The 55,034-nt window shown below is 62.8% G+C and carries 53 protein-coding genes, 1 tRNA gene and 1 pseudogene (1 of these 55 cut by a window edge); 28 read left to right on the top strand and 27 right to left on the bottom strand.

Going from position 1 to position 55,034, the window contains the following annotated elements; genetic code table 11:
- A protein-coding gene (locus ACWFUC_RS13130) for an alpha/beta fold hydrolase (RefSeq protein ID WP_489625126.1) crosses the window boundary here: on the top strand, positions 1 to 900 show its 3' portion. It extends 3 nt beyond the left edge of the window; only the last 900 of its 903 coding nucleotides appear in the window; its start codon lies beyond the left edge, outside the window; its stop codon occupies positions 898 to 900.
- Positions 901 to 909: 9 nt separating this feature from the next.
- On the opposite strand, the gene cadR is transcribed toward ACWFUC_RS13130, so the two are convergent.
- Positions 910 to 1,362 (bottom strand): Cd(II)/Pb(II)-responsive transcriptional regulator, encoded by a 453-nt coding sequence (gene cadR / locus ACWFUC_RS13125; RefSeq protein ID WP_489625125.1) that lies wholly within the window; start codon positions 1,360 to 1,362, stop codon positions 910 to 912.
- Positions 1,363 to 1,442: 80 nt separating this feature from the next.
- On the opposite strand from cadR, the gene ACWFUC_RS13120 reads away from it, so the two are divergent.
- The 6 genes from ACWFUC_RS13120 to ACWFUC_RS13095 all read left to right on the top strand — a co-directional run bounded on the left by ACWFUC_RS13120 (position 1,443) and on the right by ACWFUC_RS13095 (position 9,293).
- Positions 1,443 to 3,767, top strand: a complete 2,325-nt coding sequence (locus tag ACWFUC_RS13120; protein WP_489625124.1) for a heavy metal translocating P-type ATPase — start codon at positions 1,443 to 1,445, stop codon at positions 3,765 to 3,767.
- A 52-nt stretch (positions 3,768 to 3,819) separates the two neighbouring features.
- Positions 3,820 to 4,260 carry a hypothetical protein gene (locus ACWFUC_RS13115; protein WP_489625123.1) on the top strand — a complete coding sequence of 147 codons (441 nt, stop codon included), beginning with the start codon at positions 3,820 to 3,822 and terminating at the stop codon, positions 4,258 to 4,260.
- 93 nt (positions 4,261 to 4,353) lie between these two features.
- Positions 4,354 to 5,739 (top strand): TolC family protein, encoded by a 1,386-nt coding sequence (locus ACWFUC_RS13110; protein WP_489625122.1) that lies wholly within the window; start codon positions 4,354 to 4,356, stop codon positions 5,737 to 5,739.
- Positions 5,736 to 7,118: a multicopper oxidase family protein gene (locus tag ACWFUC_RS13105; RefSeq protein WP_489625121.1), complete on the top strand. Its 1,383-nt coding sequence runs from the start codon at positions 5,736 to 5,738 to the stop codon at positions 7,116 to 7,118. Before ACWFUC_RS13110 ends, ACWFUC_RS13105 begins: the two co-directional genes overlap by 4 nt.
- 98 nt (positions 7,119 to 7,216) lie before the next feature.
- On the top strand, positions 7,217 to 7,507 hold the full coding sequence (locus tag ACWFUC_RS13100; RefSeq protein WP_489625120.1) for a copper-binding protein: 291 nt from the start codon (positions 7,217 to 7,219) through the stop codon (positions 7,505 to 7,507).
- 145 nt (positions 7,508 to 7,652) lie between these two features.
- Entirely contained in the window at positions 7,653 to 9,293 is a 1,641-nt protein-coding gene (locus ACWFUC_RS13095) for a fatty acid--CoA ligase (protein WP_489625119.1), read from the top strand.
- 967 nt (positions 9,294 to 10,260) lie between these two features.
- On the opposite strand, the gene purU is transcribed toward ACWFUC_RS13095, so the two are convergent.
- Complete coding sequence (gene purU / locus ACWFUC_RS13090) at positions 10,261 to 11,130, bottom strand: formyltetrahydrofolate deformylase (RefSeq protein ID WP_489625118.1); 870 nt, start codon at positions 11,128 to 11,130, stop codon at positions 10,261 to 10,263.
- A 350-nt stretch (positions 11,131 to 11,480) separates the two neighbouring features.
- Positions 11,481 to 12,002 carry a bactofilin family protein gene (locus ACWFUC_RS13085; RefSeq protein ID WP_039787631.1) on the bottom strand — a complete coding sequence of 174 codons (522 nt, stop codon included), beginning with the start codon at positions 12,000 to 12,002 and terminating at the stop codon, positions 11,481 to 11,483.
- 214 nt (positions 12,003 to 12,216) lie between these two features.
- On the opposite strand from ACWFUC_RS13085, the gene ACWFUC_RS13080 reads away from it, so the two are divergent.
- From ACWFUC_RS13080 to ACWFUC_RS13070, 3 genes are all read left to right on the top strand, one after another.
- Positions 12,217 to 12,492 (top strand): hypothetical protein, encoded by a 276-nt coding sequence (locus ACWFUC_RS13080; protein WP_489625117.1) that lies wholly within the window; start codon positions 12,217 to 12,219, stop codon positions 12,490 to 12,492.
- Between the two features lie 384 nt (positions 12,493 to 12,876).
- Positions 12,877 to 13,593, top strand: a complete 717-nt coding sequence (locus tag ACWFUC_RS13075) for a Pr6Pr family membrane protein (RefSeq protein WP_121038768.1) — start codon at positions 12,877 to 12,879, stop codon at positions 13,591 to 13,593.
- A gap of 473 nt (positions 13,594 to 14,066) precedes the next feature.
- Positions 14,067 to 15,779, top strand: a complete 1,713-nt coding sequence (locus ACWFUC_RS13070; RefSeq protein WP_489625116.1) for an acid phosphatase — start codon at positions 14,067 to 14,069, stop codon at positions 15,777 to 15,779.
- A gap of 87 nt (positions 15,780 to 15,866) precedes the next feature.
- On the opposite strand, the gene ACWFUC_RS13065 is transcribed toward ACWFUC_RS13070, so the two are convergent.
- The 3 genes from ACWFUC_RS13065 to ACWFUC_RS13055 form a co-directional block, all read right to left on the bottom strand.
- A complete protein-coding gene (locus tag ACWFUC_RS13065) occupies positions 15,867 to 16,871 on the bottom strand; it encodes a sulfonate ABC transporter substrate-binding protein (RefSeq protein WP_121038761.1) in 1,005 nt (334 codons plus the stop codon).
- Between the two features lie 137 nt (positions 16,872 to 17,008).
- Complete coding sequence (locus ACWFUC_RS13060) at positions 17,009 to 17,236, bottom strand: hypothetical protein (protein WP_489625115.1); 228 nt, start codon at positions 17,234 to 17,236, stop codon at positions 17,009 to 17,011.
- A gap of 510 nt (positions 17,237 to 17,746) precedes the next feature.
- Positions 17,747 to 18,247, bottom strand: coding sequence for a Csu type fimbrial protein (locus ACWFUC_RS13055; protein WP_121038752.1), 501 nt, complete (start codon positions 18,245 to 18,247; stop codon positions 17,747 to 17,749).
- 450 nt (positions 18,248 to 18,697) lie between these two features.
- On the opposite strand from ACWFUC_RS13055, the gene epsC reads away from it, so the two are divergent.
- Positions 18,698 to 19,642 (top strand): serine O-acetyltransferase EpsC, encoded by a 945-nt coding sequence (gene epsC, locus ACWFUC_RS13050; RefSeq protein ID WP_051156496.1) that lies wholly within the window; start codon positions 18,698 to 18,700, stop codon positions 19,640 to 19,642.
- A gap of 12 nt (positions 19,643 to 19,654) precedes the next feature.
- On the opposite strand, the gene ACWFUC_RS13045 is transcribed toward epsC, so the two are convergent.
- On the bottom strand, positions 19,655 to 19,810 hold the full coding sequence (locus tag ACWFUC_RS13045) for a hypothetical protein (RefSeq protein ID WP_166675049.1): 156 nt from the start codon (positions 19,808 to 19,810) through the stop codon (positions 19,655 to 19,657).
- 121 nt (positions 19,811 to 19,931) lie between these two features.
- Positions 19,932 to 21,083 carry an MFS transporter gene (locus tag ACWFUC_RS13040; protein WP_489625114.1) on the bottom strand — a complete coding sequence of 384 codons (1,152 nt, stop codon included), beginning with the start codon at positions 21,081 to 21,083 and terminating at the stop codon, positions 19,932 to 19,934.
- 76 nt (positions 21,084 to 21,159) lie between these two features.
- On the opposite strand from ACWFUC_RS13040, the gene gcvA reads away from it, so the two are divergent.
- The 3 genes and pseudogenes from gcvA to ACWFUC_RS13025 all read left to right on the top strand — a co-directional run bounded on the left by gcvA (position 21,160) and on the right by ACWFUC_RS13025 (position 24,272).
- Positions 21,160 to 22,053 carry a transcriptional regulator GcvA gene (gene gcvA, locus ACWFUC_RS13035; protein WP_489625113.1) on the top strand — a complete coding sequence of 298 codons (894 nt, stop codon included), beginning with the start codon at positions 21,160 to 21,162 and terminating at the stop codon, positions 22,051 to 22,053.
- Positions 22,054 to 23,107: 1,054 nt separating this feature from the next.
- Positions 23,108 to 23,740: pseudogene (locus ACWFUC_RS13030) on the top strand (LLM class flavin-dependent oxidoreductase); the annotation flags it as partial.
- 43 nt (positions 23,741 to 23,783) lie between these two features.
- Positions 23,784 to 24,272: an LLM class flavin-dependent oxidoreductase gene (locus ACWFUC_RS13025; RefSeq protein ID WP_489625112.1), complete on the top strand. Its 489-nt coding sequence runs from the start codon at positions 23,784 to 23,786 to the stop codon at positions 24,270 to 24,272.
- Here ACWFUC_RS13025 and gcvH read toward each other — a convergent pair.
- The 11 genes from gcvH to ACWFUC_RS12970 form a co-directional block, all read right to left on the bottom strand.
- A complete protein-coding gene (gcvH, locus tag ACWFUC_RS13020; RefSeq protein WP_088756633.1) occupies positions 24,251 to 24,628 on the bottom strand; it encodes a glycine cleavage system protein GcvH in 378 nt (125 codons plus the stop codon). The two genes, ACWFUC_RS13025 and gcvH, sit on opposite strands and share 22 nt — an antisense overlap.
- A gap of 23 nt (positions 24,629 to 24,651) precedes the next feature.
- Positions 24,652 to 25,257: a peroxidase-related enzyme gene (locus ACWFUC_RS13015; RefSeq protein ID WP_489625111.1), complete on the bottom strand. Its 606-nt coding sequence runs from the start codon at positions 25,255 to 25,257 to the stop codon at positions 24,652 to 24,654.
- On the bottom strand, positions 25,254 to 25,790 hold the full coding sequence (locus ACWFUC_RS13010) for a CMD domain protein (protein ID WP_204725210.1): 537 nt from the start codon (positions 25,788 to 25,790) through the stop codon (positions 25,254 to 25,256). The genes ACWFUC_RS13015 and ACWFUC_RS13010 overlap by 4 nt, the downstream gene beginning before the upstream one ends.
- Positions 25,787 to 27,118: an acyl-CoA thioesterase/bile acid-CoA:amino acid N-acyltransferase family protein gene (locus tag ACWFUC_RS13005; protein ID WP_489625110.1), complete on the bottom strand. Its 1,332-nt coding sequence runs from the start codon at positions 27,116 to 27,118 to the stop codon at positions 25,787 to 25,789. Before ACWFUC_RS13005 ends, ACWFUC_RS13010 begins: the two co-directional genes overlap by 4 nt.
- Positions 27,119 to 27,124: 6 nt before the next feature.
- On the bottom strand, positions 27,125 to 28,711 hold the full coding sequence (locus tag ACWFUC_RS13000) for an ABC transporter substrate-binding protein (RefSeq protein ID WP_276844419.1): 1,587 nt from the start codon (positions 28,709 to 28,711) through the stop codon (positions 27,125 to 27,127).
- 100 nt (positions 28,712 to 28,811) lie between these two features.
- Complete coding sequence (locus tag ACWFUC_RS12995; RefSeq protein WP_134134902.1) at positions 28,812 to 29,819, bottom strand: ABC transporter ATP-binding protein; 1,008 nt, start codon at positions 29,817 to 29,819, stop codon at positions 28,812 to 28,814.
- Complete coding sequence (locus ACWFUC_RS12990) at positions 29,812 to 30,816, bottom strand: ABC transporter ATP-binding protein (RefSeq protein WP_489625109.1); 1,005 nt, start codon at positions 30,814 to 30,816, stop codon at positions 29,812 to 29,814. Before ACWFUC_RS12990 ends, ACWFUC_RS12995 begins: the two co-directional genes overlap by 8 nt.
- On the bottom strand, positions 30,813 to 31,748 hold the full coding sequence (locus tag ACWFUC_RS12985) for an ABC transporter permease (protein WP_420840912.1): 936 nt from the start codon (positions 31,746 to 31,748) through the stop codon (positions 30,813 to 30,815). The genes ACWFUC_RS12990 and ACWFUC_RS12985 overlap by 4 nt, the downstream gene beginning before the upstream one ends.
- Before the next feature lie 23 nt (positions 31,749 to 31,771).
- Complete coding sequence (locus ACWFUC_RS12980; protein WP_039786022.1) at positions 31,772 to 32,746, bottom strand: ABC transporter permease; 975 nt, start codon at positions 32,744 to 32,746, stop codon at positions 31,772 to 31,774.
- Positions 32,743 to 34,215: an NAD(P)-binding domain-containing protein gene (locus ACWFUC_RS12975; protein WP_489625108.1), complete on the bottom strand. Its 1,473-nt coding sequence runs from the start codon at positions 34,213 to 34,215 to the stop codon at positions 32,743 to 32,745. The genes ACWFUC_RS12980 and ACWFUC_RS12975 overlap by 4 nt, the downstream gene beginning before the upstream one ends.
- Positions 34,216 to 34,350: 135 nt before the next feature.
- Positions 34,351 to 35,289: a LysR family transcriptional regulator gene (locus ACWFUC_RS12970; protein ID WP_259434641.1), complete on the bottom strand. Its 939-nt coding sequence runs from the start codon at positions 35,287 to 35,289 to the stop codon at positions 34,351 to 34,353.
- A gap of 302 nt (positions 35,290 to 35,591) precedes the next feature.
- Here ACWFUC_RS12970 and ACWFUC_RS12965 point away from each other — a divergent pair, with 302 nt between their 5' ends.
- From ACWFUC_RS12965 to ACWFUC_RS12950, 4 genes are all read left to right on the top strand, one after another.
- Positions 35,592 to 36,797, top strand: a complete 1,206-nt coding sequence (locus ACWFUC_RS12965) for an aminotransferase class V-fold PLP-dependent enzyme (RefSeq protein ID WP_489625107.1) — start codon at positions 35,592 to 35,594, stop codon at positions 36,795 to 36,797.
- A 170-nt stretch (positions 36,798 to 36,967) separates the two neighbouring features.
- Positions 36,968 to 37,978 (top strand): methionine ABC transporter ATP-binding protein, encoded by a 1,011-nt coding sequence (locus ACWFUC_RS12960; RefSeq protein ID WP_413459668.1) that lies wholly within the window; start codon positions 36,968 to 36,970, stop codon positions 37,976 to 37,978.
- Positions 37,975 to 38,673, top strand: coding sequence for a methionine ABC transporter permease (locus ACWFUC_RS12955; RefSeq protein ID WP_083859812.1), 699 nt, complete (start codon positions 37,975 to 37,977; stop codon positions 38,671 to 38,673). Before ACWFUC_RS12960 ends, ACWFUC_RS12955 begins: the two co-directional genes overlap by 4 nt.
- Positions 38,674 to 39,053: 380 nt before the next feature.
- Positions 39,054 to 39,845, top strand: coding sequence for a MetQ/NlpA family ABC transporter substrate-binding protein (locus ACWFUC_RS12950; RefSeq protein WP_489625106.1), 792 nt, complete (start codon positions 39,054 to 39,056; stop codon positions 39,843 to 39,845).
- Positions 39,846 to 39,875: 30 nt separating this feature from the next.
- Here ACWFUC_RS12950 and ACWFUC_RS12945 read toward each other — a convergent pair whose 3' ends face one another.
- Positions 39,876 to 40,223: a HigA family addiction module antitoxin gene (locus ACWFUC_RS12945; RefSeq protein ID WP_489625105.1), complete on the bottom strand. Its 348-nt coding sequence runs from the start codon at positions 40,221 to 40,223 to the stop codon at positions 39,876 to 39,878.
- Between the two features lie 375 nt (positions 40,224 to 40,598).
- Between ACWFUC_RS12945 and ACWFUC_RS12940 the strand changes: the two genes are divergently transcribed.
- Positions 40,599 to 41,396, top strand: a complete 798-nt coding sequence (locus tag ACWFUC_RS12940; protein ID WP_034339564.1) for a transporter substrate-binding domain-containing protein — start codon at positions 40,599 to 40,601, stop codon at positions 41,394 to 41,396.
- A 49-nt stretch (positions 41,397 to 41,445) separates the two neighbouring features.
- Here the strand turns inward: ACWFUC_RS12940 and ACWFUC_RS12935 are convergent, their stop codons facing one another.
- Positions 41,446 to 42,237 (bottom strand): transporter substrate-binding domain-containing protein, encoded by a 792-nt coding sequence (locus ACWFUC_RS12935; RefSeq protein ID WP_489625104.1) that lies wholly within the window; start codon positions 42,235 to 42,237, stop codon positions 41,446 to 41,448.
- A 627-nt stretch (positions 42,238 to 42,864) separates the two neighbouring features.
- Here ACWFUC_RS12935 and ACWFUC_RS12930 point away from each other — a divergent pair.
- A complete protein-coding gene (locus ACWFUC_RS12930) occupies positions 42,865 to 43,092 on the top strand; it encodes a hypothetical protein (protein WP_034339550.1) in 228 nt (75 codons plus the stop codon).
- Positions 43,093 to 43,263: 171 nt separating this feature from the next.
- Here the strand turns inward: ACWFUC_RS12930 and ACWFUC_RS12925 are convergent, their stop codons facing one another.
- Entirely contained in the window at positions 43,264 to 44,829 is a 1,566-nt protein-coding gene (locus tag ACWFUC_RS12925; RefSeq protein WP_489625103.1) for a methyl-accepting chemotaxis protein, read from the bottom strand.
- 164 nt (positions 44,830 to 44,993) lie between these two features.
- A complete protein-coding gene (locus ACWFUC_RS12920) occupies positions 44,994 to 46,238 on the bottom strand; it encodes an alpha/beta hydrolase family protein (RefSeq protein ID WP_489625102.1) in 1,245 nt (414 codons plus the stop codon).
- A gap of 283 nt (positions 46,239 to 46,521) precedes the next feature.
- Here ACWFUC_RS12920 and ACWFUC_RS12915 point away from each other — a divergent pair, with 283 nt between their 5' ends.
- The 5 genes from ACWFUC_RS12915 to ACWFUC_RS12895 all read left to right on the top strand — a co-directional run bounded on the left by ACWFUC_RS12915 (position 46,522) and on the right by ACWFUC_RS12895 (position 49,417).
- Positions 46,522 to 46,911: a hypothetical protein gene (locus tag ACWFUC_RS12915; protein WP_121038692.1), complete on the top strand. Its 390-nt coding sequence runs from the start codon at positions 46,522 to 46,524 to the stop codon at positions 46,909 to 46,911.
- A gap of 171 nt (positions 46,912 to 47,082) precedes the next feature.
- Positions 47,083 to 47,484, top strand: coding sequence for a response regulator (locus ACWFUC_RS12910; protein ID WP_034339540.1), 402 nt, complete (start codon positions 47,083 to 47,085; stop codon positions 47,482 to 47,484).
- 10 nt (positions 47,485 to 47,494) lie between these two features.
- Positions 47,495 to 47,725 carry a hypothetical protein gene (locus ACWFUC_RS12905; protein ID WP_134134888.1) on the top strand — a complete coding sequence of 77 codons (231 nt, stop codon included), beginning with the start codon at positions 47,495 to 47,497 and terminating at the stop codon, positions 47,723 to 47,725.
- A 512-nt stretch (positions 47,726 to 48,237) separates the two neighbouring features.
- A complete protein-coding gene (locus ACWFUC_RS12900) occupies positions 48,238 to 48,738 on the top strand; it encodes a winged helix-turn-helix domain-containing protein (RefSeq protein WP_034339558.1) in 501 nt (166 codons plus the stop codon).
- Complete coding sequence (locus ACWFUC_RS12895; RefSeq protein WP_489625101.1) at positions 48,722 to 49,417, top strand: diguanylate cyclase domain-containing protein; 696 nt, start codon at positions 48,722 to 48,724, stop codon at positions 49,415 to 49,417. The genes ACWFUC_RS12900 and ACWFUC_RS12895 overlap by 17 nt, the downstream gene beginning before the upstream one ends.
- Here ACWFUC_RS12895 and ACWFUC_RS12890 read toward each other — a convergent pair.
- Both ACWFUC_RS12890 and ACWFUC_RS12885 read right to left on the bottom strand, forming a co-directional pair.
- Positions 49,387 to 51,036 carry an FAD-dependent oxidoreductase gene (locus ACWFUC_RS12890; RefSeq protein WP_489625100.1) on the bottom strand — a complete coding sequence of 550 codons (1,650 nt, stop codon included), beginning with the start codon at positions 51,034 to 51,036 and terminating at the stop codon, positions 49,387 to 49,389. The genes ACWFUC_RS12895 and ACWFUC_RS12890 overlap by 31 nt on opposite strands.
- A gap of 53 nt (positions 51,037 to 51,089) precedes the next feature.
- The gene (locus ACWFUC_RS12885) at positions 51,090 to 51,635 is read right to left on the bottom strand and encodes a VOC family protein (protein WP_489625099.1); all 546 of its coding nucleotides are present in this window, start codon (positions 51,633 to 51,635) and stop codon (positions 51,090 to 51,092) included.
- 181 nt (positions 51,636 to 51,816) lie between these two features.
- Here ACWFUC_RS12885 and ACWFUC_RS12880 point away from each other — a divergent pair, with 181 nt between their 5' ends.
- Both ACWFUC_RS12880 and ACWFUC_RS12875 read left to right on the top strand, forming a co-directional pair.
- Entirely contained in the window at positions 51,817 to 52,260 is a 444-nt protein-coding gene (locus tag ACWFUC_RS12880) for a MarR family winged helix-turn-helix transcriptional regulator (protein ID WP_034339526.1), read from the top strand.
- Positions 52,261 to 52,353: 93 nt separating this feature from the next.
- Positions 52,354 to 52,599 carry a hypothetical protein gene (locus tag ACWFUC_RS12875; RefSeq protein ID WP_489625098.1) on the top strand — a complete coding sequence of 82 codons (246 nt, stop codon included), beginning with the start codon at positions 52,354 to 52,356 and terminating at the stop codon, positions 52,597 to 52,599.
- A gap of 16 nt (positions 52,600 to 52,615) precedes the next feature.
- Here ACWFUC_RS12875 and ACWFUC_RS12870 read toward each other — a convergent pair whose 3' ends face one another.
- Positions 52,616 to 54,175 carry a sensor domain-containing diguanylate cyclase gene (locus ACWFUC_RS12870; RefSeq protein ID WP_489625097.1) on the bottom strand — a complete coding sequence of 520 codons (1,560 nt, stop codon included), beginning with the start codon at positions 54,173 to 54,175 and terminating at the stop codon, positions 52,616 to 52,618.
- A gap of 179 nt (positions 54,176 to 54,354) precedes the next feature.
- Here ACWFUC_RS12870 and ACWFUC_RS12865 point away from each other — a divergent pair, with 179 nt between their 5' ends.
- The gene (locus ACWFUC_RS12865; RefSeq protein WP_134221876.1) at positions 54,355 to 54,702 is read left to right on the top strand and encodes a hypothetical protein; all 348 of its coding nucleotides are present in this window, start codon (positions 54,355 to 54,357) and stop codon (positions 54,700 to 54,702) included.
- Between the two features lie 79 nt (positions 54,703 to 54,781).
- Here the strand turns inward: ACWFUC_RS12865 and ACWFUC_RS12860 are convergent.
- Positions 54,782 to 54,872: transfer RNA gene (locus ACWFUC_RS12860), tRNA-Ser, on the bottom strand.
- Positions 54,873 to 55,034 lie beyond the last annotated feature (162 nt).

Raw genomic sequence — 55,034 nt, 5'->3', positions numbered from 1 at the left:
CCACAGAGCAATCACCTGACTTTCATCGAGACCGACACACTGCGCATCGGCTTTGAAACCAGCGGCCCACCAGAGGCCCCCGCCGTGATCCTGCTGCATGGCTGGCCGGACGACGTGCGCACCTGGGACGCCTTCCTGCGTCCGCTGCGGGCGGCCGGCTACCGCGTGATCCGGCCCTACCTGCGCGGCTACGGCCCGACCCGCTTCCTTTCTGAATCGACACCCCGCAGCGGCCAGCTGGCCGCGCTGGGCAGCGACCTGATGGCCTTTGCCGATGCCCTGGGCCTGGAGCGCTACTCCGTCATCGGCCACGACTGGGGTGCACGGGCCGCTTACATCGCCGCTTCGCAGACCCCCGAACGCATCGCCCATTGCATCGCCCTCTCGGTGGGCTGGGGCACCAATACGCCGGGGCAGCGGCTGTCGCTGCAGCAATCGCGCAATTACTGGTACCACTGGTTCTTCGCCACCCCGCGCGGCGAAGCCGAGTTGCGCGAGGACCGCCGTGGTTTCGCGCGCTTCATGTGGAATACCTGGTCACCTTCCTGGAAATTTGCCGAGAGCGAATTCGCCAATACCGCCGCCTCCTTCGACAATCCCGACTGGGCCGAGATCTGCGTGCATTCCTACCGGCATCGCTGGGGCTTTGCCGAGGGCGATCCCGCCTATGCGGCGCTCGAAGCCCGATTGCAGGACACACCGCGCATCATGGTTCCCACGCTGGTGCTGCATGGCACCGAGGATGGCGCCAATCATCCGTCGACCTCGGAAGACCGCGAGCCCTACTTCGGGGCCGCCTACCGCCGCGTGCTCATCCCGGGGGCCGGGCATTTTCCCCAGCGCGAAAAGCCGGAAGAAGTCGTCGAGGAAGTGCTGGCCTGGCTGGCGCGCCCGGCCTGAACGTGGACTTCAGTGGCAGCCGCCCCCATGGCTGCCGAGATTGGCCGGCTTCATGTCGTCGGGCAGGCTGGCCAATCCTTGCAGGATGCCGCAGTCGCGCGCCGGCTGTTCCACCTCGCACTGGGCGCGCAGCTGGTGCAATTGCTCCTGCAGGGCCTGCAACTGCAGGATGCGCTGGGCCACGTGGCCGATGTGCTTGTCCAGCAGCGCGTTGACTTCGCCGCAATTCTGCTCGGGCGCGTCGCGCAGGCGCAGCAGTTCGCGCACTTCATCGAGCGTCATGTCCAGCGAACGGCAATGGCGGATGAATTGCAGCCGCTCCACGTGGCGCGCGCCATAGAGCCGGTAATTCGACTGTGACCGTGTCGGCTCGGTCAGCAACTCTTCCTTCTCGTAATAACGAATGGTTTCTACCGGGCAATCTGCCTGGGCGGCCAGTTCGCCGATCTTCAATGTATCCATGGGATCCTCGCTTGACCTTGTAGTTACTTCAGGGTTTTTAATATACCTCTGAAACCTGTTGGCTGCACAAGGAGCCCCAAATGGCTGGACATTCCCACAAGCACGATCACGACCATTCGCATGGTCACGCACATGAGCACGAGCATGGTCATGCTCACGCACAACAAGCACAGGGCTGCTGCTCCGGCCATGCCTGCGCCAGCAATGAAGCGGCCCCTGCCCCGATCCCCGCAGCGCATCTGGAGGGCAAGACCGAGGAAGCCGTCTTCTTCATCCAGAAGATGGATTGCCCGACCGAAGAAAAGCTGATCCGCGAACGGCTCTCGCAGATGTCCGGCGTGGGCACGCTGGAATTCAACCTGATCCAGCGCGAGCTGACGGTGCAGCACCAACTGCCCTCCATCGCGCCGCTGGTGGAGACCTTGAAGGCGCTGGACATGCTGCCGGCCGTGAAGTCCGATTCACTGGATGCCGAGGCCGGCCGCGATGCCCCCGACCAGGCCGCTGCCTACCGCATCCCGGCGCGCCGCTGGGCGCTGCTGGGGCTGGCGGGCGTAGCCGCGCTGGGGGCCGAGGTGCTGGCCTGGACCAGCGGTGATGAGCGCTCCCTGCCGGTGATTGCGCTGGCGCTTGCCGCCATCCTGCTGGGCGGCCTGGGCACGCTCAAGAAGGGCTGGATCGCGCTGCGCAACTTCTCGCTGAACATGAACTTCCTGATGTCGCTGGCCGTGATCGGCGCTGCGGTCATCGGCCAGTGGCCGGAAGCGGCAGTGGTGATCGTGCTGTTCACCCTGGCCGAGATGATCGAAGCCCTGTCGCTGGACCGCGCCCGCAACGCCATCGCCGGACTGATGGCCATGACGCCCGACATGGCGACCCGGCGTGGCGCGGACGGTGTCTGGTCAACTGTACCGGCCCGTACCGTGACAGTGGATGAAACTGTACGGGTCGCCCCCGGGGAACGTGTACCGCTGGATGGCCTGGTACTGTCAGGCAGCACCAGCATCAACCAGGCCCCCATCACCGGGGAAAGCATACCGGTACAGAAGCAGCCCGGTGACCCGGTCTTTGCCGGCACCATCAATGAACAGGGCGCTTTCGAGATGCGCGTGACGGCGGTGCAAGGCGACTCGACCCTGGCGCGCATCGTCAAGAGCGTGCAGCAGGCGCAGGGCCAGCGCGCCCCGACCCAGCGCTTCGTGGACAACTTCGCGCGCTACTACATCCCGGCGGTGGTGCTGATGGCGGTACTGGTGGCCGTGCTGCCGCCGCTGCTGATGGGTGCGCCCTTCCAGCCGTGGCTGTACAAGGCGCTGGTTCTGCTGGTGATCGCCTGCCCTTGCGCGCTGGTGATCTCCACGCCGGTGACCATCGTCAGCGGACTGGCCTCAGCGGCGCGGCATGGCATCCTGGTCAAGGGCGGCGTCTATCTGGAGCAAGGCCGCCAATTGCGCGCGCTGGCGCTGGACAAGACCGGCACGATTACCTTCGGCAAGCCCGCCGTGACCGATGTGGTCTCGCTGCAGGCCGGGGCGGATCAACAGGCGCTGCTGCAACTGGCGGTCTCGCTGGCATCGCGCTCGGACCACCCGGTCTCGCGCGCCATTGCGCTTCAGGAAGACATCGTCACCCTGGAGGTGAGCGACTTTGCCGCCCTGGCCGGACGCGGCGTGCAGGGGCGCATCGGCGGACAACTGCTTCACTTGGGCAACCACCGCCTGGTGCACGAGCTGGGCCAGTGCAGCCCGGAACTGGAGGCGCGCCTGCAAGCCTTCGAGAAGCAGGGCAAGACCACCACCGTGCTGTGCCGCGAGGGACAGCCGCAGTTGCTGGTGGCGGTGGCCGACACCGTGCGTCCAAGCAGCAAGGAAGCGGTGGCCGAGCTACGCGCGCTGGGCGTGGAAGTCATCATGCTGACCGGCGACAACAGCCATACCGCACAGGCCATTGCCAGCCAGACCGGCATTGCCGATGCGCGCGGGGACCAGTTGCCGGAAGACAAGCTCAAGGCCATCGAAGCACTCAGTGCGCGCCATGGCGTGCGCGGTGTGGGCATGGTCGGCGACGGCATCAACGATGCCCCGGCACTGGCGCGGGCCGACATCGGCTTCGCCATGGGCGCGGCCGGCACCGACACCGCGCTGGAGACGGCCGACGTGGCCCTGATGGATGACGACCTGCGCAAGATCCCCGACTTCATTCGCCTGAGCCGCAAGGCCCATACGGTCCTGGTGCAGAACATCAGCATTGCGCTGGGCATCAAGGCGGTGTTCCTGGCGCTGGCGCTGGTGGGCATGAGCTCACTGTGGATGGCGGTGTTTGCCGACATGGGGGCCAGCCTGATCGTGGTCTTCAACGGCCTGCGCCTGGTGCGCGGCTTGCGCCAACGCAAGGCCGCGGCCTGAGGCCGGCCGTACAGGTTGATCGCAGGGACGGCCCCGGTCTATACTGCCGCCCATGATGCTGCGCGCAAAACTCCTCCTGCTCTGGCTGCTGGCGCTGGCGATTCCCGTCCAGGGCTTCGCCGCCGTGCTGCAGGCCTGCGCGCCGTCGCAGCAGCAGGCGGTACAGCATCATGCGCCCGCAGTGCAAGCGCCTCAGATGCAGCATGAGCAGCATCAGCATCATGACCAGCAGGCCCACCAAGGCCATCATGCCGATCATGGTGCGGCAACACAGATCACCTCTGCTGATGCCAGCGACACACAACATCAGCCACATCACACGCATTCCTCCTGCAGCTTCTGCGCCGCCTGCACCGTCGGTGGCCTGTTGCCGGTGGCCTTGAGCGCACCGCCTGCGCCTGATCTTCCCTCGCGCGAATTCATTGCGCTGCCGGCTTCCGGCTTCGTCGGCTATCTGCCGGAAAACCCCGACCGTCCCCCTGCCCTCGCCTGATCACGCCCTGCGCACCTTCGCGTGCGCCTGAGCCTCGTGCGCGCTGACGTCAGTGCGCGCGTGGCGTGACGATCATCATCAGACGAGGATTCCATGATTCCCCAAGTTTCACGTCCCTGGCGGGCCGCTGCCGTGGCCGCCTGTGCCTTGCTGGCCGGCTGTGCGCAGCTGTCGCCGGATGGCGGTTTCGGCCAGGTCGAGCAGACCAGCCAGCAGCGCCTGGGCCACACCCCGGCCTGGAACCGCAGCCCGCAACAGACCCAGGCCAGCAGCGAGCGCGTACGCGCCTTGCTGCACGATCCTGCAAGCGGCGCAGCACGACTGGCCAGTGCCGACGATGCGGTGCAGATCGCCCTGCTCCACAATCCGGATCTGCAGGCCGATTTCGCCGGACTGGGCGTAGCCGAGGCCGACATGGTGCAAGCCGGCCGCCTGCCCAATCCCGGTTTCTCCTTCAAGCGCACCCATGCGGGCGACGATCTCAAGATCGAGCGCAGCCTGTCACTGGGCCTGATGCGCCTCATCACCCTGCCGGCGGCGGCGCGCATCGAACAGCGGCGCTTCGAGCAGGTGCGCCTGTCGCTGGCCGCGCGCGTACTGGCGCTCGCAGCGCAGACGCGCCAGGCCTACTACCAGGCGGTGGCCGCGCAGCAGGGCTTGCAGTATCAGGAGCAGGTGGCCGATGCGGCCGAGGCGGCGCATGAACTGGCGGCGCAGATGGCGCGGCTGGGCAATATCAGCCAGCTCGATGGTGCGCGCGAGCAGTTCTTCTATGGCCAGGCGCAGGCCAGCCTGCAGCAGGCGCGCCGGCAAGCGGCGCAGCACAAGGAAACGCTGGCCCGCCTGCTGGGGCTGGCACCGGATTTCGCGTTGCCAGCGCAATTGCCGCCCTTGCCCAGGCAGCTGGAGGCAGTCGATGACATCGAGCAGCAAGCCCTGCAGCAGCGTCTCGACGTCCAGGCCGCCCGCACCGAACTGGAGGGCCTGCAAGCTTCGCTGGGACTGACCCGCGCCACCCGCTTCATCAACGTGCTGGACCTGGGCGCGGTGCGCACCACCGAGAGCGGCAAGCCCAATGAAAACGGCTACGAGATCTCGTTGGAGATTCCGCTCTTCGACTGGGGCGAGGCGCGCACGGCCAAGGCTGAGGCCATCTACCTGCAGGGTGCGCACAAGCTGGCTGCGGCTCTTCTCGATGCACGCGCCCAGGCACGCCTGGCCTGGCGTGAGCGGCAGGATGCCTATGCGCTGGCCCGGCGCTACCAGGATGAACTGGTGCCGCTGCGCCAGCGCATCGCCGAAGAAAATCTGCTGCGCTACAACGGCATGCTCATCAGCGTCTTCGCCTTGCTGGCCGATGCGCGCGAACAGGCGGCCACGGTCAATGCCGCCATCGATGCCCAGCGTGATTTCTGGATCGCCGACGCCAGCCTGCAACAGGCGCTGGGCGGCCGTCCCCAACCAGGAAAGCAACCATGAACCCGAACGACAAAGCGCGCCGCCACTTCCTGCAAGGCGCGGCCCTGGCGGTGACGGCTGGTGCCGTCAGCCGCGCCGGTGCCGCCGGTCTGCCTGAAGCCCCGCTGCAAACCAGCGCCGCCACGCAGCCCCCGCTGCAACCCGCCACTGGCCGCCCTTACCAGCCGGTGGTCACGCTCAATGGCTGGACCTTGCCCTGGCGCATGAAGCACGGCATCAAGGAATTCCACCTGATCGCTGAAGCCGTGGAGCGCGAGATCGCGCCCGGCATGAAGGCCAGACTGTGGGGCTACAACGGCCAGAGCCCCGGCCCGACCATCGAGGTGGTGGAAGGCGACAAGGTGCGCATCTTCGTGACCAACAAGCTGCCCGAAGCGACCTCGGTGCATTGGCACGGACAGCGCCTGCCCAATGGCATGGATGGCGTATCGGGCCTGACGCAAGCGGCCATCCCGCCTGGCAAGACCTATGTGTATGAGTTCACCGCCAAACGCGCCGGCACCTTCATGTATCACCCGCATGCCGACGAGATGGTACAGATGGCCATGGGCATGATGGGGTTCTGGGTGACGCATCCCAAGGATCCTGGCGTCATGCGGGTGGATCGGGATTTCGTGTTCCTGATGAATGCCTACGACATCGCGCCGGGCGCCTCGGTGCCCAAGGTCAGCACCATGCTGGACTTCAACCTGTGGACCTGGAACAGCCGGGCCTTCCCCGGCATCGACCCGCTGGTGGTGCGGCAGAACGACCGCGTGCGCATCCGCGTGGGCAATCTCACCATGACCAATCACCCGCTGCACCTGCACGGCCACGAGTTCAGCGTGACCGGCACCGATGGCGGCTGGGTGCCGCCGGCCGCACGCTGGCCCGAGGTCACCACCGACATTGCGGTGGGCCAGATGCGGGCCATCGAGTTCGATGCCACTGAAGAAGGCGACTGGGCCCTGCATTGCCACAAGGCGCATCACACCATGAACGCCATGGGCCATGACCTGCCGACCATGATCGGGGTGGACCAGTCCAAGGTCGTCAGCAAGATCAGCCGTCTCATTCCCGACTACATGGCCATGGGTGACAAGGGGGGATCGATGGGCGAGATGGAGATGCCCCTGCCCGACAACACCCTGCCGATGATGACCGGACGCGGACCGTATGGTCCCATCGAGATGGGTGGCATGTTCAGCACCGTGAAGGTCCGGCGCAACCTGGCGCGGGATGATTATCGGGACCCCGGCTGGTATCGCGCTCCGGCCGGCACGGTGGCGCGGGAATGGCAGGGCGAGATGCCCGAGACCAGGCGGGCCGCGCCTTCCGGCCCGGCTGCGCCAGCCACGCTGGAGGTCATCAAGCCGGGAGGGCATCAAGGGCATCATTGACAAAATGACTTATCGAGCACCTCTGTCATCAGCTTTTTACATCATTGTTTTTGGATCAGCGACCTTGCGTCGCTGACGACTTCACGAAAGGAAAGACCATGTTGCGCTCCCTCCTCCTCACCACGGCCCTTTGTTTTACCGCGCTGGCGGCACACGCGCAGGGTGATGCACCCAAAGTGGATGGCGAAATCCGCAAGGTCGACACCAGCACGGGCAAGCTCACCATCCGCCATGCGGAGATTCCCAATCTGCAGATGGGCGGGATGACGATGGTGTTCAAGGCTGGTCCCGAGATCCTGGCGCGGGCACGCGAAGGCGAGAAGATCAGCTTCACCGCCGACCGGGTCGATGGTGCGCTGACCGTGACCTCGCTGGAAGAAAAGCGCTGACCACCCGCGGGGGGCCGGGACGCTGCACAATTTCGTCGTCCCGGCGACGATGCGGTTGGAGACTTGGCGGTATCATCGGAGTTCGTTTCATCCATCCCATCCATAAGAGGCGGCCCTGCTGCCGCACAACAGAGGAGACTCCGGCATGCCCCAAGCGATCGAGCAAACCCCGTCGGCCTATGGCTATCCGCTGCTGATCAAGCAGTTGCTGCACAGCGCCCTGGCCACCGCCCCCGAGCAGGAAATCATTTACGGTACGCGCCGGCTGACCTATGCCGGTTTTTACGAGCGTGTGCAGCGGCTGGCCAATGTGCTCAAGGAAATGGGCGTGCAGGCCGGCAATACGGTGGCGGTAATGGACTGGGACAGCAATCGTTATCTGGAGTGTTTCTTTGCGGTGCCGATGATGGGCTGCGTGTTGCAGACGGTGAATGTACGGTTGTCGCCGGAGCAGATTGCCTACACGCTCAATCATGCGCAGGCTGATGTCTTGCTGGTGAATTCGGATTTCATGCCGGTGTTGAAGCAGATCCGTGGTGAGTTGAACACCCTCACGCGCTGCGTGCTGTTGACCGACGATGGCAGTCCCTGCCCGCAGGGGCCGGGCTTCGCGGGGGAATACGAAGCTTTGCTGGCGCAGGCCTCGGCGCGGTATGACTTCCCCGACTTCGACGAGAATGCGCGCGCGACGACCTTCTACACCACCGGCACCACGGGCTTGCCCAAGGGCGTGTATTTCAGCCATCGACAGCTGGTCCTGCATACGCTGGGCACCACGGCCGGGCTGGCGCTGGCGCCGCAGCAGGGGCGTTTGCATCGGGATGATGTCTACATGCCGTTGACGCCGATGTTCCATGTGCATGCCTGGGGGTTGCCTTATGTGGCGACGATGGCGGGGGTCAAGCAGGTGTATCCGGGGCGCTATGTGCCGGACACGATCTGCAAGCTGATCCGTGAGGAGAAGGTGACCTTCTCGCATTGCGTGCCGACCATTTTGCAGATGGTGTTGACCTCCGAGCAGGCGCGGGAGGTGGATCTGTCGGGGTGGAAGATGATCATCGGTGGTTCGGCGATGACGGGCAGTCTGGCGCGCATGGCGCGGGATCGGGGGATAGATGTCTTTACCGGTTACGGGATGTCGGAGACGTGTCCGGTATTGACGCTGGCGCAGGTGCCGACCGAGGAGCTGGGCAGCGAGCGTGAAGCCGTCCTGCGCGTGAAGACCGGGCGGCCGCTGCCGCTGGTGGCCTTGCGTACGGTGGATGGCGATATGAATGATTGTCCGCGGGATGGCAAGAGCACCGGCGAAGTGGTGGTGCGCGCGCCCTGGCTGACGCAAGGGTATCTGCATCAAGCGGAAGCCTCTGAAGAATTGTGGCGTGGGGGATGGTTGCATACTCAGGATATCGGGCATATCGATGCTGAAGGCTATCTGCAGGTCACGGATCGGATCAAGGATGTCATCAAGACCGGGGGCGAGTGGGTCTCTTCGCTGCAGATCGAGGACATCATTGCGCGGCATCCGGCTGTGGCTGAGACGGCCGTCATCGGGGTGCAGGACGGTAAATGGGGGGAGCGGCCGGTTGCGCTGGTCGTCCTGAAGAAGGATGTGGCTGCGGTTTCTGAAGAGGATATCCGGCAGCATGTGATGGCTGCTGCCGAGGCTGGGACCATCTCTCGTTATGGCGTGCCGGATCGGGTGCGGTTTGTTCCTGAATTGGCTCGCACCAGCGTCGGGAAGCTCAACAAGCGGGTGATGCGGGAGCAGTATCCGGCTGCAGGCTGATGCTTTTTGTGTGGTCTTGGCTGGGTGCTTTTCTGGTTGTTCGGTTTGGGGCAGTCTGCACGGAATTTCTTCCTGCGCTCTAGCTTAATTATTTTCTCTCTCCGGTCGGAAGAGCGCGCCGGGGGCGGCCCGGCAGCCGCTCACTTTTCTTGTCTCGCCAAGAAAAGTAAGCAAAAGAAGGCGACCGCAACTCCGCCGCCCTCCTTCGGAGGGTCCCCGCTTCAGAGCCCAACAAAACGGGAAAAATAGAGTCGCTTCGCTCCGACTATTTTTCTGATCCGTTTTGTTGGGCTCTGAAGCGGCGGCGCAGATGCGGACGGCCGAAACGGCTCGCCTTCGGCCTCGCCCCCCCCTCCGACTCGCCTTCGGCTTTGCCTTGGCGTTCTTTGGCCTTCGATACCTCGCTGCGCGACTACTCAGGACGAACGGACGGAAACTATTTAAATTATAAAAACTAAAAAGAAAAAAGGCCCAAAACCAAAACGGGAGTGGGAACGATCAAAAGGTCGATGCCGCAGGCGAGCCAACCCAAAGCCGAAGGCGAGTCGGAGATGTGGCGAGGCCGCAGGCGAGCCCGTGGGGGGTGCCGTCCCCATAGAGCCAGCCGCCGCAGCGGAGCGAAAAGTGGATCAGAAGGATAGTCGGAGCGAAGCGACTCTATCCTTCCCACTTTTCGCTCTGCTGCGGCGGGGACCCTCCGAAGGAAGGCTGGCTCTTTGGGGTCGCCTTCTTTTGCTTACTTTTCTTGGCGAGACAAGAAAAGTGAGCGGCTGCCGGGCCGCTCCCGGCGCGTCCTTCCGACCGGAGAAAGATAAGAATTAAGCTAGAGCGCAGGAAGAAATCCCGTGCAGACCACCCCAAACCGAACAACCAGAAAAGCACCCAGCCAAGACAACAAAACGAAAACCAAAAACAAAAACGCCGCCCGACCAAAGGCCGGACGGCGTCCAAGAAGAAGCCCAGCTGATCAGTTGAAGATGACGGTCTTGTGTCCATTGAGCAAGATACGATGCTCGGTAAACCATTTCACAGCGCGCGCCAGGACGACGCATTCGATATCGCGTCCGATAGCGGTGAGGGTATCCGGCCCCATGGAGTGATCGACGCGTTCGACGCCCTGCTCGATGATCGGACCTTCATCCAGATCGCCGGTAACGAAGTGCGCGGTTGCCCCGATCAACTTGACGCCACGATCATGCGCCTGATAATAAGGCTTGGCGCCCTTGAAACTAGGCAGGAAGGAGTGGTGAATATTGATCGCCCGTCCGCGCAAGGCCTCGCACATCTCAGGCGAGAGGATCTGCATGTAACGCGCCAACACCACCAGATCGATCTGGTTGGCATCGACGATTTCCATGATCCGCTGCTCCTGGGCGCGCTTGGTCTCGATGGAAGAGCCAGTAGCCAGCGGCAGATGATGGAAAGGAATGTTGTAGCTCGCAGCCAGCTGATAGAAATCAGTATGGTTGGAGACAATCGCCGGAATCTCCACCGGCAGCAAACCGCTCTTGTAGCGGAACAGCAGATCGTTGAGACAGTGACCGATCTTGGAGACCATCAGCATCACACGCGGCTTCTTGTCCGCATCATGCAACTGCCAGTTCATCTGCAGCGAATCGCCCAGCACGCCGAAATCCGCACGCAAGGCCGCATCCGACACCCCGGCATCCTCCGAAGAAAAATGCACGCGCATGAAGAACAGCTTGGACTGCGCATCGCCAAACTGCGCCGAATCGATGATGTTGCAGCCGTGATCGGCCAGGAAGCCCGAGACGCGATGCACGATGCCGCGCTGGTCCAGGCAGGACAAGGTAAGAATGTATTCCGGGTGAGCCATGAGTGAACTGAGGAATGAAACCGAGAAGCGCCAGCGTCCCGTCGGCAGCCCCACGCAGGGACACTACCGGTCCGGCTGACGGGCAAAAGGACGAAAGGCGCTATTGTCGCACGGCCGGGCCATGCGGACAAATCCGGCACGCGCAAACGCACGCCGGACGCGTCAAAGCGAGGTCATTCCGACAGAAATCACGGCAGATCGGCACGATTTGACAACAAATCGCGCCTCGCCCCGAAAATTATTTCCAAAAAGAAACGAGACCAGCAAGACACACCACTGGCCCGGCCTCAAGAGGCCTCCTCACCGGATGGCGCGCGAGACTGCGACCTCGGCACCACCCGCAGGGGAGCTCATGCCGTCTTCTGCAACAGATCCTTCTGCTCGTGACCGCCGCCCACCTGCAGATCACCGGCCAGCTGGCCACCCTCTTCGATCACCAGCTTGCCGTAACGAATCTTGCCGGTCACCTTGCCGCTGGAATAGATCACCAGCTTCTGGCGCACGGTGAGATCACCATCGAACTCGCCACGGATCTCGGCCAGATCGATCTCCGCCGAACCCTTGAAGGCACCACGCTCGGCAATCTGCACCACACGGCAGTTGATCGTGGCTTGCACCTTGCCTTCGACGACGAGCGTGTCGCAGTCCTCGATCTCGCCCTTGACCTTGATGTTGGGGCCGACGGTCAGCTTGCTGCCGCTCTCCTCGGTCGCCGCAGGCGCAGTGTTGGAGACGGAAGAAGGATATTGGGTAGGTTTGTTCACGCTGGTCACATTGCCGCCTGTAGTAGAAGAGACGTTGCCCGCACTGCTGAACGGGGAATTGGTCGAACTGGTTTCGCGTTTGCCGAAGAGGGATTCCGAGCGAAGCATGTGATCTCCTGAAATGGTAGTGCCTGATGCGTAAAAATCTACGCGCGAAAAATAAGCCTGCGCCAAGGTGCGCACGACAGCGTCATGACGCGCACCGCCTGCGCGGTGCCAGGCCGCCCTGCACGATCATCGGAAAGACCGGCAACACGAGCGGCGCGTCGGAACGTCGACAAGGTCGACGGAAGCGGCTCCTCCCGAGGTCCATGAGAGGGGAATGGACTGCCCGAACGCGAAGCATCCAGGCGTTGTCCGGGAGGAAACCTGTGCGATTCGGCAGGATGCCTTTTGCAAAGTTCACCGCAAATTTGTAACAGTGAATGCATCGCCGGAAGCACCGTTTTTCTGCAGTGAATACACAGCGAATACAGGGCAAATTATTTATATTTTGAAGCGCCTTGTAACTAAAAAAAATGTAACATTTGTTAGAGAGCATGCGTCGCCACAAGGCGACACCCTCTTCCGCAAAGTTCGCTCCGGATATGGCTTGTAGAGAACCTCTCCCATTTTGTGGCGACCACATCGACCGGCTGCAACAGAGAAAAAACTTAGAAATTCAACCGGTCAATTTCCCCACCTTTCAAGGCCACATTCTTCCCCCACTGAGCGCATTGATGAGCACAATTCACCGCATGGATGAGCCAGCTTCATCCCGAAGAAGGAGCCTGCCGCATCCGCAATGCGTTCTCGCAACCATGAATGCAACAGGCCCCTCGCAAAGGGCATCGGCGATGTGTCTTGATGTAAGCGTTGAAAATGAATGTCATGCGGCAAGCACAACCATGCCCGCCCGATTTATGATGGAGCCATTGCCGGTTGCCGCCGGAGCTCCACCCGTCCGGCGGCAGCAGTCCTCTCTCCTCCCGCAGACCACACCATGAGCAACGACAGGATCCCCTCGCCGGAATCGCTGGATTCCTTTGGCGCACATCTCTTCCCGGCGCGCCGCCACTCGGCCGCCGCCCGCACGGTCGCCGGCCTGATCGCCGTGATCAGCTGGTTCGCCTTCGTGGCACAGACCGACATCACCATCAACCGCCTGCTGGCACGCGGCGGCGGCATCCTGGATGGCCTGGACCGGCTGACCATGTACCTGACCAACCTCACCATCCTCATGAGTGCGCTGTGCTTTACCTCGCTGGCGCTCTCGCTGAGATCGCCCATGAGCCGCTTCTTCCGGCAGCCCACCGTGATCTCGGCCGTGGTCACGTACCTGGCCTTCGTCGGCATCGCCTACAACCTGCTGCTGCGCCATTTGTGGACGCCCACGGGCTTTCGCGCGCTGGTCAATGAGAGCCTGCATACGGTGGTGCCGCTGCTGGCGATCGTGTACTGGATTTTTTTCGTGCCGGTATTCCAGGCCTCGCTGAAGAAGGCACTGCTGTGGCTGGTCTACCCGTTGGGGTATCTGATGGTGACGCTGTGGCGCGGGGCACTGTCGGGCTTCTATCCCTACCCCTTCATCGACGTCAACGCGCTCGGCTATCCGCGCGTGATCCTGAACGCCACCCTGCTGTTCGGCGCGTTCGTCGGATTGATGGCCTTGTTCATCGCCGTCAACCGGTCAGGAAAACCGGTGCTGCAAGGCAAATAGAACGTACTGATGATGGGCGGCCGGACTGCGCGTCCGGCCCTGCCGCCAGGCCACTAGGTCAGCGGCTCCGTGATGGCGAGCGCCAGCATGAACACCATGCACGCACTGAAGCCCGCACCGATGAGCAGGTATTGGAAAGTTTTGAGCACCATGATTCCCTCGTCAAACAAGACCGCCTTGACATGAGCGCCGAATCGACTATCCCCTGGTCTGCCGGACTCACCTGACCCGGTCGCCGGGCCGCGAGATGCGTGGCCCCAACCGGTGCGGTCGACGCATTTTATGGCCTTCGCCACGCATGAGCACCATCCTAGCGTTTCTTTTACTCAAACTTTCACTGTCTCTTGGTGCCGGTTTCGTCACTTTCTTGATTGCCAGCATGATGGAAAAGACACATCCTTGTCATACGGTCGCGCTATGCTGCCCCCGCAACGCGCCAAACCCCACAACAATATCCGACAGGAAATTCATCCATGAGCAAGCACGACGACGACATCGCCGGCAGCCAGCCTGCGTCCAGCGAAACGCCCCCGATCCCGCAACAACCCGGCCGCCGCCGCTTCCTGGGCAGCATGGCGGCCCTCAGTGCCGGCACGACGCTGGCCGCCTGCGCCACCGAAGGCCAGGGACCAGTGCCCTACCCCAGCGGCAACCCGGCCGAGTCCGCCGCGCTGGACCGCGCCCTGCGCGAGAACGTCAAGACCATTGTGGTGATCTACGCCGAGAACCGCAGCTTCAACAATCTCTTCGCCGATTTCCCCGGCCTGGAAAAACCGCTCTCTTCGCTCAAGCCCTCGGACTACCAGCAGCGTGACCGCGACGGCAGCCTGCTCAAGGAATTGCCCCCCGCCTGGAACGGCGTGCTGATCCAGGACCAGAGCGTGGAAGGCGTCAACTATGCCGGCGGCAAGCAGTACCAGACCAACTTGCCCAACGCACCCTATGCGCTCAAGGGCCCGCAGGGCGAAGCGCTGCCGCTGAGCCTGGTCACGCGCGACCTGTGGCACGTGTTCTACCAGAACCAGATGCAGATCAACGGCGGCAAGAACGATGGCTTCGTGGCCTGGGCCGATTCCGGTGGCCTGACCATGGGCCACTATGCGGACACCCGCTACAACCTGCGCCTGTGGGACGTGGCGCGCGAATTCGTGCTGTGCGACAACTTCTTCCAGGGGGCCTTCGGCGGCTCCTTCCTGAACCACCAGTACCTGATCTGCGCCACTGCGCCCTACTATCCGAACGTGATGAGCTCGGTCTCACGCACGCAAGTGGCCAAGACCAAAAACAATGATCCGCTCTCGCCGGAACTGGTGCCGGCCGAAGGCAGCCCGGCCAGCGCCCTGCAAGGTCCGCCGAAGTTCGGCCCCAGCGCACTGACGCCGGACGGCTACGCCGTCAACACCATGGCCCCGCCGTACTGGCCGACCTGGAGCCGCGACCGCAACAATCCGGCCTACGCCGAACCCAACCAGCCCAGCGTGCTGGTGCCGCAGACGCATGAACACATCGGCGACAAGCTCAACAAGAAGGGCATCGACTGGGCCTGGTATGCGGGTGCATGGCAGGCCACGCTGGATGAGTTCAAGGATTCCAAGGGCATCCCCAAGATCCCCAATTTCCAGTATCACCACCAGCCCTTCAACTACTTCAAGAACCTGGGGCCGGAAAATCCCGCCGAGCGCAACAAGCGCCTGCGGGATGGCGGCCTGGGCGACGAGTCGCGCACCAACCGCTTCCTGGCCGATGTCGAGGCGGGCCGCCTGCCGCCGGTGACCTTCTACAAGCCGCAGGGCAACCTCAACCTGCACGCCGGTTACGCCGACATCGCCTCCGGTGACCGCCACATCGCCCACATCGTCAAGAGCCTGCAGGCCAGCCCGCAGTGGAAGAACATGGTGGTGGTCATCACCTTCGATGAAAACGGCGGCTGGTGGGATCACGTGGCCCCGCCCAAGGGCGACCGCTGGGGTCCGGGCACGCGCGTGCCGGCGCTGGTGATCTCGCCCTTCGCACGGAAGGGGACAGTGGATCACACCGTGTATGACACTGCCTCCATCCTGCGCCTCATCACCCGCACCTTCGGCCTGGAAAAGCTCAATGGCCTCAAGGAACGTGACGACGCCATGATCGCGCGCGGCCAGCAGCCCATGGGCGACCTGACCAACGCGTTGCAGTTCAAGGCCTGATCAACCGCTACGCGAGAACGACAAGGCCGCCGCAGGGTTTTCCTGCGGCGGCCTTGTTCATGGTGTGACGAACCGTGCGCGGATGGTTTACGCCAGCCAGGGCGGTGCCGTCTCGCGCAGGTTGATCTTCTTCGGGATCAGCTTGAGATCGAGGAAGGTATCGGCGATCTGCTGCTGCTCGTCGAGAATGGCGTGCGTGATCGGCAGCGTACCGTAGTTGTAGCGGCGCACCACCACGTCCAAAACGCCCTTGGGTAGCCCCAGGATGCCGGCCAGTTCGCTGGCGTAGTCATCGGGGCGCGTCTTGGCGAACTCATCTACCTTGGCCAGCTCTTCCAGCGCGATGCGGATGAGGTCGGCATTGTCCCGCGCATAATCACGGGTCGAAAAATAATAGGCACGATTCTTGACCACCCCGTCGGCGTCGGCCAGGATGCGCGCCTTCAGGGTCTGCTGGGCGGCCGCCAGATAGGGCTCCCAGATCGCCCAGGCATCGACCGAGCCGCGTTCAAACGCAGCGCGCGCATCGGCCGGTGCCAGCCAGACCGGGGTCACGTCGCCGTATTGCAGGCCATGCTTTTCCAGCAGCTTGACCAGGAAGTAATGCACGTTGGAACCCTTGTTCAGGGCGATGCGCTTGCCCTTGAGCTGCGCCGGTTTCTGCAGGCTGTCATCCTTGACCAGGATCGCTTCCACATAAGGACGCGGCACCGTCGCCCCCACGTAGACCAGCGGCGTTCCGGCCGCCTGCGAAAAGATGGGCGGCGCTTCGCCGACGTCGCCGAAATCGATCGAGCCCGCCCCCAGCGCTTCCAGCTGCACCGGGCCGGCACTGAATTCCACCCACTTCACGGTCGCCCCCAGCGATGCCAGCCGTTGCTCCAGCGTGCCGTGGGCGCGAATGATGCTCAGCGCCCCTTTCTGATAACCCACACGCAACTGGCGCGTGGCCGCGTGCGCCAGGCGCGGACTGAATGCCGCAGCCGCACCGGCCGCACCCAGGGCCAGCCCGGCACCGATGAGGCGGCGGCGCTTGCTGTTCAATTCCACGGTGGCGAGGGCGCGTTGGCGTTTGTCTTCGTACTGCGGCATGGGGACTCCATCATTCATGGTTGAGGTCGATATTTCCTGGCTCACAGGGTAGCGAGCCCTCCTCATGCTGCGAACGAATCATTCCTCCTGTGCATAGAAGAAAAGCGGATAAGTCGCGCCATGCATGCAACGCGCCGTCAAACGCCACCGCTGAGCTTGCACATCAGGTTGTCGTGCGAGACCAGGATCACGTTTATGCCGGCATTGCCGTTGTCCATGCGGAATTCGCTGTTGCCGTTGGCCAGCGAGATGATGCGGACCGCGCGCGTGGCGGTCTCGGTCATGACCGTTTCGGCCGCCATGTTCAGGCAGGTCAGCACGCAGCCGCTGCCCGCCACGCAACTGCGGGTGATGTCGCTGGCCACCGGCGAGGGGGGCCGCGGTACCGGCCGGCACCGGGACGGCGGCCGGAACCTGCACCGGGACTTGCGCACGGGCCGCTGCGGCGGACAGCAGCAAACTGGACAGCAGAGAAAGAAGCGCAAGGTGGAACGATGAAAACCGCGGTGCGCGCATGGAAAGGCCTCCCTTGTTGGATCTGTCGGATCGAGCCCGTATTGCATCACAAACAAAAAAAGGGCGCACCTCCTTGCGGAAGTACGCCCAAAAGTAAGCCCCCCCCTCAGGGCTTCCCGGTAATCGAGGTACTAGGGCCTGTTCACATTCAATCTGTGAGATGCGTTGCCCCCAGGGAGAGGCCGCCAAGCGTCGCCTGCCGTTGTTGCAGCTCCTTGCCGTGGCACCACCACGGCGCGTCGCCGCGCCTAGGCAGACAACGCTTGGCGACCTCTCGCACTCACAGATTGAATGTGAACAGGCCCTAAAAGCCACGATGGGCGCAGGGAATCAGGCCTGCTGCCGCATGTGGCGCAACATCAGTAGGTCAGCGTGACGGTCACGGTGTCCGAATAAGCGCCCGCCAACGGGGTCTGGGCGGCAGGAATCTGGCCGTAGACGGTCAGCGTCTGGGTCAGGCCGGAGCCGGTCCCGGTGACGGTATCGGTGCCGATGGTCGAGCCCCAGTTGTTGCTGCGGGCCGAATCGCGGTACAGCGCGTAGTTCAGGGTACCGCCGCCGGCCGCGCTCATCTTGCGGCTGCTGACGGTGGAACCGGTTCCAGTACCAGCGTCAAGACCGACGTTGTAGGCAGTACCGTTGGTGCACAGGACGGTGATGGTGCCGGACTGGTTGACCAGGCTCTGGGTGTAGGCGCCGAAGGCGATGGCAGAACCGACCACGGTGCAGGAGGCCACGACCGAAGCGCTGATGGTCAGCGTACCACTGGCAGTGGCGGCAAACGAGGCCGGTGCGCTGGAGGCCAGCACGACAGCGGCGACGGTGGCGGCAACGAAGCGGTTTTTCTTGGCGTGGAACATCGAGTCTCTCCTGGTTTGGCTGCCTGGTCCTCGCCCCTCGCTCGGACTTCTTGCTGCAGCTGGTATGACGAGACTTTAAGTTTTTGTTGTTCCACCCAACATCGGGAGCTTCCTGAGGTGACGCGCTTTTGCGTCAGGATTTTCCTGAATGATCCAAATGCATCATGTCGTGAGATATTCATCAAGTCTCACGGCGTCGGCTGGCCAGGCAAGCGTGGTGCGGATTTGCGGCAGATCAAATGCGCATGAGGATATGCGCAATGATACTTTGCAGGAACCTTCATTCGCGGGTACAGTCCATGACCAGAGCAGATTCAACAGCGGTGCCACTTTTCAGATAGAACTGGGCACCGCGAATCTCTCTTCGCATATTTCCCCGCCTGGTTTTTCTCTTCGATGGCTTCCCTGCCCTGCCCGGCACCTCGTCCGCATTTTTGATAGCATGCGGGCATGGAACCTACTCACATCCCCGAACTGAACGCGCTGGCTGACTCGGTCGAGTCTGCGAGCCTGGGCTTGTCCGCCGTCGTCGCTGGCCTGCGTACCTCGCGCGAAGTCACCAACAAGATCCGCTACCGCGGCGAGATCCGCGAACTCCCCTCGCGGGAAGCCATGCAGAAGCTGTTGCAGCATCTGCAGGCCGCCTTGTTCCCCACGCATTACGGGCACACCGATTTATCCGATGAGACCATCGATTATTTCGTTGGAAGCCAGTTGAATGCTGCGTTGTCCATTCTGCGCGAGCAGGTGCGGCGCAGTCTGTATTTCAGCAGCGATGTGGAAGAGGATGGTCTGCTGCGGGAACGTGCCACGGCCATCACGCGCGACTTCGCGCACCAGTTGCCGGGCGTGCGCGACATCCTGGTCAGCGACATCCAGGCGGCGTATCACGGTGACCCGGCGGCGTCGAGCATTTCGGAGATTTTGCTGTGCTATCCCGGCACAACGGCGATCATCTATCATCGCCTGGCGCATGCCCTGCATCAGCTGGGAGCACCGCTGCTGGCGCGGCTGATTGCCGACATCGCGCATTCGGCCACCGGCATCGACATCCATCCGGCGGCGCAGATCGGGCCGAGTTTCTTCATCGATCACGGCACCGGGGTGGTGATCGGCGAGACCACCATCATTGGCCGCAACGTACGCCTGTACCAGGCCGTGACGCTGGGTGCCAAGCGTTTTCCGCAGGAGCCGGACGGTTCATTGGTCAAGGGGATTGCACGCCATCCCATCGTCGAGGATGACGTGGTGGTCTATGCGGGCGCAACGCTGCTGGGCCGCATCACCATCGGGCGAGGTTCGGTCATTGGCGGCAACGTGTGGCTCACGCACAGCGTGCCGGCGGGCAGCAACATCTCGCAGGCGGAGATGCTGAGCGACTGCCGCCAGCCCTGACCAGCCGCTCGTTCAGACAGCTGCGCCCAGCCAGTGCTGGAGGAAATACAGCGCACCCAGCACGGACAGGCCAATGACGAAGGCAGCGCCGATGGCACGGCCTTCGGCGGGCAGCAGCGGTTCAGTCGCGAAGTGGCCGAGTTCCTGGTAGATGTGGTGATCGTTCATGGAGGCTCCTGAGTCCGGCAAGGAAGGGATCAGGGCCATGCTAGTCAAGCTGCGTGCTGCTGTGAACGAAGCAATGGGCAGATCGATATCTGTTCACCGCATAAAGCGCGCCCCGCCCTGCTCAGGGCTGACCGGAGAGGGAGGCTGGCGGCACGGGTACCGGCTGGCGTCCGCAGGCGATGGCTGCCAGCGCCAGGGCCGAGGCCGCGAGGCTGTAGAGCCACAGGGATGACATCACCGGCAGCAGCAGGCCGGCCAGCATCGGCCCCATGCCTGCGCCGATATCACGCCAGATCGCCCGTCCAGCCAGCGCATGCACACGCTGCGCCGGTGGCGTGCGGGCGGCGACGATGGGGGCCAGCAGCGGCAGTTGCAGAGCCCGCAGGATCACGATCAGCCCGGCGAACAGCCACAGCAATCCGCCGCCGAAACCGACCAGCGCCACGCAGGTGGCCAGTGACAGCGTCACCAGTACCTTGACCGCACCGAAGCGCTCGGCCAGCCATCCGCCCAGTGGGCTGAGGACGATTTCCCCCGCGTAGCGCAGCGCCATCAATACCCCCGCCACCAGTTCGCCATCAGCGCCGAAGGATTGCTTGCTCATGTAGGCCAGGCCGACGATGAAGAGGCCATCCAGGGTCAGCCCTTCGAGGAAGGACCACCAGTCCAGGGCATTGGGCAGTTTCCAGCGGCGTGGCTGGGGCGGTGCGTAGGCGTGCTGAGGCAGGCGGCGTGCGGCCAGCAGGCCCAGCAGCGCGGTGGTCGCCACCAGGGCGAACACCATGCGCGGCCCGATGTGGGGGGCCAGCAGTGCGGCGGCAGGCAGCCAGAGCATGGGGCCGATGGCGATCACGCCGCGCGAACGGCCGGAGCGGCGGGCTGCGCCTTGGGGGTTGGCGGTGGACATGGCCTGGGTGGAGAGGTTGAGTCCGGCGAAGGCCATGCCCCACAGCAGGCGCAGTGGCAGCAGGGCCCAGAAGCCGCTGGCGACCGTATAGCCGAGGGCGCAGAGGATGGCGGCGCAGACGGCCAGGGTGCAGGTGGGGCGGTCGCCGCGTTGTGCGTAGAAGCTGGCGACCCAGCGATAGCCGGCGATGCGCACCAGCCGGTTGGCCGCGAGCAGCACGCCGGCCTCGGCGAGGCTGACGTGGAACTGGGCGGCGTACATGGGGAGGAGCAGGTAGAGGACGATATCGCAGGGCAAGGCGGCCGAGAGCGACATGGCGGCGTGGCGCGAATCGATATCGGCCTGGCGGTGGTCTGGCGTGGTCATGGAGGCCGATGATGCGCCGCGTGGGGTGGGCTGACAAACGATATTAATTCCGGGCATGCGTGATAATATTTGACGCATGGCCGATCTCACTCTTCCGCTCAATGCCATCCGCGCCTTTCTGGCAGCGGCCCGTCACCAGAGTTTCACGCTTGCGGCGCAGGAGCTCAATGTCACACATGGCGCGATCAGTCGCCAGATCAAGAACCTTGAAGATTATCTCGGCATGCCCTTGTTCGAGCGGCGTACGCGGCAGGTGTTGCTGACCGAGCGTGGGCGGCAGTTCTTCGAGGAGGCCAGTCCGGCGCTCGATATTCTCGCCAATGCGGCGCGGCGGGTGATGCGGGATGCGCCTACGCGCACGGTGGTCATCAATGTGCGGCCGTCCTTTGCGGTGCGCTGGCTGATTCCGCATCTGTCCGATTTCGTGGAGCGGTATCCGGGGATTGCGCCCCAGGTGGTGACCAGTACGGCGACCGTGGGCAAGGCGGGCTCTTCGTTTGATATCGCGATCCGGCGGGGAGAGACCAATTGGCCTGAGACCCTGAAGGTGCAGCGGTTCATGGAGGATGAGCTGGTGCTGGTGGCTTCTCCTGCGCTGCTGCAATCCATGCCGCTGGAGGACGTGTCGCAGTTGGCGCGGCATACGGTGCTGGTGTCGCGCAGTCGGCGCAATGACTGGGAGGACTGGCGCAAGCTGGCCGGCCTGAAACGCTCACGTTCCCAGGCAATGCTGCATTTCGATCACGTGCATTTTGTATTGCAGGCGGTCATGGATGGGCTGGGGGTGGCCTTGTCGCCTGTATCACTTGCGGATAACGATCTGCGCTCGGGGCGGCTGGTTTGTCCCTTCCCTGATCTGCGCTTGAACCTCGCACCCTACTACCTCGGGATCAGCTTGCAGGCAGGAGCTGAGGCGCAATTGTTTGCCAAATGGCTTGGGGAATATCGCGGGGCTTTGATCGGTGGTTGATTTTTGTTTTTGGTCTTGGCTGCGTGCTTTTCTGGTTTTTTGGTATGGGGTAGTCTGCACGGAAATCTTTCCTGCGCTCTAGCTTAATTATTTTCTCTCTCCGGTCGGAAGAACGCGCCGGGGGGGCAGAAGCACTGCTTCTGCCGGCAGCCGCTCACTTTTCTTGTCTCGCCAAGAAAAGTAAGCAAAAGAAGGCGACCGCAACTCCGCCGCCCTCCTTCGGAGGGTCCCCCGCTTCAGTACCCAATAAAACGGGAAAAATAAAGTCGCTTCGCTCCGGTTATTTTTCTGATCCGTTTTATTGGGTACTGAAGCGGCGGCGCAGATGCGGACGACTGAGACGGCTCGCCTTCGGCCTCGCACCCCCTCCTACTCGCCTCCGGCTTTGCCTTGGCGTTCTTTAGCCTTCGATACGTCGCTGCGCGACTACTCAGGACGAACGGACGGAAATTATTTAAACAAAAACCAAAAAACCAAAAAACCAAAAAAACAAAGAAACAAAAAAAAGAACAAAAAAGGAAAAACCCAAAACCCAGAGCGGGAGTGGGAACGAACAAAAGGTCGATGCCGCAGGCGAGCCAACCCAAAGCCGAAGGCGAGTCGGAGACGCGGCGAGGCCGAAGGCGAGCCCGTGGGGGTGTTGTCCCCATAGAGCCAGCCGCCGCAGCGGAGCGAAAAGTGGATCAGAAGGATAGTGGGAGCGAAGCGACTCTATCCTTCCCACTTTTCGCTCTGCTGCGGCGGGGACCCTCCGAAGGAGGGCTGGCTCTTTGGGGTCGCCTTCTTTTGCTTACTTTTCTTGGCGAGACAAGAAAAGTGAGCGGCTGCCGGGCCGCCCCCCGGCGCGTCCTTCCGACCGGAGAGAGATAAGAATTAAGCTAGAGCGCAGGAAAGCAATCCGTGCAGACTACCCCATACCAAAAAACCAGAAAAGCACCCAGCCAAGACAACAAAACCAAAAACCAACTAAGGAAAGAAGAAAACATTCTTAGCCACAAAGAGAACAGAGCGCTCTAATAACGCCAAAGCGAAAAATGCAAAAGGAAACTCTGGCATGTCATTAGAACTCTTTTGGTTCCTCCCCACGTCGGGCGACACACGTTACCTGGGCAAATCCGATTTCGGCCGAGCCCCCACGCTGGACTACATGCGCCAGATCGCGGTGACCAGCGAAACGCTGGGATACGATGGCTTGCTGATTCCCACGGGAGCGTCCTGCCTGGACCCATGGGTAGTGGCGGCCAGCCTGGTCCCGGTGACTCAGCGCATCAAGCTGCTGGTGGCACTGAGGACGTCTCTGGGCGGCCCGGGCCCGTCGGCAAGACAAGCCGCAACACTGGACCAGGCCCTGAACGGCCGCCTCCTGCTCAACGTGGTGCCCGGAGGAGATGCCACGGAACTGGAAGCCGACGGCGTCTTCCTGAAGCACGACGAACGCTACGAAGCTGCCGACGAATACCTCACCATCTGGCGCAAGCTGCTGCAGGGTGAGACCGTCAACTACGAAGGCAAGCACTTCCGCATCCGCAACGGCCAGCTGTTCCATCCGGCGATACAACAGCCCTACCCGCCGCTGTATTTCGGCGGCTCCTCCCCTGCTGCGCACGACCTCGCCGCCAAGCATGTGGACGCCTACCTGACCTGGGGGCGAGCCACCCGCCGCCGTCAAACAGAAGATCGAAGACGTACGCGAACGCGCCGCCAAGCAAGGCCGCACCGTCAGATTCGGCGTGCGTCTGCATGCCATCGTGCGCGAAACCACGGCCGAAGCCTGGGCCGACGCCGAACGCCTCATCAGCAAACTCACCGACGAAGACATTGCCCGCGCCCAGCAGAACTACGCCAAGATGGATTCAGTAGGACAACAAAGAATGGCCGCCCTGCACGGCGGCCGCCGCGACAAACTGGAAATCGCCCCCAACCTGTGGGCCGGCGTGGGACTGGTACGCGGCGGCGCCGGCACCTCGCTGGTGGGCGATGCGGCCACCGTCGCCGAACGCCTGCAGGAATATGCGGACCTGGGCGTGGACACCTTCGTCCTCTCCGGCTACCCGCACCTGGAAGAAGCGATACGCTTTGCCGAACTGGTCTTCCCCCTGCTGGGCAAGAACGCGGTCACCTTGCGTGACCGCGCCCAAAACCGGCGGCGCCTTCGATATCCGCGCCGCCGCATCGGCTTCCTGAACGCAGGAGCGCGTCAGGAAATCAGCTTGATGTAACCCGCCGCATCAAGAAAGCCTTCAACCGAAAATGGCGCGGCTGGCTTGAGCTTGAAGATCCATTGCTCATACGGCGCGCCATTGATGGCGTCAGGCGTCTCCACCAGCAGCTCGTTGATGGCGATCACCTCGCCATCAACAGGCGCATGCAAATCCGACGCCGTCTTGTTGGATTCGACGATACCCGACTCGGCCCCCTTGGCCAACACCTTGCCTACAGCCGGCATATCGACATACACCAGCGGCCCCAACTGCTCCTGGCCGAAATCGGTAATGCCGATGGTCAGCGTGCCATCGTCTTCAAGCTTGACCCACTCATGGGTCTCGGCATAGACCAGATGATCCGGAATGTGCATCACTGTCTCCTCATGGAAATAATTTACTTGGCCTCAGCCTGGCTGCCATCGGCAAACACCGGCTCGCCCAGATTGAGCATCAAGCGATTGGCCCAGGCAAAGATGGCCACCGAGTGAATCAGGTCCAGCACTTCCAGTTCACTCAAGCCCACGTCATAGAGGGCCTTGATCTGCGCCGCCCCGATCTCGCCCGGCGTCTCGGTCAGCTCGGCCGAGAACTTGGCAATGGCCTGCTCGCGCGCATCCACACCGGCACCGTAAGGCGTATCGAACACTTGGCGCACCGTATCGTTACGCTTGGCCAGCTGCTCGAAACGCTGCGCATGAACGGAAGCGCAATACACGCAGCCATTGATGCGCGAAACCACCAGCGAACCCAGTTCGCGCTCCGCACGCGAGAGCCCACCCGGCGCATACATGATGGCGTTGAAGGCCGCCGAACGCTGGCGCAGGATGTCAGGCTGGTGCGCCAGGAACAGGTAGTAGTCCGACGTCTTGGCCTTGGGATGGCTTTCTTCCAGCACCTTGACCTGGTCTTCGCTGGCCGCGTCCAGCTGGATCACGTCCAGCCAGGCATCCCATTCCAGGGTCTCGTTGGTAAAACCGTTGGCCTTGATGATCTCGCTCATGCCGACTCTCCTTGTTGGACCGCCGCAGCACGCATGGCCTTCAGACCCGCGACCACGCGCAATTGATAGGACACGAAAGCGATCAGCTGCGACAGCGCCACCACCGCCGGCGTGCTGATGCCCGCGGCCGGCAGCTTTTCGATCGCAGCCTTGTCGCCTTCCACCGGGCGCTGCGTCAGCGCGCGCGTGAAGACCAGCATGGCGCGCAGACGACCCTCCGGTAATTGCTCGGGCTCACCGCTGTCAGCCGCCGCCAGTTGCGCAGCATCGGCCGGTACCGCTTCTGCACGGGCACGGTAATGCGCGGCCAGGTCGGTGGCACCTGCCAGGCGGCAAGCGTAGAGCGCCACCAGCAGGCGCTCATCCAGGCCGATGCCTTCCAGGGCCGGGTCGAACAGCGTGTCATAGCTGCCCTGCGAAGCCACGGCCACCTTGTCGCGCTGATGGCGCAGGCCGTGCAGGGGGCTGCCAGCGGCCAGGCCGGCCAGCTGGTCGATGACATCCTTGCTGATGTCGTAGACGGGGGTACTCATGCGTTTTCCTTTGTGGATGAATGCCTGGCCAGCGCGTCGCGCAGGAAGTGCTGCGCCTGCTGCCAGGCGTCGAGATCGGCGCGGGCATTGGCGGCGGGTTCGCCGCCACCGGTACTGATGCGCCCCGAGACCGGATGCGCATACGTGGTCTGCGTGGTCGGGACGAAGGGGAACAGGATCGAATGGCCGGCATGCGCATAGTTGCGCCATACCACCGGCCACGGGTGCGACACTTCCGCCAGCTTGTCCTTGACCATCGCACAATACAGGCTGGAAGGCCAGGAGCCATCATCGGTGGCCGACAGCAACAGCACCGGTCCGGCGATCTTCTCCACCGGAATAAGGGCGCGCGCCACCGCTTCCTCGTCCTGCAAGGCAGTCAGCATGGCCAGTTCATGGCGATGCGGTGCCGGGCCTTCGTCAAACGGTACCCAGCTGGCGCTGCGGTTGTCCTGCCATTGATGCGGCAAGGGCTGGCCGCGCAGCAGCCAGGTCGGGCCTTCGCGTCCCACGGCAGGATCGGCCGCATTCTGGCCGCTGTGTACCAGCGCACTGGGCACAGTGGCCAGCACCGCCGACACCTTCTGCGGAAAGGTCGCCCCCAGCAGCAGCACCAGCTCGCCACCGCGCGACTGGCCACTGATGGCGACGAAATCGTGCAGCGGCTTTACCTCGGCACGCAGCCAGTCCAGTCCGCGTTCGAAATACTCCAGCGGTGTATTGGAAATGTAATCCGACAGGCCCGGCGCCTTGAAATACGCCAGCGCAAACGCGGCCACCCCGCGCGAGGCAAACAGCGCCGCACGCGGTTCGTTGATGCCGCCACCGGACCCGTTGAGGATCATCACCGCCGGATGCGGTCCCGGAGTGGCCGGCAGGAACAGCGTACCGACCAGCCCCTCTTCCCGCACCTCGCGCCGGGTCACCCCGGCAGCGGCCAGCCGCTGTACCAGTTCGGTACTGGCCGGCGCGCACGGCGCCAGGCCCGGCTGGTCCAGCGAAGAGACCGTCAGCGTGGTCACCAGCGGTGCCATGACATCGGCGTGGAAGTTGTCGCGGCGGCCGGCTTGCACCGGCTTCTGCGACCACAACAAGCCCATGGGATCGATGCCGTAGTAATCGCCATCGATGGCCGGGTTCATGCTCACGTCAACGTGGCCATAGGCATCGGCGATGTAGCACGCCGTACTGCGCCACTCCGCGCCGTTGCGCAGGGTGGAGGAAGAGATGCGCACCGGCTCGCCCGGATGCGCACCCCGCACGATGATGCGGCGGGGTACGTCGATCAGGTCGTCAGCCGGGCTGACCTCGATGGAGAAGTTGGGCATGGCCTTTTACTTCTTGTCCTGGGTCACCATCATGGCGGTGGTGCGGTCGCTGCTGATGGGGGTGACCTTCAGGCCCTTCTTGGCGGCCCAGATGTTCTGGTAGTGGTACAGAGGGATCACGCCAACCTCATCCGAGACGGTCTTGGCCGCGCCACGCAGGATGGCCTCACGCTTGGCGGCATCGAACTCGGCGGTCGAATCGGCCAGGGCCTTGTCCACGGCCGGGCTGCTGTAGTGGTTCCAGTTGGAAGCGCCGATACCCTTCTTGGGATCAACCGTGCCCAGCACGTTGACCAGCGCGTAACTGGCTTCGCCAGTGCCATTACCCCAGGCCAGTACCGAAACGGCAAACTCGTTCTTGTTGGCACGCGAGGAGTAAGAGGCCCACGGCAGCACTTCGACCTGAGTCTTGATGCCGATGCGGGTCCAGAACTGCGCCACGGCCTGCATGGTTTCCGGTGCTTGCGGATAGCGATCGTTGGGCACGTGCAGCGTCAGCTTGAAACCTTCCGGGAAACCGGCCTCGGCCAGCAGCTTCTTGGCTTGCGCGGCGTCGAAGGGAATGTTCTTGATCTCCGGGTTGTAGCCGAAGGTATCGGCCGGCATCCACTGGTTCGCTTCGGTGGCCGCACCCTGCAGGATGCGGTCGATCAGGGCCTTGCGGTTGATGGCCAGCGACATGGCACGGCGCACGCGCACATCCAGCAGCGGATTCTTCTCCAACGGCTTGCCGTTGTTGTCGGTGATGAAGGGGCTGGGGCCTTCATGGAAACTCGGCTGGATCAGCAGCACGCGCAGGCCGTTGTAGGGGTAGACCTTGACGTTGGGCGACTGCTTCAGCTTGGCCAGGTCGGACACCGACACCTTGTCGATCACGTCCACGTCGCCCGACAGCAGCGCGGCGGTACGGGCTGCGCCATTGTTGATGTAGCGGTAGTTGACCTTTTCCCACAGCGGCTTGCCGTTCCAGTAGTTGTCGTTACGCTGCATCACCACCCGGTCGCCCGGGGTGTAGGAGACGAACTTGTAGGGACCGGTACCGACCACGGCCGCGCCGCTGTTGTAGTTCTCGGTGGTGGACTTCTCGCCCACGTGCTTGCTGACGATATGCACCGAGGCCAGGTTCAGCGGCAGGTCCGGGTTGGGGATGTTGGTCTTGATGACCAGGGTCAGCGGATCCTTGGCAGTGACCGATTCCACCGTGCGCAGGTAGCCGGCGAAGGTGGCCACGCTGCCCGGTACGGCACGGGCGCGCTGGTAGGAGAAGATCACATCGTCAGCGGTGAAGGGCTTGCCGTCCTGCCACTTGACGTTGGGGCGCAGCTTGAATTCCCAGGTCTTGGGGTCGATGTTCTTCCAGCTCACGGCCAGGCCGGGGACCAGCTTGTTGTAATCGTTCTGGACCAGCAGGTCCCAGAAATGCAGGTCCACCGAACGGTCGCCGGCGTGGTTGTTCAGCTGCGGATCCAGCGACGAAAGCGGATCGGCAAAGGCGATGTTGAGGTTCTGCGCGTGCGCGGCATCGGCAGCGGCAGCCAGCGCGGCACCGGTCAGGGCGACGGCCAGCAGGCGGGTCAGGAGAGTTTTCTTCATGGTCGGGTTCCTCTGTGATCAGGGTGGAAGCACTGCGGGGGTGCCAAGTTCTTGACTGCTCGGTTCTTCGTTTCTGTCGTTTCTATCGGTTCACATCATCTCAGCGGCCATCATTGAGATGGCAGGCACTCATGTGCCCCGGCGCGATCTCGCGCAACAGCGGCTGCTCTTCACGGCAGCGCTGCGTGGCATGCGGACAGCGCGGGTTGAAGTGGCAGCCGGTCGGCGGGTTCAGCGGACTGGGGATCTCGCCCTTGATGGCGGTGAATTCCTTCTTGCGCGCGCCCATGCGGGGCACCTCGGCCAGCAGCGCCTGCGTATAGGGGTGATTGGGCTGGCCGAACAGTTCGCCCACCGGCGCACTCTCCACCACCCGGCCCAGGTACATGATGACCACGCGGTCCGACACGTGCTCCACCACGCCCAGGTCATGGCTGATGAAAAGATAGGTCAGGCCCAGTTGCTCGCGCAGATCCATGAAGAGATTGAGGATCTGCGCCTGGATCGACACATCCAGCGCTGCCACCGCCTCGTCGCACACCAGCATCTGCGGCTGCACCGCGAGTGCGCGCGCAATGCCGATGCGCTGGCGCTGGCCGCCGGAAAACTGGTGCGGATAACGGTCGCGCAGGGCCGGATCGAGACCGGCGCGCAACAACTGCTGGCAGACGTAGGCGTCGAGGTCACCCTCGACCTTTCCGTTCACTTGTGCCGCTTCGCCCACGATCTGGTCGATGCGCAAACGCGGATTCAGGCTGGCATAGGGATTCTGGAAAATCATTTGCACCTGCAGCCGGGCCTCGGCTTCTTCCTTGCTGCTGAGGCTGGCGCGGTCGCGGCCGTTGACCAGCACCTGGCCATCGGAAGGATCGAGCAGGCCGCAGGCCACCCGGCCCAGCGTGGACTTGCCGCAGCCGGATTCACCGACCAGCCCCACCACTTCACCCGGCAAGACCTTCAGGTCCACCTGGTCCAGCGCATGGGTGACGGCCGGCGGGCGGCTCCAGCCGCGCGCCTGCAACTGGCGTTCCAGCCAGCCCTGGCGGCGCTCGCCGAAGCGACGGCTGACGGCACGGGTTTCGATCAGGGGAATGACGGCCTTATCCATGGTGCTCGTTGCTCTGTGTGCTCGGGGTCGGGTGATAGCAGCGCACCCGGTGCGCCGGCAGCGGTTCGCTGATCGCCGGGGCCACCAGGCACTGCTGGGAAAGGCGCTCGCAGCGTGCAGCAAAGGCGCAGGTCGGCGGCAGGTGCAGCAAGTTGGGCGTCATCCCGGGAATCTGGCGCAGCCGCGCACCGCGCCGGTTGTTGCTGGGCAGGCTGCCGATCAGGCCTTGCGTGTAGGGGTGCAGCGGCGCATCGAGCACCGCATCCACACTGCCCTGCTCGACGATGCGCCCGGCATACATCACCGCCACTTCATCGGCCAGGCCGGCCACCACCGACAGGTCGTGCGTGATCCAGATCAGGGCGGTACCGTGCTGGCGCGCCAGCTTCTGCACTTCAGACAGGATCTGCGCCTGGATGGTCACATCCAGGGCCGTGGTCGGTTCATCGGCGATGATGAGGTCGGGCTTGTGCAGCATCGCGATGGCAATGGCCACGCGCTGGCGCATGCCACCCGAGAGTTGATGCGGATAGGCCTGCAGCCGTTCTTCCGGACTGGCGATGCCCATCATGCCCAAGGTATCGCGCGCCAGTTCGCGCGCCAGTTCGCGCGCCTGCTGGCCGCTGACCTTGCTGTGCGCCAGCACGGCATCGACCATCTGCGCTTCCACCTTCAGGACCGGATTCAGGGTCATCATCGGGTCCTGGAAGATCATGGCGATGCGGTTGCCCTGCAGTTCGCGCAGGGACGTCTTGTCCATGCTGACCAGGTCGCGCCCCTGGAACAGGATCTCGCCGCCGACGACGCGGCCCGGCGCATCGACCATGCCGAGGATGGAAAATCCGGTCACGCTCTTGCCCGATCCGGATTCGCCCACGAGACCCAGAATGCGGCCACGGCCGACCGACAGCGAGACGTCATCGACCGCCGGCAACACGCCTTCGGGCGTGAAGAAATGCGTGCGCAGGTTGCGCACTTCAAGTGTGAGCGCGCTCATTTCTGCCACCGTGGATTGAGGATGTCGCGCAGGCGGTCGCCGACCAGGTTGATGGCCACGATCACCACCAGCAGCGTGATGCCGGGATAGAAACTGATCCAGTATTCGCCTGAGAGCATGTATTGGTAACCATTGGAGATGAGCAGGCCCAGCGAGGGTTCGGTGATCGGCACGCCCAGGCCGAGGAAGGACAGCGTCGCTTCCAGCGTGATGGCGCGCGCCACCTGCAGGGTGCCGATGACGATCAGCGGCGGCAGGCAGTTGGGCAGGATGTGACGCACCATGATGCGCCAGGACGACAGGTTCAGTCCTCTTGCGGCTTCCACGTATTCCTTGCGCCGTTCCACCAGCGCCTGGCCGCGCGCAGTGCGCGCGTAATACGCCCACTCCAGTACCACCAGCGTGGCCATCACGTTGAAGATGCCCTTGCCCACGTAGGCCAGGATCAGCATCGCCACCAGGATGGAGGGGAAGGACAGCACCAGGTCGGCAAAGCGCATGAGTACCGTATCGACCTTGCCGCCCGCATACGCGGCCAGCAAGCCGATGAGCGTGCCGATCACGCCCGCGATCAGGGCCGAGCCGACACCGATGCCCACGCTGATGCGCAGGCCATAGATGATGGCCGAGAACAGGTCGCGTCCCTGACCATCAGTCCCGAGCCAGTAGGTAAACGTTCCATCACCATTGAGGGTACCTGGATGCTGGCGCGAGTCGAGGAAGTTCAACTGCGCCAGGTCATACGGATTCTGCGGCGTGATCCACGGTGCGGCAATGGCACCGACGATGAGCAGCAGCACGATCACCAGCCCCAGCATGGCCGAACGCGAGGCCACGAAATGGCGCATCACGCGCCGCCAGGGAGACTCGCGGGGCGGGGCCTGGAAGGCCGACAGTTCGGCCACGCGGGCGCGCACTTGTTCTTGCGTCATGGTCACTTCAGTTTGCGGCGCGCTCATGCACGGGCCTCCACCCGCACGCGCGGATCCAGCAATTTGTAGAGCACATCCACCACCAGGTTGATGGTGACGAACATGCAGACGATCACCATCAGGTAAGCCACGATGACCGGACGATCCAGCGCATTGATGCTGTCCAGGATCAGCTTGCCCGCACCGGGCCAGGCAAAGATGCTTTCTGTTACGACCGCAAAGGCAATGGTGGAGCCGAATTCCAGCCCGACCACGGTCACCAGCGGAATGAGCGTATTGCGCAGCACGTACATCAGTACCACGCGTGCCGGCGACAAGCCCTTGGCACGCGCGAACTTCACGTAGTCCATCGGCAGCACCTCACGCACATTGGCGCGGGTGAGGCGAATCACCAGCGAGATCTTGAACAACGACAGGTTGATGGCCGGGAGGATCATGTGCCGCCAGCCATCAGCGGTCAGCCACGACCATTGCACGCCGAACAGTTCGGCAGTCTGGCCGCGTCCGCCCGAAGGCAGCCAGCCCAGCGTGACAGAGAAGGCCATGATCAGCATCAGCCCGATCCAGAAGGTCGGCAGCGAAAAACCGAAGATGCTGGTGGTCATCACCAGGCGCGAGAAGGGATGATCCGGCTTCATGCCAGCAAACAGCCCCAGCGGCACGCCCACTGCCAGGGCCAGCAGCAATGCGGCCACAGCCAGTTCCAGCGTAGCCGGCAGGCGCTGGAAGATCAGCAGGATGGCCGGCGTGTTGTAGACGAAACTGTTGCCCAGGTTGCCGTGCAGCGCGCCATTGAGGAAGGCCAGGTACTGGCGCCACACCGGCTGGTCCAGGCCCAGTTCCTTGATGATGCGCAGGCGGTCCACCTGGTCCACGTCCTGGCCGATCAGGATATCGACCGGGTTGCCGATCATGTGCAGGCCGAAGAAGACGATCACCGTCATCAACAGCACCACCATCAGCGCCTGCAGCACGCTCTTTGCGATGGCCCCACTCATGCGGGCAGCTCCCACGGGGATTCGGTCCACTCGTCGCCTTCCAGTTCCGGTTCTTCATAGGCCTGGATGTTGCGGTAATGGTAGTCGATGTCCTCGCTGTACATCAGCGCGGCAATGCCCTGCGCCAGGCGGTAGGCTCCATCACTGATGGCCGGGATGTCGCCGGAGACCGTGCCATGGCTGGCAGCGGCCGGATAGCAGAAGCAGTGCACACGCTCCAGCCCCGGCAGGCTGCCCGGCGTCTTCTGCTGGAACTCGAACACCGGACCCAGGTAGGGCGAGTCGGCCAGCTCCTGGTCTTCCTCACCGGCAGGCGGGGTGTAACGGTCGCTCCAGTTGAGGACGTGCGGGGCGATGTCCTTGAACTCGCTGCGCAGGCTCCAGTCGATCTTGAAACCGGTGGAGAAGAACAGGAAATCCAGTTCCAGCGGACCACGATTGGTCTGCAGCAACAGCGTCCCATCCGGCTTGACCTCAACGGATTCGATCGCCGTACCCAGCAGGAAGCGGGCATTGGCAAAGCGCGAGACCCGGCGCGTGCTGCCCGAGGGCGGCGGCACTTGCTGGGCGTTGACGTAATGGCGGATGCGCCATTTCCATTCGTCCGGCAGGTGCAGATGGCCGTTGACCAGGCCGGGGCTACCCGCCCCTTTGCCCTTGTTGATGCGCGGCAGGTCCTTGCGTCGGATCAGCAGGTCCACGCGTGCGGCCCCCTCTTCCAGCGCGGTCGCGGCGCTGTCCATGGCCGACGCGCCACCGCCGATCACGCCAACGCGCTTGCCCTTCAGACTGGCGTAGTCGAACAGGTCGGAAGAATGCGCCCAGCGGTCACGTGGCAGTTGCGCCGCCAGCGGCGGCAGGAAGGCACCACCCAGGCCGTCGCGGCCGGTGGCCACCACCACGCGGCGCGCCAGCACGGTCGAAGTACTCGCAGGCGATTGCAGCTGCAGTGCCACGATGCCGTCGGCGCGCGGCTGCACGGCCAGCACGCGGTGCTCGTTACGGATATCGAGCTGCATGACGCGGCGGAACCAGCGCAGGTAATCCATCCATTGCAGGCGCGGGATCTTGTCCAGCGCTTCCCAGGCGTCCAGCCCGAACTGGGCCTCGAACCAGGCGCGGAAGGTCAGCGCCGGGAAGCCCAGCGCCGGGCCGGTCAGGGTCTTGGGGGAACGCAGGGTTTCCATGCGAGCAGTGGTGGCCCAGGGGCCTTCGAAGTCCTTGGGCGACTGGTCATAGATCACATTGGGAATGCCCAGGTGCGACAGCGCCACCGAAGCGGCCATGCCGGCCTGGCCGCCACCGATGATGGCCACGTCGATCACCGGCACGCCGTCGCGCTCGATGGCCGGAGTCCAGGACTTGCCGGGCAGCGCCAGCCATTGCAGGTCCTGGCGTACGCGCGCCTCCAGGGCGGCCAGTCCTTGCGGGGGGGCAACGGGGATCAGGGTCGGTTCGGTGTCGTGCATAGCGCCTCGTCAAAAGCATGAAGAGACGTCGCCGGCACAGGCCTGCGATCGTCTCGATTCGGGTTTTGTGATGCAACGCCCTTCCCGGTTGACGCTGCTTGCTTGGGTTTTACTACACTGCTACTGCGAAATCATTTACAACAATTCATCATGCAGGCTGGCATCGCGCTTGACGAAGCCCTGCAAGGTGCTGCGGGCGGCCTTTTCCACGGCATCGATCAGGCGTTGCGTGACGCCCTCGACCGGCTTGCCATAGGGCGTGACCACGCCAAAATAAAACGGAATCTCCATCGCCAGCCGCTTGACCACCATGCCCTCGATGGGCATGCCATAGGCCGTGGCCGGCTCCACCAGCGCCACGCCCAGCCCGGCGCGGGCCGCCATGATGGCGTTGAAGGAGGTATTGGTATCGATGGCAACATCCAACTGGCTGTCCTCGCCCAGCGCCAGTTCCACGCGCTGGCGCAGGCGATAGCGGTTGGACATGGTGATGACGCGCTGGCCGCGCAAGGCGGCGCGGGTGAGCTTGTCCTTGCCCGCCAGCGGATGGTCGGCGCGCACCACCGCCACGCAGGGCGCTTCGCCGATCCAGTGCAGGTCCAGCCCGCGATGGGCCACCGGCAGCGAGGTCAGCCCCAGGCTGACGGTGCGATGCAGGACCGCATGCACGACCTGCTCGGCCGAGGCGCTGCGCAAATGGACGTGTTCAGGAAAGGCGCGCTCCTTGTCGGCGGCCAGCAATTGCAGGGCCGCCGGGGCGATGGTGGAGGCCAGCGCGGGGGTGGCGACCAGATGGACCGGATGGACTTCTTCACGGGCGATTTCCTGCGCCCGTTCGCGGATGCTGCGCAGGCCCACCAGTGAGCGCTCCACTTCCTCATAGAGCAGGAAGGCCTTGGCCGTGGGCGTGACGCGCGGACCGTTGCGGTCGAACAGGGCGTAGCCCAACTCGGCCTCCAGTTCGCCGATGGCCTTGCTGACGGCGGGCTGCGAACGGCCCAGGCTGCGGCCGGCACCGGTCACGCTCCCCAGGGTCATTACGGCCGCAAATGCCTCCAGCTGATTCAGATCCATCGAAATCGCTTTCCTTGATCAAGGTCCTTGCATATGATTTTCGAATTATAGGTTTGCTTGTATTCTATTTCAGTATAATAATTTTGTATAAGCAAATGTAGGAGGTGGCATGTGACCGGGAATCCCGCTGCCCTCCTGTCTTGCGGCCTGGCCGATCGGGATGCCTGCGGGCAATTTTCGAAAATCGTATATACAAATGAGCGCAAAGTCGTTTTCCAAATAAGGTAACCGGCGTTACTGTAGATACCGGCCTCAGGCCACCCTGCTCAATTGGAACCCTCTGGACTCTCCGGAACACCGTCATGAACGTCCCTGCCCCCTGTCGCCCGCCGGCCGATCTTCGCTTCCCCATCTACCTGGACTATGGCGCGACCACGCCGGTCGATCCGCACGTGGCGCGTGTCATGTGCGACTTCCTCACCGAAAAATTCGGCAATGCGGCCAGCAGCTCCCATCCCTTTGGCTGGGAAGCGCGGCGCGCCGTGGACAAGGCGCGTGCCCAGGTGGCCGGCCTGGTCGGTGCCCGTCCCGATGAAATCATCTGGACCTCGGGCGCGACCGAATCCAACAACCTCGCCCTGAAAGGCTGTGCCCACGCGCTGCGCGCCCAGGGGCGCGGCAAGCACCTCATCACGGTGGCCACCGAGCACAAGGCCGTGCTGGACACCATGCATACGCTGGAAAAGGCCGGTTTCGACGTCACCTACCTGCAGCCCGGTGCGGATGGCCTCATCACGTTGGCCCAGTTCCGTGCGGCCTTGCGGCCGGACACGCTGCTGGCCTCGGTGATGTATGTCAACAACGAGATCGGCGTGATACAGCCCATTGCCGAGCTGGGTGAACTGTGTGCCGAGCGCGGTGTGGTCTTTCACGTCGATGCGGTACAGGCGGCCGGCAAGATCGCCATCGACCTGCAGCAGCTGAAGGTCGACCTGATGTCCTTCTCGGCGCACAAGGTCTATGGCCCCAAGGGCATAGGCGCGCTGTATGTACGGCACAATCCGGCACTGAAGCTGGAAGCCCAGATCGACGGCGGCGGCCATGAGAACGGCATGCGCTCCGGCACCCTGGCCACGCACCAGATCGTGGGCATGGGCGAAGCCTTTGCCCTGGCCGGTGACCTGCTGGAAGAAGAAGGACGCCGCATCCGCGCCCTGCGTGACCGCCTCTGGGCCGGCTTGGCGGACCTGCCGGGCGTGCAGTTGAATGGCAGCGCCGAGGCGCGCGTGCCGCACAATCTCAACGTCAGCTTCCCGCCCACGCGCTACGGCACGCTGGGCAGCCAGTTGCTGGGCATTGCGGTGTCGGCCGGTTCAGCCTGCAATTCGGCGGCTTCCGCGCCCTCCTTCGTGCTGCTGGCCATCGGCCGTTCGCCCGACGTGGCACGCAATGCCGTGCGTTTTTCGCTGGGGCGCGGCACGACCGAGGCCGAGATCGATTACGTCGTGGCCACCGTGCGGCAGGTGCTGGCGCATGAGGTCGAGACGGAATTGCTGGCGGCGCATTGAATCGGATGGGGCGGCGAGCTTAGTTTTCAGACAAGATGTGCGCCAGCCCCGTCATTCCCGATTGTTAGGTTTCAACTAGCTTTTTCTCTCATAAGCTAAGAACTTTTTATAAGTTCTCACGTGGGTCACGCCCGGTTAGACTCGGGGCCGTTTCCTTAGAACTGACCAACGTGATTCGCATCGAGCAACTCCACAAGACTTACCGTGCCGGCCAGCGCGACATCATCGCGCTGCAGGACATCAACCTGGACATCGCCCAGGGAGAGATCTTCGGCATCATCGGCCGCTCCGGCGCCGGCAAGAGTACCCTGATCCGCACCCTCAACGTCCTCGAACGCCCCGACAGCGGGCGCGTCCTCATCGACGGCGAAGACATCACCGGCCTGGGCCATGAAGCCCTGCTGGGCCTGCGCCAGCGCGTGGGGATGATCTTCCAGCATTTCAATTTGCTCAATGCCAAGACGGTGGCACAGAACATCGACTGGCCCCTCAAGATTACCGGCCGCTATACGCGCGAGCAGCGCGCCGCGCGTGTGACTGAACTGCTGGAGCTGGTGGGGCTGGACGCGCACCGCGACCAGTATCCGGCGCAATTGTCCGGTGGCCAGAAACAGCGCGTGGGCATCGCCCGGGCGCTGGCCAATTCGCCGCGCCTGCTGCTGTGCGACGAAGCGACCTCGGCGCTGGATCCCGAGACTACCCAGTCCATCCTGCGCCTGCTGCTGGACATCAACCGCAAGCTGGGCCTGACCATCGTGCTGATCACGCACGAGATGGAAGTCATCCGCAGCATCTGCGACCGCGTCGCCGTGCTGGACCAGGGCGCGGTGGCCGAACAGGGCCGCGTGGTCGACATCTTCCTGCGCCCGCAGCATGCCGTGACGCGTTCGCTGCTGGCCGAAAGCCACGCCTGGGATGCCAGCGATACGCTCTACCAGCGCCGCCCCGATGGCGCGCTGGTGCGCCTGACCTATGCCGGTGAAGTGGCAGCACAACCCATCCTGTCGCAACTGACGGCGGCGACCACCGCGCTGGCCACCATCGTGCGCGGCACCGTCTCGCGCATCAAGGACACGCCCTACGGGCAATTGCTGGTGGAATTCTCCGGCGGTGACGAAGCCGTCGCACAAGTCCTGGCGCGCTTGCGCGACTCCGGCATCGATCATGAGGTGCTGGCATGAGCGCGCTGTCTTCCCTGTCTGCCCTGGCGGGCCAGATCGACCTGTCGGTCATCGACTGGAGCGAGGTCGGCGACGCCACCGTGGAAACCCTGGCCATGACTGGCGGCTCGCTGTTCTTCACGGTCTTGCTGGGACTGCCGCTGGGCATCCTGCTGTTCCTGACCAACCGCGGCCAGTTGCTGGAACAACGTGGGCTGTACTGGGTGCTGTCGCTGGTGGTCAACGTGCTGCGCTCGGTGCCCTTCCTGATTCTGCTGATCCTGCTGATCCCCTTCACGCTGTGGCTGGTGGGCACCTCGCTGGGCGTGACCGGCGCCATTCCACCGCTGGTGATCGGTACGGCCCCCTTCTTTGCCCGCCTGACCGAAAGCGTGCTGCGCGAAATCGACCGCGGCATTCTCGAAGCCTGTACCGCCATGGGGGCGCGGCGTCGTCAGATCATTTTTGGCGCGCTCTTGCCCGAAGCCCTGCCGGGCTTGCTGGCGGCGGTGACCATCACCGCGATCACCCTGATGTCGTATGCCGCGATGTCGGGCGTGATCGGTGGCGGCGGCCTGGGCGACCTGGCCATTCGCTATGGCTACCAGCGCTTCCAGACCGAAGTGATGGTGGTCACGGTGGCCATCCTGGTAGTGCTGGTGCAGTTGCTGCAGTTCTTTGGCGACCGTCTGGTGCTGCGCTTCACCCGCAAGTAAGGCAGTAACGAACGGCAGTCCATGTTTTTCGGGTGCGCTCCCCACGAGGGGCGCTCCCACACCACGTCAACCGACGTTCAATCGTAGGGCCTGTTCACATTCAATCTGTGAGATGCGTTGCCCCCAGAAGGCGGGCTGGCAAGGCGCGCGTCAGGGCTGGTGGTGGTGCCACCAGCCCTGACGTGCAACGCGGCCAGCGCGCCTTCTGGGGGCAACCCTCCGGGAGAGGCCGCCAAGCGTCGCCTGCCGTTGTTGCAGCTCCTTGCCGTGGCACCACCACGGCGCGTCGCCGCGCCTAGGCAGTCAACGCTTGGCGACCTCTCGCACTCACAGATTGAATGTGAACAGGCCCTAGTCATTACAAAAGAATGGAGAGAACCATGATCCGCAAACTGATCCCTCACCTGGTGGCCGGTGCCGCCCTGGCCTTCAGCGTTGGCGCCCACGCCGCCGACAAGCTGGTGATTGCCGCCACACCCGTGCCGCATGCCGAGATCCTGGAACACATCAAGCCGGCCCTGGCCAAGGAAGGCATTGAACTGCAGGTCAAGGTCTTCACCGACTACATCCAGCCAGCCGCACAGACCAACGAGAAGCAGGTCGATGGCAACTTCTTCCTGCACCAGCCCTACCTGGACCAGTTCAAGAAGAGCCACAAGAACGACATCGAAGTGCCGGTAGCCAAGGTCCACGTCGAGCCCTTCGCCGCCTACTCGCAGAAGTTCAAGAAGGTCGCCGACATTCCTGACGGTGCCACCATCGCCATCCCCAATGATCCGTCCAACTCGGGCCGTGCCCTGCTGCTGCTGGCCCGCAATGGCCTGATCAAGCTCAAGGACAGCTCCAACATTTCCTCGACCCAGAAGGACATCGTGGAAAACCCCAAGAAGCTGAAGTTCCGCGCCCTGGAAGCGGCCACCCTGCCGCGCGTGCTGAGCCAGGTCGACGTCGCCCTGATCAACACCAACTATGCGCTGGAAGCCAAGCTGAACCCGGTCAAGGATTCGCTGTTCATCGAAGATGCGAACTCGCCCTATGCCAACCTGCTGGTGGCGCGTGAAGACAACAAGGACAGCGCCGCCATCAAGAAGCTGGCCGCCGCCTTGAATACCCCGGACGTGAAGAAGTTCATCGAAGAGAAGTACAAGGGCGCAGTCGTTCCGGCCTTCTGATGCACTCGGGCAGACTGCACCGTCTCCCTGTCACACCGCCGGTGTGTCCCGCAGAGCCGCGACCACCGCAGAAGCGTGCATAGCGCCAGGCCGGTGTGTTTTACTGCAAGCCACGGAGTGATCCGTGGCTTTTTTTCGAACTCTGTCGGCGTAATTCAATGCGAGGTTCCACCAGAATTGCGGATCGATATCGAAAAACGCGCCCAGCTGACGGGCGATTTCCTCCGTGATCTCGGCCCGGCCTTGCACCAGGTCTTCCAGATGTGTTGCGGTGATACCGAGATGCGCAGCGAGCTGCACCCTATCCAGTTGCATTGGCTCGATGAATTCCTCCATCAGGATTTCGCCGGGATGAATCTCTTCAAGTATGTTGTTCATGGCAGCGATGTGAATGACGTGGGTTAACGATTCCGTATCAGAGTCGGGATTTTTAACATCACTTCTACCGTCACCACTTCAAGCAGGCTTGATCACCGTGCGGTCATCGAAAAACCTGGAGCGCTCGTCTCACGACTTATCACTCACTGAGACAGGCGCAAACTTGGTGAACCCCCGCCCCAAGATCGCCCCTCCCCGCCCCGCCATCAGCCAGTCCCGATCGGCATGACGCCATGCCGGATCAGCATCGCCCGCATCCATGCAGCCCGCGTGCACGCTCGACCATCGTCAGTCTTCTCAGTAGCCGCACGCCTGCTGGCATGGTCATTGCACACCCGCCCGGCACGATACAGTCCATTCAACGAAAGGGATCACATGAAATTTGCCAAACCGGTGCTCGCCGTCTCGCTGGCCCTGCTGGGCCTGTCCACCCAAGTCGCGCAGGCGGATGCACTGGCCGATATCCAGAAGGCGGGCACGGTGCGCATCGCCGTGCCGCAAGACTTCGCCCCCTTCGGTTCGGTGACCTCCGACCTGCAGCTGCAAGGGCTGGATATCGACGTGGCCAAGCTGATCGCGCAGAAGATGGGCGTCAAGGTGCAGCTGGTGCCGGTGGCCAGCGCCAACCGCATCGCCTACCTGCAGACGCACAAGGCGGATCTGGTCATCTCCACCCTCGGCAAGAACGCCGAGCGCGAAAAGGTGATCGATTTCTCGCAATCCTATGCGCCCTACAACAACAGCGTCTTCGGGGTGGCCTCGGTACAGGTAAGCGGTCCGGCCGATCTGGCAGGCAAGACCGTGGGCGTGGCGCGCGGCACCTTCCAGGATCTGCAGCTCACCGACACCGCCCCGAAGAGCGCCACCATCAAACGCTACGAGGACAACAATGCCATGATCTCGGCCTATGTCTCCGGCCAGGTGCAACTGGTCGGCACGGGCGATTTCGTCGCCTATGCACTGGCGGAGAAGGCACCGGGCAACAAGCCCGTGCTCAAGTACATCATCAATGAATCGAGCTGCAGCGTCGGACTCAACAAGGGCGAAGCCGCCCTGCTCGGCAAGGTCAATGAGGTCCTCACGGCAGCCAAGAAAAGCGGCGAACTCAATGCCATCGTGCAGAAATGGCTGAACGTCCCCTTACCCGCCAAAATGGCCACTACCTTCCAGTAAGCAAAACGGCCCGCACTTCGATGCGGGCCGTTCACTGAGGGATGACTGCTTACTGGTAAGTGGTCGCCATCTTCTCCGGCAGCGGCACGTTGAGCCACTTCTTGACGATGCCGTTGAGCTCCCCGCTCTTCTTGGAGGCGGTCAGCGCTTCGTTGACCTTGGCCATGAGCGCCGGCTCTCCCTTGTTCATGCCCACATAGCAGGTCGAGACGTTGATGATGTACTTCAGCAGCGGCTTGTTGCTGGGGGTCTTCTCCGCCAGCGCATAGGCCACGAAGTCGCCCGTACCGACGATCTGCACCTGTCCCGAGACGTAGGCCGAGATCAGGCCGTTGTTGTCTTCATAGCGCTTGATGACCGTGCTCTTGGGCACGCTGTCGGTCAGCATCAGGTCCTCGAAGGTGGAGCGGGCGACCCCGACAGTCTGGTTGGCCAGGTCGGCCGGGCCGGCAACCTTGATCGCGGCCACGCCGAAGACGCTGTTGTTGTAGGGCGCATAGCCCTGCGAGAAATCGATCACCTTTTCGCGCTCGGCATTCTTGCCCAGCGTGGAAATGATGAGATCGATCTTGTGCGTCTGCAGGAAAGCCATGCGGCTGGAGATCGGTACCGGCACCAGCTCGGCCTTCACGCCCAGCCCCTTGGCCACCAGCTTGGCCACATCGATGTCCAGGCCCTGCAGCTGCAGGTCGGACGTGACCGAGCCATAGGGCGCAAAGTCCTGCGGCACACCGATCTTGACCACACCGGCTTTCTGGATGTCAGCCAGGTTGTCGGCACAGGCGGTACCGGTGAGGGTGGCCAGAGCGGCCAGGGCGAGGATGGTCTTGACGAACTTCATGAGGGTTCCCTTGTTGTCGTGGATGTCGGACGTGGCGTGCAAAAACGGGGCAGCGTACAAACACTTAGAAAATCACGCGATTGACTGTGCGCGCATTCCGGGGCCGTTGCTCAGGAGCAGGACCGCCAGCATGCCGTCCGAACTTTGCAAGGAGCATGCCAGCCGCCGGGGGCTGGTGTAAATCATTTCCATGACCGCACTCTGCCCCGGAACTTTGATATCGCTCCGGATATCAGTCAGCGTACTGCATCAAGTTATAAGGTTTCCGAAAACAAGCATGCGAGGTCTGCATGCCCCCCAATGCGCGTCCCCCGAGCGAAAGCCGGAACACAAGCCCATCCGCCGCAGGAATGATAGCGGTACAAAATCTAAGCATTGCGGAACCTGTCCACAAGGGCAAACCTTTAGAAATTCGCTTGACACGATCTCCAAGCAGGAATAAAAAGCGGGGGCATCGTCGCTGTTGCGATCCCGCCAAAGATCAGCCTCAGTATTCCCGCCTGATAAGAGCGGCCAGATAAAAATCGTAAAATCGAAGAAATAAGTTCTTCTGTCTTTACGATCAAAGTTATATTGCCGCAGGCACTCTACCAACGTCATTCCTGACTAATCACAAGGGAGATACCCATGCCCAAGCGTTCCAAGACCATCGAGCCCGTCGTGGTAGTTCCGCCGCAGTTCCTGACCGAGCCGGATGGCTTCCTCAACGTCCCGGTGAGCCGCAAGACCCGCGATCACATCCATCACCTCAAGAAGAGCATGCGCGTCTCCAGCCAGGCGGAAGTGATCGAAAAAGCCGTCGCCATCGTGCGCGCCATCGACCTGGCGGCCAAGGGCGAACTGCCCGACAACTGATGCATCCTGGCCGCAACCGGTCCCGGTTGCGGCTTTCTCCCCCATTCCTTTCCTCATTCCGTTTCGGGCGATGGCGCGTGATCGGCGTCCTTCACCCATAAAAAAAGCTGCCCGATATCTGGACAGCTTTCCTGGGGCTTAGGCGGCCTGAGCCGTACCGGCGCCTTATCCCTACGCACCCCTGGCCTGCTGTGGCAAGCGGAAGACGGCCACTTTCTCGGCCAGTTCGGCGGCCTGTCCCTGCATGGAGCGTGAAGCGGCGGCCGCCTCCTCGACCAGCGCCGCATTCTGCTGGGTAACCTCATCCATCTGCGCCACGGCCTGGTGTACCTGCTCGATGCCGGCGCGCTGCTCTTCACCGGCGGCGCTGATCTGGCCGATGATGGTATTGACCTGGGCCACGCTCTGCACGATCTCATCCATGGTCTGGCCGGCCTTTTTGACCAGTTGCGCACCCGAGTCGACCTTCTCCACAGAGTCGCCGATGAGGACCTTGATCTCCTTGGCGGCCGCCGCCGAACGCTGGGCCAGGCTGCGCACTTCGGTAGCGACCACGGCAAAGCCGCGTCCCTGCTCGCCTGCACGTGCCGCTTCCACCGCGGCGTTGAGCGCCAGGATGTTGGTCTGGAAGGCAATGCCGTCGATCACGCCGATGATGTCCACGATCTTGCGGGCGGAGGCATCGATGGCATCCATGGTGCTGACCACGTCGCCGACGATCTCACCGCCCTGCCCGGCGATGTGCGAGGCGGCTTGTGCCATTTCCGCGGCCTGGCGGGCATTGGCGCTGTTCTGCTGGACGGTGGAAGTCAGTTCCTCCATCGAGGAAGCGGTTTCTTCCAGCGAACTGGCCTGGTGTTCGGTGCGTGCCGACAGGTCCTGGTTACCGGCAGCGATTTCCTGCGACGCGGTGGCGATGGTATCGGCACCGGTGCGCACGTTGGAAACGATGTCGACCAGTGACGTATTCATCTCGCGCAACGCACCGAGCAGGTCGCCGGTTTCATCCGGTGCGCTGTCGGTGATGGTCTTGGTCAGGTCGCCATTGGCGACCTTGCGGGCCGCATCGACGGCATCGGCCATGGGTACGGTGATGGAGCGGCTGATGGCCAGTGCAGCGATCAGGCCCAGCAGAATCGCCACCGCTGCCGAGACGCCGAGGATAGTTGCAGAAGTAACGTAAGTCGCATGGGCGGCCTCGGTGGCCGTGCGCATCTGTCCTTCAAACAGAGTGACCAGTTGCTGCAGTGTTGCCAGCAGTTCTCCTTGGGTCTTGTAGCGCGGACCGAACAGCAGGCGCTGCCCTTCGATGTTCTGGTTCTTCAGACCAAGGGCCACCACATCACCCGTGAAAGCGAAATACGCCTTGCTTTGCTCCTCGGTCAAGGCAGCAAGACGGCGGCCCTCGTCGGTCACCACGTGGGTGCGGACAAATTCGAGCGCCTTCTGGAATTCCGCCAGGTCCTTGTCGATGGACTGCTTGTTACTGGCCATCTGCGCATCATCTTCCAGGATGATGACGTTGCGCGCGGAACGGGCGATATTCATCATCAGGTACTGCATCTTCTGGGCCGCATTGACCTTGGGATAAATGTCACCGCTCAGTTGGGACGAGGTAGTGTCCAGCGAAGACATGCGAGTGATGCCGATGAAGGTGATGATCACCAGCAACAGCAGGAGGGCGGCAAAGCCCGCAGCCAGGCGGGGGCCAAGGCGGAGACGGCGGAGAGGATTCATGTGGATTGTGGAGTAAGAAGAGTCGAGGCCGGCGGGGGTACCGGTGCCGGAATGATAATCCTGCCGAGCTCCCGCCTCAGGGCGGAACAGAGGGGCAGAGACAGGTCTGCTCGGCCCTTGCGTCCTTCCATCCGGCCTGCGCCACCGCCTCCTCAGGCGGTGCGCTACCGGCCCGCCACCTTCTCATCGAACCAGCGCTTCCACGCGGGCACTGCGGTGGCAAAGGTACCGCGATGCGTAGTCGGTCCGGTGGAGACCGCCTGTACCCGCGTGTTCCCCGAACCCATGGCCTGTGCATAGGTCATGGCCATACGGCCCACGCCGGGGGTGATGGCCTCATCCGTTTCGCCATAGTAATTGCGCACGTCGGAACGGATCACCCAGCGATAGGCCTGGGTGGTCGCGATCAGGCGGCCATAGGCGGACCGGGCGAAATACTGCGGGTCAAAATATTCCGGCCGCATCAGCTTGTGCAGGTCGGTCGGAATGTCGGCCACATTGAAGGGCTGCCGATCGTAGGCATTCTTGGCGACCGGGTAGGCCGCATCAGTGAGCACCGAGCGCGCCAACCCCGGCACACCGTAATAATTTTCGAAGGCAAAGGCTGACAGAATGACGATGCTGTTGAGCCAGGCCGCATCATTGGGGCGTGGAAAAGTAAGAAATCCTTCGAGCAGCGCGAACACGTCCAGAGGTGCACTGGCGGTGGTGGCCGCATCGACCTTGACGCCGGCCGCTTCCAGTTTTTCAAGGAAGGCCATGGTCACGAAACCACCCTGCGACCACCCGGAGAGAAACAGCTTGTCCTCGCGCACACCCATGCTGGCCAGCACGCTGCGCGCGGCCAGCAGCATGTCATAGGTGGCTTGCTGGTGGCTGCCCTTGACCATGTAGCCTTCCGGCTCGCCGGAAATGCCCATGCCGAAATAATCGGCACCGATGAGCGCATAGCCCTGCCCGGCGAACTGGGCAATCATCAACTGCGTTTCGGGCGATTGTTCGGGGAAGGACGGCACCTGCTGCCTTTCATACACGGTGCCATGCTGATAGGACACCAGCGAATAGGATTGGGCAGGCGTATCCGGCAACGCCAGCAAGCCCGAGGCCAGGATAGGCTGGTTGCCGCGCTCCGGGATCACGGAAGGATACGTGATGCGATAGAGCCGCACGGCATTGCGTGCGGGGGAGTAATTGACGGGGACACCGGAGAATGCCGGCGTATCCTTTTGCAGAATGGTGTTGAGCTTGTCAACATCCCAGCGGCCGATCAGCTGATAGCGAACGCCGGAGGCCACCGCCTGCACCGCCGGGGTGGCGGGGGCATGGGCCGATGCCGCAACTGGCAGGATGGACAACATGGCGCTCAGTGCGCCCAAGACCAGGCCGGCACGCAACAGACATGACTTCATCGCTTCCCCTTTTCTTGTATTGGAAATGAATCACTGCAATCGTTTGCATGGCCTGTGCACGAAGCAATTGCGGCGCAAGCATCGTGTACGTAACGACATCAGTCTGGCGCATTATGACGAGCCGCATCGTAGCGCAAAGCAGGAAAAGCGGGACCTTTACCGTGCAAGCACAAGTTTGGGCGCACCGTGACTTCTGGTATAAACAGTGGCTGGAACGTCGCCGCCATTCCCCCCGATGGCGAATGACGCCACTTACCTTCCGATATTGAGAAACGAGCAAGCCATGAACAAGCGTACCCTCTCCCGCTTCCGCTTCCTGAAGCTGGCCGCCCACGCTGGCCTGATCTGCGCCGCGGTCCTGAGCCATCAGGCACACGCGCAGGCCAATCTGGACTTCTTCTCCAACACGGCCGTGGCCGATCTGAAGAAAGAACAGATCAATTCCCTGTATGCCGCCATCACCGCGTCCCTGGACGCCGGCGTGAGCGGCAAGACCTCGCAGTGGACCGATGGCCCCAAGCCCTCCACCACGGCCAAGATCACCCCGGCCTTCGAGCAAAGCACCCCGCCCTGCGCCAATGTGGACCTGGTGGTCACCAGCAAGCGTGGCACCGAACCGCTGAAATTGCGTTACTGCAAGAACAGCGCAGGCAAGTGGGCACTGAGCAACTGATCCGCTGATCCTCCACGACCGCGCGCTGCGCGGCAATCGCTCCGGCCGGCCCCGGTGCTCCGTTGTACGGCAGCGCCGGCCGGTTCCGTCGGCGCTGCCGTTCAATGGAGCACCGGCACGCGATTTGCTGTTTGTTGCGCATTACACCTTTCCCTCAAGGTAGCTTTCACCATGGCTGATACAGACCAACACTTTCTCGTCGTCGATGATTTTTCGACGATGCGCCGCATCGTCAGCGGCCTGCTCAAGGAACTCGAATACACCAAGATCGTGGAAGCCGATGACGGCTCCACGGCCCTGAAGATTCTGGAATCCGGCGCCTCCAACATCACCTTCGTCCTGACCGACTGGAACATGCCGGTCATGGATGGCCTGACCCTGCTCAAGAAGATCCGCTCCACCCCTTCCCTGGCGCATCTGCCGGTGCTGATGATCACGGCCGAAGCCAAGAAGGAAAACATCGTCACGGCAGCCCAGGAAGGTGCGGATGGCTATATCGTCAAACCCTTCAACGCCACCACGCTCAAGGAAAAGATCGAAAAGATCCTGGCGCGGCGCGCACAGATGAAATGAGAGGACACTGATGGATATCCCTGCCAATGACGAACAACAAGAACCGCAAGCGGGCAGCATCATCAAACATGCCTCGATGACCACCCGCATCCACCAGACCATCTATACGCTGGAGAGCCGCATCGTCCAGCAGAACGACGGCCTGCAGCGCTCGGAATATCGCGTGCTGCTGGAGCGCGATGTCATCAAGGACTGGACCGAAGGCGACGTGGCACAGTATTTCGGATTGGACATCTACTGAGCCTTGCGTGTGTTTCGACAGCACGCCTGTCGCTTGGCTGCCACCCTCCCGGCAGCTTGCAACATAAGAACGGCAACCTGCGGGTTGCCGTTTTTTTTCGCCTGCAAACGCCAATGGGCGCATTTTTGCGGTCGGCCACAAGGCGCGGAATGATCGCGCCGCGTCTTTCAAATTGATAACAAAATCGAGATTTTCTGTGAAACTCCCGCTACACAAAAGCAGGTATAACGTAACCAATAATGATACTCATCCGTTAAGAGCGGACTATCAGGGTTGTTTCATTTTGGGGATGTGAACGACGTGGCAGTGTTAATCGTAGAGCATCCAGGCGAGGGAGCCGGCGTTGTGCTCAAGGCCTTGCATGCCAGCGGCTTGCCGGTACGGGCGGTGGCGGCCTTGTCGGAACTGGAAGGCGAGATTCAAAAAAAAAGCCTGCTGTCCTGATCATCGAGACGCACCGGTTCACCATCAGCTTGCTTCCGCTGGTGGCCGATCTGCGACAGAAGTTTCCGATGCTCGGCATCGTCGTCATCGGCGAACAGCTCAGCGAGGATGCGCAGGAGAAAGCCCTGCACGACGGTGCCGATTACATCCTGCACAAACCGATCCGGCAAGGCCTGCTGCTGGCGACCATCCGCTCCTTCCTGCGACGCCTGCGCATCCTCCATGCGCCGACCGCAGGCAGTGCAGAAGCCTGGACCCTGTATCGCCGCCGCGGCACGCTGGTCAGTCCGCACAACGAACGGGTGGCGCTGAGCGAGCGGGAATGCGCGGTCCTGACGACGCTGTTCCTCAGCCCGCACTTCCCGGTCAGTGTGGAACACCTGATGCATGCGCTCAACATCACGGCCGAGATCATCGATCCGCATCGCATCGACACCATCATCTATCGCCTCCGGAAGAAGCTGGGGCAATTGGCGCATGCCCGCTTCGAGATCCGGAACATCTATGGCAGAGGGTTCATCTGCGTGGCAATGAAAGAAAGCGCGGTCTTTTATGTTTGGGATGGATAACGGCGAATGGTTCAGGCTGGTCCAGCGGGTCTGGACCGGCGCTTCACTGGATGGCCTCGGTGCCGTCGCCTCACTGGGCCTGGCGGGCACGCTGGGCGCATTGCTGGCATCCGCGCGCGGCCGTTGCCGCGAGCTGCACCGGCAATTGCGCGAAGCCCGCGCCGCCAATGACGGCCTGCGCCAGCAGGCGCTCTACGACGGCCTCACCGGCCTGCCCAACCGCAGCCTGCTGGAGCAACGCATCGCTGCTGCGATCGCCCGCGCCGAGCGCGCACAGGGCAGCTTCGCGTTGCTGTTCCTGGATCTGGATGGCTTCAAGCTGGTCAACGATCGCCACGGCCACGCCGCCGGTGATCTGCTGTTGCTGCAGATCGGCGAACGACTGGGGGCGAGCCTGCGGCATGCGGATACCATCGCCCGCATTGGCGGTGATGAATTCGTGGTGCTCACCGACATCGTCGCCAGCGGCGACATCCGCATCATCCGCGACAAGCTCACCCAGGCGCTCGCCGCCCCCTTCCAGATCGGCCAGACGATGCTGACGGTGAGCGCGAGCCTGGGCCATGCACGCTATCCCGATGACGGCAATTCGATGGATGCCCTGCTGGCTTGCGCCGACCAGGGCATGTATCACCTCAAGCGCGCCCGTCAGGCGCAGGCGGCCTGCACCATGCTGTGACCGACGCAGCGGTTGACGGCGGCAGCGATCTGCAGCGGGTCGAAGCGCGACCAGCGGGCCGCCACGTGCTGGTCCGGCCGGATCAGGTAAGCGCATCCTTCGTGCGCAGCATAGCGCTGCGCGGCCAGTCCCTGCACATCCTCCAGCAGGGCCCCGGAACCGGCGGGACCGATGGTCTTGACCGGAATATCCAGACCCGCTGCCTGCAGACTGACGGGGAAATCTCCCGCACCGAATACCAGCACCGTGAAGCCTTCGCCCAGCTGACTGAGCAGCCATCCGGGCCGGCTCCCCTGCCGCACCGGCGCATCCGCGCAGGGCGTGCCGGGGACCATGCGCTCGCCGAACGGCACGCTGTCGGGGGTGTTCAGGGACGAACTCACATAAGGCGTCGGCGTGGACAGGCGGCCGCTGTTGACCAGCGTGCGGGCGAACGGTTCGTGCTCGGCCAGCGTCAGGACGGCATCGCGCAGCACGCGGCTGGCACGGCTCTTGGGTGTGATGAAATCGGTGGAACGAGTGGACTGGCGCAGGTTGTCGTCGGCCGCGAAAGCGCGCTCTTCGTGATAGCTGTCGATGAAGCTGACCGGGGCCTGGCCATCGATGACCAGCTTGAGTTTCCAGATCAGGTTGTCGATGTCCTGCACGCCGGTATTGGCACCGCGCGCCCCGAAGGGAGATACCTGATGCGCAGCGTCACCGGCAAAGAGCACGCGCTGGTAGCGCATGTTGTCGATGCGGCGGCAGGCGAACTGGTAGACGGAAACCCATTCCAGCTCGAATTCCACCTCCGGCCCCAGCATCGCCTGAATACGCGGGATGACGTTTTCGGGCTTCTTTTCTTCCTCGGGATCGGCGTCCCAGCCGAGCTGGAAATCGATGCGCCAGACGTTGTCGCACTGCTTGTGCAGCAACACGCTCTGGCCGCGATGGAAAGGCGGATCGAACCAGAACCAGCGCTCGGTCGGGAAGTCCGCCTTCATGATGACATCGGCGATGAGGAAGCGGTCCTGGAAGAACTGGCCGGTAAACTGCGCACCGACCATCTTGCGCGTATCGCTGTTGGCACCGTCGCAGGCGATGACCCAGTCGGCCTGCATGGTGAAGCTGCCGTCGGGCGTTTCCACGGTCAGGGTGGCACCGTCATCATCCTGCTTCAGGGCCACCAGCGCATGCTTCCAGCGCAGGTCGATGAGCGGATGCGCCGCGCAGGCTTCTACCAGATACTCTTCCAGATAGTATTGCTGCAGGTTGATCATGGCCGGCATCCGGTGGCCGGCCTCGGGCAGCAGGTCGAACTGGTAGACCTGGCGATCCTCAAAAAATACCTTGCCCAGCTGCCAGCCCACGCCCTTGTCCACCATGCGCTGCGCCACGCCCAGACGATCCCAGATCTCCAGCGGACGCTTGGCATAGCAGACCGCACGCGAACCGATGCTCACGGTGTCATTGTCGTCCAGCACGACGGCGGGCAGGCCGCGCGCGGCGCACTCCAGGGCGGCAGTCAGGCCGATGGGACCGGCACCGATGATGACCACCGGGTGGCGCTGCGGCTGGCCGCTGCGCTGCTCATCCGAGGGTTGATAGGCGAAACGGGGATAGGTGTAGGTGCTTTGCATGGGTGTCTCCTTGGGATCATCGGGGGGGATGGCGCTGTCAATTTTTTATCGGATCAGTGACCGGCTGCCGTGAATTCCTGCACATGCATCCAGGCGGCATGCTTCGGTGCGCGGCGGGTGCGTGACCATTCGTCCAGCATGTCCCACTTGACTTCGTCCAGCCGCTGCAGCTGCTGCGGGCTGGCGCAATCGGCAGCAAGTTCGACGCGGTGGCCGCTGGGATCGAAGAAATAGATGGATTTGAAAATGGTGTGATCGGTGATGCCCACCACCTCGATGCCATCGTCCTGCAGGCGCTGCATGACCTCCCTGAGGGTGGCCTCGCTGTCCACCTTGAAGGCAATGTGCTGCACCCAGGCCGGGGTATTGGGGTCGTGCCCCATGGGCGGTGAATTCGGGATCTCGAAGAAGGCCAGCACATTGCCCTGCCCGGCATCGAGGAAGATGTGCATGTAGGGATCAGGGGCCTTGGTCGAGGGTACCTGGTCTTCGGCGATGGCCAGGATGAAATCCATGTTCAGATATTTCTGGTACCAGAGCACGGTTTCTCTGGCGTCCTTGCAGCGGTAGGCAACGTGATGGATCCGATCGATCTTCATGGCAGTCTCCTTGAGGGCTTCGTCTTGGCGTTTGAGTTAGTAACGGTTGTTACTATATTGACGAGGCTCGCTCAGGGTCAACGTGCGGCAGGGGCAGGAAGGTCCTCGCGTGCAGGGTTATTGATGTGGATCAAGCATGCCGCTGCTGTATCGACTTGGTAACGTCTGTTACCATGTCGGAATGAAACTGCAAGATTTTTTCCCCTATCAACTGGCCCAGCTGGCCGAGGCGGTGAGCCGTTCGGTGGCGGAGGTCTATGCCGATCGCTTCGGCCTGAGCCGCGACGAATGGCGCATCCTGGCGGCCCTGGCCGAAGAGGGCCAGATGCAGGCCAGTGATCTGGTGCCCCATACTTCACTGGACAAGATGCAGGTCAGCCGCGCGCTGGCGCGCATGGAACAGGATGGCCTGGTACTGCGCCAGCCCAGCCCGGATGACGCCCGCGCGCGCATCGTCAAGCCCACGGCCCAGGGGCGCAAGCTGTACCGCAAGATCGTGCCGATGGTGGAAGAGCGTGAAGCCCATCTCCTGCAAGCTCTGAGCTGCAGCGAACGCGAGGCCTTGATGCGCGCCATGGAAAAGATCCGGAAACGCGCCTTGCGCGTGATGGACGACGCCGATTGAGGCTTGTCGGTGCCTGGCTGACGCCATTCTGCGGGGGCCTCCGATAACGCGATGCAGGCGAACGGTCTACCTTGTGATTTCAAGGAGACCACCATGAACCAGCCTGACCATACTGACCGGCATGATGTTGAACGTGACGAGAACCAGCCACGACGCCCCAAGGAAGGGGCCACGCAGACCCATTTCGAGAAAGAGCCCGAGGGCCATGAAGGTACGCTAGGTGGACAGCCGCCACTAAACGCCCCGGCCGGCATCCAGCGCATGGGACGGGGCGGCGTGCTGGTGGAGAAAAGCCCGAATGCCGCCGACGATGAGCGGCAAGAGCAGAAGCCGGAGTAAGGTTCTACCTTCCTGACTAGGCCGACCAGGCCAGCACCGGTTTCCGGCCGATGAATTCGCGGAAGACTGCCCGGTCACGCCCCGTGTCCTTGGCTTGGTAGAGCGCCTTGTCGGCGTTTTCGATCAGTTCGCGCGGTTGATAGGAGAAGCCCTCCGCAGACGTGATGGATGTGATGCCGATGCTGACCGTGACCCGGCCCTTGTCGCTGGTCGCGTGCGAAATGCCCATGGCCCTGACGGCCGCAACAATTCGTTCCGCTACCACGATGGCACCGGCACTGCCGCATTCCGGCAGCAGCACGGAAAATTCTTCGCCACCATAACGCGCCGCCGTATCAATCTCGCGCTGTGCCGCCCCGGAGATGGCCGCGGCGATGTTGCGCAGGCAGACATCGCCCACCACGTGACCATAGTGATCGTTGTATTGCTTGAAGTGATCGACATCGATCATGAGCAGTGAGAACGCCCCGCCCACGCGCGCGAAACGCGCCGCTTCCGCCTCCAGCAATTCATCGAAATGACGGCGATTGATGGCACCGGTCAGACCGTCACGGCGCGACTGTTTCTGCAGCAATTCGAACATGGTTTCCAGCTCGGCTTGTGCCCGCACTGCTTCGGCTTGCGCGCGCTCCCTCAGTGCTACCTGCGCGACCATCTTGTTGCCGCCGTACCAGATGGCGAACAGCAGCAAGGCAATGCCCAGTGCACGCACCATGATGTGCCGTGTCCAGCTCTGCAGGATCTCCTCCTTCGATACGCCGACGATGACGAAGAGCGGGTAATTGCTGAGATGCTTGAAGCCGTTGATGCGCAGAACCCCATCCTGCGTGGAGCGCAGCTCGACCACTCCTTGGTCCTGCAGCTTGACGTATTGGCGGATCAGGGGGGATTGCGCGAGTGACTTGCCCATGGAGTCCGGGCGCAGCGGCCGCCGATAGAGAATGGTGGCGTCGTTGGCACCGAACAGCACGACGCCTTGCTGGCCGATATCGAACTTCTGATAGAAGCGCTCGAAGAACTGGATGTCCAGCGTGGCCAGGACGACGCCGCCAAACGAGCCATCGGGCTTGTTGATGCGGCGGCTCATGGTGAGCACCCAGTGGCCGGTGGACTTGCTGCGGATGGGCTTGCCGATGAAGGGAGAATCGAGGCGGTGGGTCTGGTGGTGCCGGAAATAGTCGCGGTCGCTATTGTTGAAGCGCGTCTCCAGGACCGGCTGCGAGGAGGCCAGCCACTTCCCTTTTTCGTCATAGATGAACAGGCCTGCCAGTTGCGGCACCTCACCGACGGTTCGCACCAGAAAGTTGTGCAGCCGCTCATTGCCGGCCACGGCGCGGGGCTTGCCCGGTACCTGCTCCATCACGGCCTTGAGGACGATGTCGACTTCATCCAGTGCCTGGTCGGCGTGCTGGGACAGCGCCAGCGCCATGTTGGCGGTGGCGCGGAAGGACTCCTCCATCTCGGCAGTGCGTTCATGCCAGCTGGTCCAGGCTTCCAGAATGAGGATGATGATGCAGACGGCGGCCACGAAGCCCTTGGCCGCTCTGGACGCCACCTTGATCGGACACGCTTGCATGGTTTTCCCCTGAACGGTGACGTCTCGTGGCGCCATTATTGTTCGCACCGGCAGGCCTCGCCATCAGAGATTGCCTGAGAAGAGACGGGCCGTCTCCCGCTTGATGAGAAGGCGGGTCAGGATTATCCCGATGGTGTTGCGTCAACAAAGCGCGGTAAGGTCTGGGCAGAGGAGAAATGATGCTAAACAGTTTTGCAGAGGATATCGCTGGCAGATATGTATTGATCGTCAGGAAACTGGCCGAGATGGCCGGGGCCAATCTGATCGTCGGTGACCTCATCCGCAATGCCACCCGCAATTGCCTGGTGGGCATGCACGCGGCAGGGGCGGAATCGTTCGAGATCCGCCAACATCTGGGTGCGTTGATCGCCAGTCACATCCACGCCTTGCAAGTACACAGCGACCGCACGCTGGCGGCGTGGGTGCATGCGCGCAATCATATGGAATTCCTGCTCTTCATCGAGGAGCGGGAAGAACTGGCGTTGCGCGATGAGCCTGGTGCGGGTGCAGGGGGAATGATGCACTGACTCGCGACGAGCACGATTGAGCCAGGCATCAGGCCGGGACATAAAAAAACCCGCTGACGTATCAGCGGGTTTTTCATTGTGGCGGAGAGGGGGGGATTCGAACCCCCGATAGGCTATGAACCTATACACGCTTTCCAGGCGTGCGACTTAAACCACTCATCCACCTCTCCTGGATTCGGGTTCGCGTTCAGCGAAGCCATGCATTATAGCAAGCTTCTCGCCGAAGCCAAGTCTTTTCTGCATCTTTTTCAAAAAGACCATGAAAAAAACCAGCAGGACCCGGCGTCCATACGACAACGCCCTGCCCTGCCGGCTAGCCTGTTACCGCCTTG

It is taken from the genome of Herbaspirillum sp. Her4, assembly GCF_057961335.1.
Note: the sequence above shows the minus strand (reverse complement) of the source record. Positions and strands in the feature narration are given on the sequence as shown.

What these genes read in the sequence shown, in the direction of transcription:
- cadR (WP_489625125.1), bottom strand. Translation starts at nt 1,362, where the DNA reads ATGGATACATTGAAGATCGGCGAACTGGCCGCCCAGGCAGATTGCCCG.
- ACWFUC_RS13120 (WP_489625124.1), top strand. Translation starts at nt 1,443, where the DNA reads ATGGCTGGACATTCCCACAAGCACGATCACGACCATTCGCATGGTCAC.
- ACWFUC_RS13115 (WP_489625123.1), top strand. Translation starts at nt 3,820, where the DNA reads ATGATGCTGCGCGCAAAACTCCTCCTGCTCTGGCTGCTGGCGCTGGCG.
- ACWFUC_RS13110 (WP_489625122.1), top strand. Translation starts at nt 4,354, where the DNA reads ATGATTCCCCAAGTTTCACGTCCCTGGCGGGCCGCTGCCGTGGCCGCC.
- ACWFUC_RS13105 (WP_489625121.1), top strand. Translation starts at nt 5,736, where the DNA reads ATGAACCCGAACGACAAAGCGCGCCGCCACTTCCTGCAAGGCGCGGCC.
- ACWFUC_RS13100 (WP_489625120.1), top strand. Translation starts at nt 7,217, where the DNA reads ATGTTGCGCTCCCTCCTCCTCACCACGGCCCTTTGTTTTACCGCGCTG.
- ACWFUC_RS13095 (WP_489625119.1), top strand. Translation starts at nt 7,653, where the DNA reads ATGCCCCAAGCGATCGAGCAAACCCCGTCGGCCTATGGCTATCCGCTG.
- purU (WP_489625118.1), bottom strand. Translation starts at nt 11,130, where the DNA reads ATGGCTCACCCGGAATACATTCTTACCTTGTCCTGCCTGGACCAGCGC.
- ACWFUC_RS13085 (WP_039787631.1), bottom strand. Translation starts at nt 12,002, where the DNA reads ATGCTTCGCTCGGAATCCCTCTTCGGCAAACGCGAAACCAGTTCGACC.
- ACWFUC_RS13080 (WP_489625117.1), top strand. Translation starts at nt 12,217, where the DNA reads ATGGACTGCCCGAACGCGAAGCATCCAGGCGTTGTCCGGGAGGAAACC.
- ACWFUC_RS13075 (WP_121038768.1), top strand. Translation starts at nt 12,877, where the DNA reads ATGAGCAACGACAGGATCCCCTCGCCGGAATCGCTGGATTCCTTTGGC.
- ACWFUC_RS13070 (WP_489625116.1), top strand. Translation starts at nt 14,067, where the DNA reads ATGAGCAAGCACGACGACGACATCGCCGGCAGCCAGCCTGCGTCCAGC.
- ACWFUC_RS13065 (WP_121038761.1), bottom strand. Translation starts at nt 16,871, where the DNA reads ATGCCGCAGTACGAAGACAAACGCCAACGCGCCCTCGCCACCGTGGAA.
- ACWFUC_RS13055 (WP_121038752.1), bottom strand. Translation starts at nt 18,247, where the DNA reads ATGTTCCACGCCAAGAAAAACCGCTTCGTTGCCGCCACCGTCGCCGCT.
- epsC (WP_051156496.1), top strand. Translation starts at nt 18,698, where the DNA reads ATGGAACCTACTCACATCCCCGAACTGAACGCGCTGGCTGACTCGGTC.
- ACWFUC_RS13045 (WP_166675049.1), bottom strand. Translation starts at nt 19,810, where the DNA reads ATGAACGATCACCACATCTACCAGGAACTCGGCCACTTCGCGACTGAA.
- ACWFUC_RS13040 (WP_489625114.1), bottom strand. Translation starts at nt 21,083, where the DNA reads ATGACCACGCCAGACCACCGCCAGGCCGATATCGATTCGCGCCACGCC.
- gcvA (WP_489625113.1), top strand. Translation starts at nt 21,160, where the DNA reads ATGGCCGATCTCACTCTTCCGCTCAATGCCATCCGCGCCTTTCTGGCA.
- gcvH (WP_088756633.1), bottom strand. Translation starts at nt 24,628, where the DNA reads ATGCACATTCCGGATCATCTGGTCTATGCCGAGACCCATGAGTGGGTC.
- ACWFUC_RS13015 (WP_489625111.1), bottom strand. Translation starts at nt 25,257, where the DNA reads ATGAGCGAGATCATCAAGGCCAACGGTTTTACCAACGAGACCCTGGAA.
- ACWFUC_RS13010 (WP_204725210.1), bottom strand. Translation starts at nt 25,790, where the DNA reads ATGAGTACCCCCGTCTACGACATCAGCAAGGATGTCATCGACCAGCTG.
- ACWFUC_RS13005 (WP_489625110.1), bottom strand. Translation starts at nt 27,118, where the DNA reads ATGCCCAACTTCTCCATCGAGGTCAGCCCGGCTGACGACCTGATCGAC.
- ACWFUC_RS13000 (WP_276844419.1), bottom strand. Translation starts at nt 28,711, where the DNA reads ATGAAGAAAACTCTCCTGACCCGCCTGCTGGCCGTCGCCCTGACCGGT.
- ACWFUC_RS12995 (WP_134134902.1), bottom strand. Translation starts at nt 29,819, where the DNA reads ATGGATAAGGCCGTCATTCCCCTGATCGAAACCCGTGCCGTCAGCCGT.
- ACWFUC_RS12990 (WP_489625109.1), bottom strand. Translation starts at nt 30,816, where the DNA reads ATGAGCGCGCTCACACTTGAAGTGCGCAACCTGCGCACGCATTTCTTC.
- ACWFUC_RS12985 (WP_420840912.1), bottom strand. Translation starts at nt 31,748, where the DNA reads ATGACGCAAGAACAAGTGCGCGCCCGCGTGGCCGAACTGTCGGCCTTC.
- ACWFUC_RS12980 (WP_039786022.1), bottom strand. Translation starts at nt 32,746, where the DNA reads ATGAGTGGGGCCATCGCAAAGAGCGTGCTGCAGGCGCTGATGGTGGTG.
- ACWFUC_RS12975 (WP_489625108.1), bottom strand. Translation starts at nt 34,215, where the DNA reads ATGCACGACACCGAACCGACCCTGATCCCCGTTGCCCCCCCGCAAGGA.
- ACWFUC_RS12970 (WP_259434641.1), bottom strand. Translation starts at nt 35,289, where the DNA reads ATGGATCTGAATCAGCTGGAGGCATTTGCGGCCGTAATGACCCTGGGG.
- ACWFUC_RS12965 (WP_489625107.1), top strand. Translation starts at nt 35,592, where the DNA reads ATGAACGTCCCTGCCCCCTGTCGCCCGCCGGCCGATCTTCGCTTCCCC.
- ACWFUC_RS12955 (WP_083859812.1), top strand. Translation starts at nt 37,975, where the DNA reads ATGAGCGCGCTGTCTTCCCTGTCTGCCCTGGCGGGCCAGATCGACCTG.
- ACWFUC_RS12950 (WP_489625106.1), top strand. Translation starts at nt 39,054, where the DNA reads ATGATCCGCAAACTGATCCCTCACCTGGTGGCCGGTGCCGCCCTGGCC.
- ACWFUC_RS12945 (WP_489625105.1), bottom strand. Translation starts at nt 40,223, where the DNA reads ATGAACAACATACTTGAAGAGATTCATCCCGGCGAAATCCTGATGGAG.
- ACWFUC_RS12940 (WP_034339564.1), top strand. Translation starts at nt 40,599, where the DNA reads ATGAAATTTGCCAAACCGGTGCTCGCCGTCTCGCTGGCCCTGCTGGGC.
- ACWFUC_RS12935 (WP_489625104.1), bottom strand. Translation starts at nt 42,237, where the DNA reads ATGAAGTTCGTCAAGACCATCCTCGCCCTGGCCGCTCTGGCCACCCTC.
- ACWFUC_RS12930 (WP_034339550.1), top strand. Translation starts at nt 42,865, where the DNA reads ATGCCCAAGCGTTCCAAGACCATCGAGCCCGTCGTGGTAGTTCCGCCG.
- ACWFUC_RS12925 (WP_489625103.1), bottom strand. Translation starts at nt 44,829, where the DNA reads ATGAATCCTCTCCGCCGTCTCCGCCTTGGCCCCCGCCTGGCTGCGGGC.
- ACWFUC_RS12920 (WP_489625102.1), bottom strand. Translation starts at nt 46,238, where the DNA reads ATGAAGTCATGTCTGTTGCGTGCCGGCCTGGTCTTGGGCGCACTGAGC.
- ACWFUC_RS12915 (WP_121038692.1), top strand. Translation starts at nt 46,522, where the DNA reads ATGAACAAGCGTACCCTCTCCCGCTTCCGCTTCCTGAAGCTGGCCGCC.
- ACWFUC_RS12910 (WP_034339540.1), top strand. Translation starts at nt 47,083, where the DNA reads ATGGCTGATACAGACCAACACTTTCTCGTCGTCGATGATTTTTCGACG.
- ACWFUC_RS12905 (WP_134134888.1), top strand. Translation starts at nt 47,495, where the DNA reads ATGGATATCCCTGCCAATGACGAACAACAAGAACCGCAAGCGGGCAGC.
- ACWFUC_RS12900 (WP_034339558.1), top strand. Translation starts at nt 48,238, where the DNA reads ATGCTCGGCATCGTCGTCATCGGCGAACAGCTCAGCGAGGATGCGCAG.
- ACWFUC_RS12895 (WP_489625101.1), top strand. Translation starts at nt 48,722, where the DNA reads ATGTTTGGGATGGATAACGGCGAATGGTTCAGGCTGGTCCAGCGGGTC.
- ACWFUC_RS12890 (WP_489625100.1), bottom strand. Translation starts at nt 51,036, where the DNA reads ATGCAAAGCACCTACACCTATCCCCGTTTCGCCTATCAACCCTCGGAT.
- ACWFUC_RS12885 (WP_489625099.1), bottom strand. Translation starts at nt 51,635, where the DNA reads ATGAAGATCGATCGGATCCATCACGTTGCCTACCGCTGCAAGGACGCC.
- ACWFUC_RS12880 (WP_034339526.1), top strand. Translation starts at nt 51,817, where the DNA reads ATGAAACTGCAAGATTTTTTCCCCTATCAACTGGCCCAGCTGGCCGAG.
- ACWFUC_RS12875 (WP_489625098.1), top strand. Translation starts at nt 52,354, where the DNA reads ATGAACCAGCCTGACCATACTGACCGGCATGATGTTGAACGTGACGAG.
- ACWFUC_RS12870 (WP_489625097.1), bottom strand. Translation starts at nt 54,175, where the DNA reads ATGCAAGCGTGTCCGATCAAGGTGGCGTCCAGAGCGGCCAAGGGCTTC.
- ACWFUC_RS12865 (WP_134221876.1), top strand. Translation starts at nt 54,355, where the DNA reads ATGCTAAACAGTTTTGCAGAGGATATCGCTGGCAGATATGTATTGATC.